The sequence below is a fragment of the Micromonospora okii genome (assembly GCF_020884795.1).
Lineage (GTDB): Bacteria > Actinomycetota > Actinomycetes > Mycobacteriales > Micromonosporaceae > Micromonospora > Micromonospora okii.
Genome location: NZ_BBZF01000033.1, coordinates 1 through 56,283, shown reverse-complemented (window position 1 = coordinate 56,283; position 56,283 = coordinate 1). Strand labels below are relative to the sequence as shown.

Here is a 56,283-nt window from a genome sequence, read left to right as displayed (position 1 = left end):
GTGGAGTACAGACGCGGCGGGCACGCCGCAGAGTGGGAGTACGACGATGAGTCGCAAACTGGTCCGGCCCCGCCAGGGGCGCATGCTCGCCGGGGTCTGCGCCGGCCTGGCCCAGCGGTTCAACACCTCCGCCGGGATGATCCGGTTGCTGTTCCTGCTGTCGCTGCTGCTGCCTGGCACCCAGGTGGTCGTCTACCTGGTGCTGTGGGTGCTGATGCCGAACGAGGACCGCTACGCCGTCCGCTACTGATCCGCGGTTGCCCCCGGCCGCCGACACCCGGACGATGGATGCATGTCGATTGACGGGGCGGCCGGCGGGGGCGCGGCCACGGCGGGGCCGCGCCGGCTCCGGGAGGGCTCGGCCCACGGCCGGTTCCAGGTGCTGCACACGCAGCACCTGGAATACCTCCTCGCCGCCGCCGAGAGCTGCGACCTCCTCTACGTCGGCATCACCCAGCCCCGCCTCGACCTGCTGCGCGCCGCCCCCGGGGCGCAGGCCCACCGGCACGACCCGCTGGCGAACCCGCTGACCTACGGGGAGCGCGCGGAACTCGTCACCGAATGCCTCGTGGCCGCCGGGGTCGACCGGGCCGCGTTCGCGGTCCGGCCGTTCCCGATCGAGCGCCCCGAGCTGCTGACCAGGCACATCCCGCTCTCCGCCACGGCGTACACCACGGTCTGCGACGAGTGGAACCTGCACAAGATCGAGCTGCTGAGAGGGCTCGGCTACACCGTGCGGGTGCTGTTCACCCGCGACGCGGGGCGCCTCGCCGGCTCGACGGTGCGCCGCCTGATGGCCGAGGGCGCACCGGAGTGGACCTCGCTGGTGCCGGCGGCCAGCCGGGACTGGCTGCTCCGGCACGACATACCCGCCCGGCTGCGCGCGGCGGCCGGGCGGGGTGGTTCCGGGCCGCTCCCGGGTCAGGGCGCGACGTAGGTGACGGTCACCGTCTGGTAGCCGAGGGAGCGCAGCAGCCCCTCCAGCATCTTGCGGGTGTTCTCCTCCGCGCGGACGGTCAGGCCGCTGTCCCGGGCGGCGGCGGTGATCCGCTCCTCGGCCAGCTTGTAGACCTGCTGCTGGCGGTTCGGGTCGCCCTTGACCAGGTCGTTGAGCCGGTTGAGCAGGCCGCGCTGCTGCGCCACGACGTAGCTCTTCTCCATGTCCAGGTTGGTCTGGGCGAGCTGCGGCGCGGGGAGCTTCACCTCGACGGACTTGCCGTCCGCCGACGTCACCACGGCCCCCTCGCCGATCTTGCCGAAGTCGACGTACGCCTCGACGCTGCCCGTCCCCACGAAGAGCGTGCGCTCGTTGAGCAGGAACTCCGGCACGTTGTTCCGGTCGTTCTGGAGGTCGACCACGACCTGGAAGTTGCCCTCGGCCGCGACGTAGCGGCTGAGGTCCTGGATCGACTTCAGCAGCGGCGGCTGGCTGCGGTCGGTCTGCTCCTTGGCGAACGGGTTGCGGAAGTCGGGAAAGACCCCCGTGGCCTGGGCGCCGAGCAGCACCACCACGGCCACCGCCGCGGCGCCGAGCACCACGAGCAGCCCCCGGGCGGCCCCGGAGGGGCCCCGCGGGGCGGACCGCTCGGCCTCACGGTCACGCTCGGTCGCATGGCCGCGGTCGGCCTCACCGCCACGGTCGACATCGCCGTCAGGGGACATCGCCCTCACCATCCTCGATCGGACATCGTCTGAGAACGACGGTACGGCCACCGTGCGACACGCGCGCGGCAAGCGGCCGCCCGGTCTCATTCGTAGTGGTAGCGGCACTGCGCTATCTGCACCGTGTCGTCCACGATCCGATAGACCAGGCGATGTTCCTGATCGATACGTCTCGACCAGAAGCCGGCCCAGTTGCCCCGGAGCTGCTCCGGTTTGCCGATGCCCTGGTGGCCGTTGCGTCGGATGTCCTCGATCAGGGTGTTCACCCGCCTGAGCATCTGGCGATCCCGTTGCCAGGTCAGATAGTCCTCCCAGCCCCGGCTGGCGAACTGGACCTTCACGCTGCCGACGCCCCACCCGAATTGGCGTCGGGATCGATCAGGTCGTGCGTCTCCCCACCCCCGTCGCGCAGCTCCTCGACGGCCTCGTTCAGCCGGCGCGCGTTGGCGGGACTGGCCATCAGGTACGCCGTCTCCTTCAGCGACTCGTACTCACGCAGTGAGATGATCACGGCGGCCTCACGGCCGGAGCGGGTGACCACGACCTCCTCGGCGTCGTCCACGACGTGGTCGAGCATCTTGGCCAGGTTCTGCCGGACTTCCGAGTAGGGCACGGTGCGCACGATGTCCTCCCGAGGTTGGCGTACAAGAAATTGTACAACCAGCAGGTAGGCGCGGCGGGCCGTCAGGCGAACGCGGAGAGGCCGGTGAGCCGCTGGCCGATGACGAGCTGGTGGATCTCCGAGGTGCCCTCGTAGGTGAGCACGCTCTCCAGGTTGCCGGCGTGCCGCATGACCGGGTACTCCCCCGAGATCCCGTTGGCGCCGAGGATCGTGCGGCACTGCCGGGCGATCCCCAGCGCCTCCCGCACGTTGTTCAGCTTGCCGACGCTGACCTGCTCGGGGCGCAGCTTCCCGGCGTCGGCGAGCCGGCCCAGGTGCAGGGCCAGCAGGAAGCCCTTCTGCCACTCCACCGCCATGTCGGCGAGCTTGGCCTGGGTGAGCTGGAACCCGGCCAGCGGCCGGCCGAACTGGGTGCGCGTGGTCGCGTACGCGAGGGTGGTCTCCAGGCAGTCGCGGGCCGCGCCGAGCGCGCCCCAGACGATGCCGTGCCGGGCCTCGGTGAGGCAGCTCAGCGGGGCCTTGAGCCCGGCCGCGCCGGGCAGCCGGGCGTCCGCCGGGAGCCGGACCTCGTCCAGCGAGATCTCGCCGGTGGTGGAGGCGCGCAGCGACATCTTGCGCCGGATCTCGCGCACCGACACCCCGGGGGCGTCCATCGGTACGGCGAACCCGCACACCCCCTCCTCGGCGCGGGCCCAGATCACGGCGACGTCGGCGACCGGGGCGTTGGTGATCCACATCTTGCCGCCGTGCAGCACCCAGTCGTCGCCGTCGCGGCGGGCCCGGGTCGCCATCGACGCCGGATCGGAGCCGTGGTCGGGCTCGGTCAGCCCGAAGCAGCCGATCGCCTCGCCGGTGGCCATCGCCGGCAGCCAGCGCTGCTTCTGCTCGTCGCTGCCGTAGCGCCAGATCGCGTACATGGCCAGCGACCCCTGCACGGAGACCAGGGAGCGCACGCCCGAGTCGGCGGCCTCCAGCTCCAGGCAGGCCAGGCCGTACGCGACGGCGGAGGAGCCGGCGCAGCCGTACCCGGTCAGGTGCATGCCGAGCAGGCCGAGCCGGCCGAACTCCCGGGCCAGCTCGCGGGTCGGCACCCGGCCCTGCTCGTACCAGTCGGCGACGTGCGGCCGGACCCGCTCGTCGACGAGCCGGCGCACCACGTCCCGGACCTGCCGCTCCTCGTCGTCGAGGAGGGAGTCCAGGTCGAGCAGGTCGAGAGGCGTCATTCCGCCACCTTAACGAAGGCTCAGGCTCGGGTCAGTCGGGCTGACCGGAGAAGACCAGCACCCGGGCGTGGATCTGGTTGCGCTGCTGGAGCGCGGCGCGCAGCGCGCGGTGCAGCCCGTCCTCCAGGTAGAGCCCACCGTTCCACTGCACGACGTGGGGGAACAGGTCGCCGTAGAACGTCGAGTCCTCGGCGAGGAGCTTGTCCAGGGCCAGCTCGCGCTTGGTAGTGATCAACTGGTCGAGCCGCAGCGGGCGCGGCGGAATCTCCGCCCACTGCTTGAGCGTCAGGTTGTGCTCCGGGTAGGGACGCCCGTCCCGGACCGCTCTGAAGATCACGACGACACGCTCCCCTCCCGATGACTGTGCCAGCGTAACCGTCCCCGCCACACCGCGTTTTACTCCCTCATGTCTGGTTCCGCCGAGCCCCAGCGGCCCCGGTGCACCACCTCGTCGAGCGGCCGGCGACCCCGGCGCAGCGACGGCGAGCGGTGGTCCGGCACCCGGTAGCCCACCGTGACCGCGCCGATCGGGTGGTGCTCCTCCGGCACCCCGAACGCCTCCCGGTACGCCCCGAGGCGCTGCGGCGGGATGCCGAAGAAGCACGCCCCCAGCCCCTCGTCCACGGCGGTGAGCAGCATCAGCAGGGCGGCGAAGCCCGTGTCCACGTACCAGTACGGCACCGGCCAGCGCTCCGTCGAGCGGTCCGTCCAGCCCTTGTCCGGCTCGGCGTAGCGGTCCAGGTACGCCGAGCGGTTGGCGTGCGGCACGACGATCAGCGGCGCGCGCCGCATCCCGGCCAGCCACCGCTCCCGCCCGCCGCCGCCCGGGGTGGCCGCCGCCCAGAACCGCTCCCGGTCGGCCGGCTCCTCCAGCACCAGGAAGCCCCAGCCCTGGGCGAACCCCGCCGACGGGGCCCGGACGGCGTGGTCGAGCAGCCGCCGCACCACGTCGGGCGGGACCGGGCGGTCCGGGTCGTAGTTGCGCACCATCCGGCGCCGCCGGACCACCTCGGCGAACTCCATGCCGCTCCCCTCGCCCCGCGCCGGTCAAGCCCCGGGCCGGATGCCCCAGGTGCCCCGCCAGGTGTCCCCCGGCTCCAGGGTGATGACGTCCTTGCCCGAGCGGAACGCGTCCGGCGGGCAGGTCATCGGCTCGACGGCCACCGAACGGCGGTGCCGCTCCCCGCTGAGGGTGTCGCCGGTGAAGACCTGCCACCAGCCGAACTCCCGGTCCGCCCAGACGTGCACGGACGCGGCGTCGCCGGGGGCGGCGAGGGTCACCGACGAGCCGCCGTCGGCGTCGCGCGTCACGTCACCGAACGCGGTGTCGAGCACGGCGTCGCCGATGCGGCGGGACTTGGTGTAGTCGTACTCGGTGCCGGCGACCGGGGTCGCCCCGACCGGCAGCATCCGCCCGTCGACCTGCACCCGGAGCCGGCCGGGCACCCGCAGGGCGAGGTCGTCCACCGCACCGGGCAGCCGCAGGTACGGGTGCGCCGAGTAGCCGAACGGGCAGGGCTCGCCGCCGACGTTGGTCGCCGCGAACTCGACCCGCAGGCCGTCCTGGCCGACCGCGTACCGGGCGCGCAGCCGCAGCGCCCACGGGTAGCCGGGCTGCGGGGGCAGGTCGTACCCGACGGTCACCGCGTCGTCGGCCCGCTCGACCAGGTGCCACGGCACCCAGTTGACCAGGCCGTGCATGGCGTTGTTGCGGGTCGGCTCGGTGAGCGTGAGCTGCAACGACCGGCCGCCGAAGGCGTACTGCCCGTCGCGGATGCGGTTCGGCCACGGGGCGAGCACCTGCCCGGCCCCGCCGGGGCACACCTCGTCGGGGCCGTACCCGTCGAGCAGGTCGACGCCCCCGTTCCGGTAGGTCCGCAACCCGCCGCCCACCTCCACGACGACGGCCTCGTGGCCGGCGGCGGCGATCGTCCACTGTGTACCTGAGGGCGGGCGGGGTGCGTCGTTCTGCATGTTGGTGACCTTAGTCGCTCACTCCTGCGCACGGGGTTCGGCGGCCCGGTAGCGGGCGAGGGCCGGGAAGGCCACCGCCAGCAGCACCGCGAGCACCGCCGCGACGAGGCCCCCGCCGACCCAGGCCACGCCGGTGCCGAACCCGGCGGCCGTCGCGCCCGCGCGCAGGTCGCCGAGGCGCGGCCCGCCGGCGACGACCACCGTGTTGACCCCCTGGAGCCGGCCGCGCATCCGGTCCGGCGCGTAGACCAGCAGCATCGTCTGCCGCAGCACGGCGCTGACCAGGTCGGCGGCCCCGGCCAGGGCGAGCAGCACCACCACCAGCCAGAGCTGGCCGGCCAGCCCGGCGGCGGCGATGGCCAGCCCCCAGCCGACCACGGCGAGCACGAGCGCCAGGCCCTGCCGGCGCAGCCGGCCGATCCAGCCGGAGGTGAGCCCGCCCAGCATCGCCCCGGCGGCGATCGCGCTGTAGAGCCAGCCGACCGCCGCGCCGCCGCCGAACCGCTCCTGGGCCAGCTCGGGGAAGAGCGCCCGGGGCATGGCCAGCACCATCGCGATCAGGTCGATCACGAAGGAGAGCAGCAGCACCGGCGTGGTGGCCAGGTAGCGGAAGCCGTCCACGATGCTGGCCAGCCCCGCCCGGCGGGGCGCGGCGACGCCGTCCGGGTCCGGCTGCGGGGCCAACGACGGCAGCCGGAAGGTCGCCCAGAGCGAGACGGTGTAGAGCAGGGCGTCGACGGCGTACGCCACCGGGAGCCCGAGGTCGGTGCCCCAGGCCGCGAAGATCAGGCCGGCGGTCAGCGGCCCGAACACCGCGGCCGCCGTGAAGGTGGTGAAGTTGAGCGTGCTCGCGGCGGGCACCAGCTCGGGCGGGACCAGCCGGGGCAGGATCGCGCTGCGGGCCGGCGAGGTGATGGCGAACGCGGTGGACTGCACCGCCACCAGGGCCAGCAGCAGCACCGGGCTACCGACCCGCAGCAGCGCCTGGACCAGCAGCCCCAGCGTCGAGGCCCAGAGCAGCGTCCCGGCGGCGAGCAGCACCAGGCGGCGGTCCCGCACGTCGGCGACCGCGCCGCCCCAGAGGCCGAAGACGAGCAGCGGCACGAACCCGGCGACACCGATCAGGCCGACCCAGAGCGAGCCGCCGGTCAGGTCGTACATCTCGACGGGTACGGCCACGGCGGTGAACTGGAAGCCGAACATGGCCACCGCGTTGCCGAGCCACATCCGCCGGTACGCGGGCACGCCGAGCGGGCGCAGGTCGATCGCCCAGCGGCGCGCCCCGCGCGGCCGGGTCTGTCTGACGGCGGTCACGGGGCCAGTCTCTCCACCACCCACTCGCCGTCGTCGGCCGGCCCGGGGGCGGGCGCGGTGCGGCGGAACCGCAGCCGGTCGTGCAGCCGGCTGGCCCGCCCCTGCCAGAACTCCACGGTCTCGGGGCGCACCCGCAGCCCGCCCCAGTGCGGCGGGGCGGGGACCGCCTCGACGTCGGCGAACCGCTCGGCCGCCGCCCGGTAGCCGGCGTCCAGCGCCGCCCGGTCGGGGATCACCCGGGACTGGGGGCTGGCCCAAGCGCCGAGCTGCGCGCCGCGCGGCCGGGCGGCGAAGTACGCCTCCGTCTCCGCCCGGTCCACCGGCTCGATCCACCCGGCCACCACCACCTGCCGGTACGCCGGGAACCACGGGAAGACCAGGCTCGCGTGCGGGTTGGCCAGGGCCTCGCTCCCCTTGCGGGAGCCGTGGTTGGTGTAGAAGACGAAGCCCTCCGGGTCGTACCCCTTGAGCAGGACCGTGCGGGCGCTGGGCCGCCCGGCGGCGTCGGCGGTGCCGACCACCATCGCGTTGGGCTCGGGCAGGCCGGCGGCGACCGCGTCGGCGAACCAGCGGGCGAACTGGGCGTGCCAGTCGGCGGCCAGGCCCGACTCGGAAAGGCCCAGGTCGGCGGCGTACTCGTTACGCATCGCCGCCGGCACAGGTGTGTCACCCGTCACAGCTCCGACCTCCCTCGACGGCTCCCCGGCGCGGACGACGCTGGCCAGCCCGCAGCGTCCAGTCTCACGGAGCCCCGAAGGACGTGCAGCGGCGGGGATGTCGCGCGCAGCACAGTCGCAGTGGGTCGCGCAGTCGGTTACTCAGCAGGCAAGATGTCACGAACACATCCCTGAGGGTCGCCCATGGTGCTCGGCCGGCCGGGCCGGATGAGCCCGGGCGGGCGCATCGAGCAGATCCAGGAGAGAGCGACATGGCCGATTTCAAACCGGGCCTGGAGGGCGTCGTAGCCTTCGAGACCGAAATCGCCGAGCCGGACCGCGAGGGCGGCGCGCTGCGCTACCGCGGCGTGGACATCGAGGATCTGATCGGTCAGGTCTCCTTCGGCAACGTCTGGGCGCTGCTGGTCGACGGCCGCTTCGGCCCCGGCCTGCCGCCGGCCGAGCCGTTCCCGGTGCCGGTGCACTCCGGCGACATCCGGGTCGACGTCCAGTCGGCCGTCGCCATGCTCGCCCCGTACTGGGGGCTCAGCCAGCTCCTCGACATCTCCGACGAGCAGGCCCGCGAGGACCTGGCCCGGGTCTCCGTCACCGCGCTCTCCTTCGTCGCCCAGTCGGCGCGCGGCCTCGGCCTGCCGGCCGTGCCGCAGAAGGAGATCGACAAGGCGGAGACGATCGTCGAGCGCTTCATGAAGCGGTGGCGCGGCGAGCCCGACCCGCGCCACGTCAAGGCTGTCGACGCGTACTTCATCTCGGCCGCCGAGCACGGCCTGAACGCCTCCACCTTCACCGCCCGGATCGTCGCCTCCACCGGCGCGGACGCCGCGGCCTGCATCTCCTCCGGCATCGGCGCGCTCTCCGGCCCGCTGCACGGCGGCGCGCCCTCCCGGGTGCTCTCCATGCTGGAGGCCGTCGAGCGCAGCGGCGACGCCGAGGGCTACGTCCGGGGCGTCCTCGACCGGGGCGAGCGGCTGATGGGCTTCGGCCACCGGGTCTACCGGGCCGAGGACCCGCGCGCCCGCGTGCTGCGCCGCACCGCCAAGGAGCTGGGCGCGCCGCGCTTCGAGGTCGCCGAGGCGCTGGAGCGGGCCGCGCTGGCCGAGCTCCAGGCCCGCCGCCCGGACCGGGTGCTGGCCACCAACGTCGAGTTCTGGTCGGCCGTGGTGCTGGACTTCGCCGAGGTGCCGGCGCACATGTTCACCTCGATGTTCACCTGCGCCCGGATGGGCGGCTGGAGCGCGCACATCCTGGAGCAGAAGAAGCTCCAGCGGCTGGTCCGCCCGTCGGCCCGGTACGTCGGGCCGGCCGGCCGCAAGCCGCAGCAGGTCGAGGGCTGGGACGCCATCCCCCACGGCGTCTGAGGTGTAAGGAAGGGCCCCCTGTTAACGCTTTCTGCATAGGAAGGGCCCCCTCCTAACCACCCCGTCGGGGCCCGGGCCGCGAGTTCGCGGGCCGGGCCCCGCCTGCGTGTGGCGCACGCCTCAGCACGCGGGGTGGGACCAGCGCCGGCGCGGGCCGGCCCGGGTGCGAGGATGGGGGCTCGGCAGTGCCGCCGGACCGGGCTCGGATCCCGGCCTCCCGCGCGTTCCGCGCGGCGGGCGTCGGTCCGTGCCCGCATCAGGGCCCGCCCTCGCCCACGCGGAAGGATCTCGACAACCGTGGCTGACGTACCGACCATCCGGATTCCCGACGACATCAGGCCCGCCGACGGACGGTTCGGCTGCGGCCCGTCCAAGGTCCGTCCGGCGGCGGTCTCCGCCCTCGCCGACGCGGCGACCGGCTTCCTGGGCACCTCGCACCGGCAGAAGACCGTCCGCGACCAGGTCGCCCGGCTGCGTCGGGGCATCGCCGAGTTCTACTCCCTCCCCGAGGGGTACGAGGTGATCCTCGGCAACGGCGGCACCACCGCGTTCTGGGAGGTCGCCGCGTTCGGCCTGATCCGGGACCGGGCGCAGTTCGCCAGCTTCGGCGAGTTCGGCGCGAAGTTCGCCAAGTCGGTCAGCCAGGCGCCGTTCCTCGGCGAGCCGACCGTGCGCAAGTCCGAGCCGGGCAGCGCGCCGACGCTCCAGGCCGAGGCCGGCGTCGACGCGTACGGCATCCCGCAGAACGAGACCTCGACCGGCGTCGCCGTGCCGATCAGCCGGGTGGCCGGTGCCGACGAGGGCGCGCTGCTGCTGGTCGACGCCACCTCCGCCGCCGGCGGCCTGGCCGTGGACGTGGCCGAGACCGACGTCTACTACTTCGCCCCGCAGAAGTGCTTCGCCTCCGACGGCGGCCTCTGGCTGGCCCTGATGTCGCCGGCCGCGCTGGAGCGGGCCACCGAGATCAAGGCGTCGGGCCGGTACATCCCGGCCTTCCTCGACCTGGTCACCGCGATCGACAACTCGCGGCTGGAGCAGACGTACAACACCCCGGCGCTGGCCACCATCTTCCTGGCCGCCGAGCAGACCGACTGGATGAACGAGCAGGGCGGCCTGGCCTGGGCGGCCAAGCGCACGGCCGAGAGCGCCGGCATCGTGTACGGCTGGGCGGAGCGCTCCGCCGTGGCGACCCCGTTCGTCACCGACCCGGCGCTGCGCTCCAACGTGGTCGCCACCATCGACTTCGCCGACGGGGTGGACGCCGCCGCGATCGCCAAGGCGCTGCGGGCCAACGGCATCGTCGACACCGAGCCGTACCGGAAGCTGGGCCGCAACCAGCTCCGCGTCGCGCTCTACCCGGCGGTCGAGCCGTCCGACGTGGAGGCGCTGACCGCCTCGATCGACTACGTGGTCGAGCGGCTCTGAGACCAGTCACAGTGGGTGGTCGCCGGGGCACCGGCGGCCACGCACTGTGATCATTTTCGCAGCTCACCCGCGACATGCGGGTGCCACATCCCCCACCTGCCGCCGGATGGGCGTACGGTGGGGTGTGACGCCCGGGTGGCCGACCCGTGGCGTTCGGCCAGCGAAGCGGGACGGAGGCAACGCTCATGCGCCCAGTACGCTTCGTCGCCCTCTCCGAGGACGGCCAGGCGCTGGTGCTCGCCGACGAGGTCGGGCGGCTGCTCGCCCTGCCCATCGACGAGCGGATTGCCGGTGCCCTCCACAGCGAGCCGGGCGCGCCCCCGCTCACCGTGGTGCCGACCACCGCCGACCCGGTGCCGTCGCTGTCCCCACGCGACATCCAGGCCAAGATCCGCTCCGGCGAGTCCGCCGAGGACGTGGCCCGCGTCGCGGGCGTCCCGGTCGACCGGGTGCTGCGCTACGCCGGCCCGGTGCTCCAGGAGCGGGCCATGCTCGCCCAGCACGCGCGGCGCACCCGACTCAAGGGCGCCGACAAGCCGACCCCGCTGGCCGACGTGGTCAACGGGCGGCTGGCCCAGCACGGGATCGACACCGAGAAGATCTCCTGGGACGCGTACCGCCGCGACGACGGCACCTGGCGGATCATCGCCACCTGGCCGTCGGGCAAGGCCACCGCGCAGGCGGTGTGGGATCTCGACAAGACCCGGCAGCACGTCACCCCGCACGACGACATGGCGCAGTACCTCTGCGCCGAGCGGCCCACGCCGATCCTCGGCCAGGAGCCGGCGGCGGAGCGGGGCGGCCACGCGCTGCCCGGCCCGACGCGCGTCGAGCCCGGCCGGGGCGGCCACGGGCTGCCCGCGGCGGCCGGCGAGCACAGCCGCCCGGGGCGCGACCCGATCCGCGCCGGGCGGGACGCCCTGCTCGCCTCGCTGGACCGCCCGCTCGGCTCGACGTCCGGGCGGGGCCTCGAGCCGCGTACGCCGGCCGCGCTCGCCGGGTCCGACGCGCCCCGGCAGCGGCCGGTCGGCGGCGGGGCTGCGGCCCTGCTCGGCGGCGGCCAGGGCTCCGCGTTCGACGACGACTCGGACGCGCCGAAGGAGGTCCCCGCCGTGCCGTCGCTGGCGGTGCTGCGGCCCCGCCGGACGGGCCCGGCGGCTGCGGCGGCCGGTGGCGGGAACGAGCCGGCCGAGGCCGCCAGCAAGCCGCGCAAGCGGCTGCCGAGCTGGGACGACGTGCTCTTCGGCGGCGGCCCGGCGGCCCGCGAGTCCTCCTGACCCACCGACGCGACGCACCCGGCCCGACCGGCTAGATCGGCCAGGCCGCCAGCCGGTCGTACGTCGGCCGGGGCCCCTGGTGGCTGCGGACCAGCACCAGCTCGGCGGCCCGCCACGGCGGCCCCAGGTAGTCGTGCAGGGCCTCCCGGTCGGCGGCCACGTCGGCGGGGTCGATCCGGTCGCCCGGCCGGGCGATGGTCAGGTGCGCGCGGAACGGCTTCTCGTCGTGCGGCAGCCGACCCCGACGTAGCCCGGCGCGGACCAGCCGGGCCAGCACGGACAGCGCCTCGGCCTCGCCCCGCACGTCCACCCAGAGCACGGTGAACCGGCCCCGGCCGAAGCTGCCCCCGCCGCCGAGGCGCAGCGCCGGGGAGCCGGACCGGCCCGCGCGGAACGTCTCGGCGGCGAGGCCGAGGGCGCTCTCCACGGCCACGAGGCGGCCGGCGTCGACCTCGCCGAGGAAGGCGAGGGTGAGGTGCGCGTTCGCCGGGTCGGCGAGCCGGACTCCTGCGCCGGCCGCCGCCGCCCGACCGACGCGGAGGCGGGCCACCTCGGCGGCCAGGTCGGTCACCGCGTCGGGCGGCGGGTAGACCGCGACGAAGAGCCGCACGTTCCCGCGTTCAGCGGTGCCGCTGGCGGCGCGGCGCGCGGGCGGCCGGCAGGGTCAGGCCGGCGGCGTGCAGCATCCCCTCGACGCGGACGCGCTCGATCTGCCGGTCCACGCCCTCCAGCTCGCCGAGGTGCTCGGCCAGGCCGAGGCAGCGGCACGCGGCCCGCAGGTGCGCGTCGTACGCGTCGACGACGGCGGCGTGCCAGACCACCGGCCGGCCGTTGGGGTTGACCCGCTGGTCGCCGAAGCGGCGCAGGTCGGCGGCAATCTCCTCCAGCGGGCGGCGGCCCTCCCGGTCGAACTCGGTGAGGTCGATGCCCCGGGTCAACGAGTCGGCCTCGACGGCCCGGTCGAGCCGGGCGATCGTGCGCCGTTCCCGGCGGTGGTCGCGCCACTCGGCGTACCGGCAGGCGACCCGGTCGATGATCTCGTCGGCGCAGAAGACCAGCGCGAAGGCGACCGGCAGGCTCGCGACGGCGACGAAAGCCAGGGCAAGGAGTATCGCTCGGCCTACCTCCACGTATCGACGCTAAGCCCCCGCGCGCCTTACCGCCACCACTTCCCGAACATTCGTGAATGTCGATTGTTACGGCTGTTAAGAGGGGGCCCCTGCCATACCTCAGGCGTTAACAGGGTGCCCTTCCTTCTCGCAGACGTAGAAGCGGGGGGACGGGAGCATCCGCAGGCGCAGCCGGGCGCCCGAGTGGCGGAGCTGCCAGGCGAGCGCGATCAGGGCGGTGGCCAGCGAGATCAGCCCGCCGATCCAGATGCTCGCGCCGGCGCCGAAGGTCTCGGCGAGCCAGCCGACCACCGGCGCGCCGACCGGGTTGGTGCCGAGGAAGACCAGCACCCACAGCGCCATCACCCGCCCCCGGAAGGCGGCGTCGGTGCCGAGCTGCACCCGCTGGTTCGCGGCCTGGGCGAAGAAGACCATGAAGAAGCCGGCGGGCAGCAGCAGCGCCACCACCATCCAGTACGCCGGGGCGAGCCCGACCAGCGTGCCGAAGATCGCGCAGCCGATGGCCGCGCCGAGCACCAGCCACACCGACGGGCGGCTGCGCCGCCCCGTGCCGGCCAGCGCCCCGACCAGCGCGCCCACGGCCAGGGCGGCGCTGAACAGGCCGAACGTGGCGGCCCCGGTGTTGAAGACGGTCTTGGCCAGCGCGGCGAGGGTGAGCTGGAAGTTGAACAGGCTCATCCCGATCACCGACATCACGGCCATCGGCAGCAGCAGGTCGGGGCGGCGGGCGACGTACCGCAGCCCGTCGACCACCTTGGCGGAGTCCCGCTCGGCGAGCGGCGGGAGGTCCTTGCGGTACAGGTCGGCGGTGCGCATCCGCACCACGTTGGCCAGCGGGGCGAGCGAGGTGACGGCGGTGAAGAGGAACACCGGGCCCACGTCGACGGCGGCGATGGCCAGGCCGGCCACGGCCGGGCCGACGATGCGGGCCGAGTTGAACACCGCAGCGTTCAGCGACAGCGCGTTGGGCAGCAGCGAGGTGCCGACCAGCTCGGAGACGAACGCCTGCCGGACGGGGGTCTCCACGGCGTTGGCGACGCCGAGCAGGCCCGCGAAGACGAAGACGTGCCAGAGCTGGACCAGGCCGGTGAGCACCAGCAGGCTCATCCCGAACGCCAGCACCGTCCAGAAGGCGTTCGCGACGAAGAGCAGCACGCGCTTGTCGTACCGGTCGGCGAGCCGTCCGGAGGGCAGGGTGAGCAGCAGCACGGGGGCGAACTGCAACGCGGTCACCACGCCGAGCGCGGTGGCCGAGTCGTCGGAGAGCTCGAGGACGAGCCAGTCCTGGGCGATGAACATCATCCAGACGCCGATCAGTTTGATCAGTTGCCCGGATGCGAAGAGCCGGTAGTTACGGACCTGCAGTGACTGGAACATCGTGCTCAACTTCGCCTGCACCCTGGCTGCGCCTCCTCGCGGTCGTACGCCTCATCGGCGGTGGACGGCGGACGGCGCGGACGCGGTCAGGCGCGGTCAGGCACGGGCGAGTCGTTGCAGGACCTCGGCGGCCCGCCGCAGCGTCTCCCGATCCTCCTCGGGCAGTTCGGCCAGCCGGTGGGCCAGCCACTCGTCGCGGGCCCGCTCGAACTGGTCGAGCACGGCCCGTCCCCCCTCGGTCGCCGCGAGGATGACCTGGCGGCCGTCGGTCGGGTGGGGGGTGCGCTGCACGAGGCCACGCTCCTCCAACTTCGCGACGATCCTGGTCATCGTCGGCGGCTGCACCCGTTCCACGTCGGCCAGTTCCCTGGGCGTCAGCGCGCCCGCCAGCCGGAGGCTGGTGAGCGCGGAGAGCTGGGTGACCGTCAGGTCGCCCACCGGTCGGGCCTGTCGGACCCGCCGGTTGAGCCGGGTGATCGCATCACGCAACTGGGGGGCCAGCTGCGCCGGTGGCACGCGTTTCGCCGTCACCGTCCGCTCCGTCACGATAGTTAGCCTAACTAATTAGCCGGTCGACCGACATGCGATATGAGCAGGCTCACCGGCGGTACGGGCCGTAACGGCCGGGGTGCCCGATCCGGCACCCCGGCCGTCGACCACGGCGTCGGCCCCCTAGAGGACCACGGACTCGATCGGCCCGCGCAGGAAGTAGAGGACGAAGAGCGCGGCCACCCCGTACAGCAGGGGATGCACCTCGCGGGCCTTGCCCCGGGCCACCTTGACCAGCACGAACGTGATGAGCCCCGCGCCGATGCCGTTGGAGATCGAGTACGTGAACGGCATCAGGGCGATGGTGAGGAACGCCGGGATGGCGATCTCGTAGTCCGTCCAGTCGATCGTCCGCACGGCGGTCATCATCAGGAAGCCGACCACCACCAGCGCCGTCGACGCCGCCTCGAACGGCACCACCAGCGACAGCGGCGCGAGGAACATCGCCAGCAGGAACAGGGCGCCGGTGACCAGGTTGGCCACCCCGGTCCGGGCGCCCTCCGCCACACCGGCGGCGCTCTCGATGTACGACGTGTTGCTGGAGACGCTCGCCGCGCCGCCCGCCGCCGCGGCGAGCGAGTCGACCAGCAGGATCTCCTTCGCACGCGGCGGGACGCCGTGCTCGTCGAGCATGCTCCCCTCCTGGCCGATCGCGACCATCGTCCCCATCGTGTCGAAGAAGTCCGTGATCAGCACCGTGAAGACGAACATCAGCGGGACGAGCCAGCCCACCCGGGTCCAGGAGTCCAGCACGTTGAAGTTGCCCAGCAGCGACAGGTCGGGGACGTCCACGAGCTTCTTCGGCAGCTCCGGCACGTTCAGCGCCCAGCCCTTGGGGTTGGCCTGGCCGTTGACGAAGGACGGGCCGACGTGGGCCACGGCCTCCACGACGATCGCCAGCACCGTCGAGGCGAGGATGCCGATCAGGATCGCGCCCCGCACCCGGCGGACCACCAGCACGATCGTGACCAGCAGGCCCACCACGAAGACCAGCAGCGGCCAGCTCACGATCTCGCCGTTGATGCCGAGCCCGACCGGGACGGTGGTGTTCGCCGCGTCCGGGATGCGGCGCACGAAGCCCGCGTTCACCAGGCCGATGATCGTGAGGAAGAGGCCGATGCCGACGCCGATCGCGGTCTTGAGCTGGGTGGGCACCGCGCGGAACACGGCGGTACGCAGGCCGGTCAGCACCAGGACCGCGATGATGAGACCCTCGATCACCACCAGGCCCATCGCGTCGGCCCAGGTCATCTGCGGGGCGATCTCGTACGCCACCAGCGCGTTCACGCCGAGGCCGGCGGCCATCGCGATCGGGAACCGGCCGACGACGCCCATCAGGATCGTCATCACGCCCGCCACCAGGGCGGTCGCGGCGGCCAACGCGGGGATGGCCAGTTTCTTGCCGTCGCCGTCGACGGCGCCGCCGAGGATCAGCGGGTTGAGCACCACGATGTACGCCATCGTGAAGAAGGTCGCCAGACCGCCCCGAATCTCCCGGCCGGGCGTGGAGCCGCGAGCGGTGATCTCGAAGAATCGGTCGAAACCGTTACGGGGGTGGGCGGGATCGGGCGGTGTGCCGTTGTCCGGCGGCGCAATGGCCATCAGGTCCTCGCAGGTGATCTTCCGTCAGTCGCGCGCATCGTCGCAGATCACACGCCTACTCGGAAAGTTGATCGCGTACGCTTGCCCCCGTGCGACAGGAGCAACCCCCGCCGCGGCCCGAGCCGCTCGACCCGCCGATGGTGCCGTTCGCGGTCGCCGGGTTGATCGCGTGGGCGGTCGCCGGCCTGGCGCTACTGGTCTTCTTCCGCGACTGGCTCACCGAGCACGGGCACCAGAACTGGCTCTGGACCTGCCTGGCCGGGTTCCTGTGGGGCTTTCCCGGTCTCGCCGTGATGATGCGTCATGACGCGAACCGACGTCGCCGCCGTGCCGCGACGCGTCCCGGTCAGCCGGCCGACGCCGGCTGATCCACCGCCATCGCCTCGACCGCGCTGTCGTCGTAGACCGTGGGCAGCTCCTCGACCGGAGTGTCGGCCGCCTCGACCAGGGTCTCCGAGTGCGCGCCGCAGCCGTGGTCGGCGCTGACCACCCGACCGTCGTCGGGTGCGTAGAAGTTGCCGCAGGCGCCGAAGGACTGCCGCAGCGCGCCGGCCAGCGGCAGGTAGAAGCCGCAGGTGCCGCAGCGGGCCGCCGCCGGGGCGGCCGTGGAGATCGGCGCGGACGGGCCGTGGTCGCCGTCGTACCAGCGCTGGGCGGTCTCGGCGCGCCCCTCGCGGGAGAGCACCCGGGGCCGCCCGAGGCCCAGCTCCCAGGCGGTCTCCTCGACGGCCGGGTCGTCGGAGAGGAGGTAGCCGGGGGCGAGGCGCTCGTCGTCCGGCGGGGTGGGCAGCAGGTCGCCGGGGCCGAGGTCGCCCGGCGCGACCCGCTCCTGCCAGGGCAGCCAGCCGGGGGCGAGCAGCGCGTCGGGGCCGGGCAGCAGGACCGTCTCGCAGATCGTGACCTTGCGGCTGCGCGGCACCCGGGTCACGGTGACGGCCCAGCGCCAGCCCCGGTACCCGGCGAGCCGGCACTCGAAGTAGTGGGTGACGACCCGGTCGCCCTCGGCGACCACCTGGAGGTGATCGCCGATGTCGGAGGGCTCCACCTCGGTGATCGCGTCGCGGGCCACCTCGACGGCGGCGGCGCAGACCTGGTCGAGGCGGGCGGCACGAGCGGAGACGGGCCTGGTCACCCAACCATTGTTCCCCATGCGTGCCAACGGCCGACAGGCACTCCCCGAGGTTGTTCTCGGGCCGTGCTGGCGCGGGGGTGGGGTGGATGGGCGAGGATGGTGCAATGCCGCTGTTCTCCCGCTCCGGGTCCTTCCTCGGACGCACCGTCGGCACCGGCATCCGCGCCGCCCGCCTGCTGGTGCGCGGCTCCGCGCGCGGCGGGCGCTGGATGACCCGCCAGGCCGGCTCGGCCCGGGCCCGGGGCGCCGGCGGCGAGGCCGGCATGGTCCGCCTGTTCGACCTGCACGCGGTCTCCTGCGCCGGGGACACCCTCATCGCCATCGGGCTCGCCGGCACGATCTTCTTCGACGTGCCGCTCGGCGAGGCGCGCAGCAAGGTCGCGCTGTACCTGCTGGTCACGATGGTCCCGTTCGCCATGCTCGCGCCGGTGGTCGGCCCGCTGCTCGACCACTTCCGGCACGGCCGGCGGTACGCGCTCGCCGCCACCATGCTCGGTCGGGCCTTCCTCGCCTGGCTGATCTCCGACCACATGAACGGCTTCGGCCTGTACCCGGCGGCCTTCGGGGTGCTGGCGCTCTCCCGCGCGTACGGGGTGGCCCGCTCGGCGGCGGTGCCCCGGCTGCTGCCCGAGGGGCTCGGCCTGTCCCAGGTCGGTGCGCGGGCCAGCGTCTACGGCACGGTGGCGGGCGGGCTGGTCGCCCCGATCGGGCTGGCCGCGTTCTGGTTCGGCCCGCAGTGGCCGCTGCGAGTCGCCTCCGTGATCTTCCTGGTCGGCATGGTGGTCGCGCTGCGGCTGCCGCCCCGCGCCGACTCGGACCCGCCCGAGCGGGTTCCCCGCCCGCTGCGCGCGCTCAGCCGGCGCTCCGCCGGGGACCGCCCCCTGGGGCGCGGACGCCCCGCCGGCCGCCTCGTCATCGCCACCCTGGCCGGCGCGGCGCTCCCCCGCGCCGTGTACGGCTTCCTGCTGCTCTTTCTCGCCTTCGCGCTGAAGAAGGGCGACCTGACCACCGACTTCTTCGGCCGGGACCTGGGCGCGGAGGTGGCGCTCGGCCTGGTCGGCGGGGCGCTGGCGGTGGGCACCTTCCTGGCCACGGCGGTCGGCACCCGGCTGCGCATCCACCGACCCACCGCGATCCAGTCCAGCAGCGCGGTCGTCGTGGCGGGCACGGCGGTCCTCGCCACGATCCAGTTCTCGCTGCCCATGGTGGCGCTGCTCTGCCTGGTCGCCGCGCTGGCCAGCGGGGTGTCGAAGCTCGCCGTCGACGCCTCGATCCAGGAACGCATCCCGGAGCGGCTGCGGGCCAGCTCGTTCGCCCACTCCGAGACGGCGCTGATGCTCGCCTTCGTGGCCGGCGGCGGCCTCGGCCTGGTCCCCTTCGACGGGCGGCTCGGCATCGCCGTCGCCGCGGGGGTCGGCGTGCTCGCCGCCGCCCGGGGCACGTACGTCGCCGCAAAGCTGCGCGACGAGCGGCTGGTCGGCCGCCCGCTCGGCGACGAGGAGCTGGCCGACCAGGACGAGCAACCAGCCGACCAGGACGCGGAGCCGGCCGACCGACCGGACGCGGAGCCGGCCGTGCCGGCCCCCGTCTCGCCCGCCGCCGCCCCCGCCCAGGCCGCGCACCGCGACCCCGCGCACCGGTCCGACCCGCGCCCCGCCGACGTCCCGGGGACGGCCCCGCCCGGGTACCACATCTACCGGCCCTCCTCCGCCGTCGCCGGCTCCGGCCTGGGCGCGGGCGACGACGAGACCCGCCGGGAGCCTCGGGGGCCGGTGTCGTGACCGGACTGCTCGTGGTGACGGCGGTGCCCGCCGAGGCCGACGCGATCCGCGCCGGCCTCCCACCCGCCGCCAACCTCCCCGGGCCCGTCCCGGGTCGTCCGGGGGCGGCGTCCGGCGAAGGGGTGACCGTGGTGTCCGTCGGGGTGGGCCCGGCCGTCGCCGGGGCCGCCACGGCCCGGCTGCTGGCGCTCGCCGAGACCACCGGCCGCCCGTACGGGGCGGTGCTCAGCGCGGGAGTCGCCGGCGGCTTCGTCGGCCGGGTGGCGGTCGGCGGGACGGTCCTGGCCACCCGCAGCGTCGCGGCGGACCTCGGCGCCGATTCGCCGGAGGGCTTCATCCCCGTGGACGAGCTGGGCATGGCGCCCGAGCTGCTCGGCGGCGGGACCGCCATCCCCGCCGACGCGGCTCTGCTCGACGCGCTGCGCACCGCCCTGCCGGCGGCCACGGTCGGCGCCGTGCTCACCGTGAGCACCGTGACCGGCACCGCCACCGGCACCGCCGCGCTCGCCGACCGGCACCCGGACGCCGTGGCCGAGGCCATGGAGGGGTACGGGGTCGCGGTCGCCGCCGCCCAGGCCGGCCTGCCCTTCGCCGAACTGCGCACGGTCTCCAACCCGATCGGCCCCCGCGACCGTGGCGCGTGGCGATTGCGCGAAGCGCTCGCCGCCCTCACCACGGCCGCCGCCGCCTTCCCCACGGCCGCCGCCACCCTGACCTGAGCCGAGCCGGCGGCGGTCAGCTCCGCCACCAGCGCCGGCGCGAGCCCGGCGGCGTGCGGTCGAGGCAGAGCTTCCACGGCCGCTCCCTCGCCAGCCGGTACCCGCAGGCGAGCAGCAGGTCCACCCCGCCGACCGCGGCGACGGCGTGCGCCGCGAGGATCCCCGCCCGCTCCATCTCGAGAGTCAACGCCTCCACCAGACGCCGCCCGATGCCGAGCCGCCGGCACGCCATCGTCACCAGGATGCCGTCCAGCACGATTTCTCGCTCCCCGGCGTCGATCAGGTCGCCGTACTGCAGTCGGGGGCTACGCTCGTGGGCCCGCAGTTCTCCGAGCAACCGGCCGTCGGGCAGCTCCGCCACGAACCGCCAGCACGTCGCCGGCAGACCGTCGTCGACGACCCGGCGGATCACGACCTCGCGGCGGATCCGGTCGGCCCACCGTCGCCGGTCCCGGTAGCGGCGGTTCAGCTGGTACGTCGCCGCCGGCACCGGGCGCGGCCACTGCTCCGGCCGCAGCTTGTACCACTCCGCCCACCAGGCGCCCGGCCAGTCCTTCGGGTCATGTACCTCCCAGACGTCCAGGTGCGCCGGATACCGCCGTCCGGCCTCGTCCCGCATCCCGTCGTGCGGCACGAACGGCACCGGTACCGGCTCGTCGGGCGGCAGATCGGGCCCGTGCGCGTCCGGCGCGCCGATCGCCAGCCGCCCTCCGGCCGCCCTCACCAACCGCTCCACCGTCCGGAACCGCGGGTTCCCCGCCCGCCCCGACTCGATCCGCGCCAGCGTCGCCTGGGGCACCCCCGCCCTGGCGGCGAGTCCCCGTTGGCTCAGGTCCGCCCGCCGACGCAGCGCCCGGAGCAGGCCACCCAGCTCCACTCCCGCCGCCCCGTCGGGCTCCGTCGCCCCAGCGTCCGCCGCCCCGGACTCTCCCACTGCGGCTTCCACCGCCCTGGGCTCCGCCGCCCTGGGCTCCGCCGCCCTGGGCTCCACCGCTGTGGGCTGAGCCATGCCCGGCTCCGCCGGCTCTGGTTGCGCTGTCTCGTCCACGACCCGATGCTGCCGCCGCTCCGATCGATCCTCAACAGGCCCCGCCCGCCTGTGGACAACCTGTGGATAACTGCGCCGCCTTGGGGATAGCAGGCATCACCGCAGCCCCTTTGGAGCTGAGTCATTGCCGACATCACGTCCGGCCGGCCTCCACGGGACAACGGGGCGGCGTGGCCAGTCCACCCGCCACGAGTCGTTCCGGCACGCGAGCCCTCATCGATACGTGAGCCCTCGCCGACACATGGCTCTTCACCGGCCCATGAGTCTTCATCCGCACGTGAGTCTTCACCTGCACGTGAGTCGTCGCCGACATCAGCTCCATAGGCGAGGCAACACCCTCCTCTGCCGGCTACCCGTCACGAAGGGTGACGGCGAATTCGGCGACGGGGCGGTGAGAGCCGTGGTGGGGTCACGGGGAGCCGTGGCGGGGCATCCGGGCGCCGTGACGGGGCACTGGCAGCCGTGGCGGGCACTGGGCGGGGTGATGGGGCGGGAGCCCGTGGCGGGGACGGGGATACGGTGGGGGTGTGGCGCTCACCCTGGCGATCTCGCCCTGCCCCAACGACACGTTCGTCTTCGACGCCCTGGTGCACGGCCGGGTGCCCGGTGCCCCGCCCGTCGAGGTGACGTACGCCGACGTGGACGTCACGAACACCGCCGCCGAGCGCGGCGCGTTCGACCTGGTGAAGGTGAGCTACGCGGCGCTGCCGTGGCTGCTGGACGACTACCACCTGCTGCCCTGCGGGGGCGCGCTCGGCCGGGGCTGCGGCCCGCTGGTGCTGACCCGGGGCGACGCGGCGGCCGGCAACGTGGCGGGCACGGAGGGAGCGGGCGGGGCTGCCGACCTGAGCGGGGCGACCGTGGCGGTGCCCGGCGACCGGACCACCGCGTACCTGCTGTTCCGGCTCTGGTCGGCGCAGCGGCCCCCGGCGCGGATCGAGGTGGTGCCGTTCCACGAGATCATGCCGGCGGTGGCCGCCGGTCGGTACGACGCGGGGCTGGTGATCCACGAGGCGCGGTTCACGTACCCCCGGCACGGGCTGACCGCGCTGGTCGACCTCGGCCAGTGGTGGGAGGGCGACACGGAGCTGCCGATCCCGCTCGGCGCGATCCTGGCCCGGCGGGGCGCCGTCGACCCGGTCGAGGCGGCCGGCTGGATCCGCGAGTCGGTCCGCCAGGCGTGGGCCGACCCGGCGGCCAGCCGGGAGTACGTGCTGGCCCACGCCCAGGAGATGGAGCCCGACGTGGTGGACCGGCACATCGGCCTCTACGTCAACGAGTTCACCGCGGACCTGGGGGACGCGGGGTTCGCCGCCGTGGAGGCGCTGCTGGGCCGGGCCGCCGACGCCGGGCTCGTGCCCCGGGTCTCCCGCCCTCAGACCTCCAGCTCGCGCGCCACCGCGTGGACGAGCTGAGCGATCTTCTGCGCGGTCTTCCTGTCCGGGAAGCGGCCCCGCCGCAGGTCCGGCTGGACCTTCGCCTCCAGTACCTTGATCATGTCCTCGACGAGGCCGTGCAGCTCCTCCGCCGGCCGCCGCCGCAGCTCCGCCACCGAGGGCGGCGCCTCGAGGAGCTTGACCCCCATCGCCTGCGCGCCCCGGCGGCTGTCGACCACGCTGAAGTCGACCCGCTGGCCGCCCTTGAGGTCGGTGACACCCGCCGGTAGCGCGCCCTTGGGCAGGAACACGTCGCCACCTTCGTCGCTGGTGACGAACCCGTATCCCTTGGCCGCGTCATACCACTTCACTCGACCCGTCGGCACCTGAGAACCTCTGCTTCGCTCGAACCGTCTACTGCTTCCAGGCTAGCCGGATCATGGCCTCCAGCGCCGCCGGGAATCCGCGGAGATCGTCCAGGACGACCCGCGCCCCGGCGGAGCGCAGCTCCTCGGCCGAGCAGGGGCCGGTGACCACCGCGATCCCCGGGATCCCGGCCGTCCCGGCGGCCACCATGTCGGCGGTGTGGTCGCCGACGTACAGGGTCGCGCCGTGCGCGCGCAGCGCCGTCGTCTTCTCCTCGGCGAAGAGGTCGCCGGCCAGCTCGTCGACGGCCAGCCCGAGGTGGTCCAGGTGCAGCCGGGCCAGCCGGCCCATCTTCGCGGTGACCACCAGGACCCGGCCGCCGTGGGCGCGCACGGCCGCGAGGGCCTCGACCGCGCCGGGCATCGGCAGGGTCGGGGTGATCGCGTACGCCGGGTAGAGCTCCCGGTACGCCTCGACGGCCGACTCGACCTGCTCGGGCGGGAACCAGCGGGCGATCTCCACGCGCAGCGGCGGACCCAGCCGCGACACGGCCGCGTCGGCGTCCACGGCGACGCCGGTGCGCGCGGTCAGCGCCCGGAACGCCGCGGCGATGCCGGGACGCGAGTCGACCAGGGTCATGTCGAGATCGAAACCGACGGTCAGGGGAGGCATGCCCGGAAAGGTACCCGGCCGACACCGCCCAGCCGGACGTCGGAGGGGCACGACGGCCCCGAAGCGGGCTAGCGTGGAACGACGATGACCATCTCACTCGCCGACCATCTGCGGACGCTGCCCGACGAGTCCCTGGCCGCCCTGCTCCAGTCGCGGCCCGACCTCGTCGTGCCCGTGCCGGCCGACGTGTCCGCGCTCGCGCTGCGCGCCCAGTCCCGGGTCTCCGTGACCCGCGCGCTCGACGGGCTGGACCGGTTCACCCTCGCGATCCTCGACGCCGCCCGGCTGACCCGGAGCCCGGACGACGGCACCACCTCGACCGAGGCGGTCCTCGCCATGGCCACCGCCGGGCCGCGCCCGCCCGCCCCGGCCACCATCCGGGGCGCGGTGAACCGGCTGCGCACGCTCTTCCTGCTATACGGCCCGGAGCACGAGCTGCGCGTGGCCGACGGCGTGGACGAGGTCACGCCGTACCCGGCGGGGCTGGGGCGGCCGGCGGGGGAGCTGGACGCGCGGGCGGCGGCCCTCTGCACGGACCCGGCGAAGCTGCGCCGCACGCTGCTCGCCGCGCCCCCGTCGGCGCGGGCGATCCTGGACCGGCTCGCCGCCGGCCCGCCGGTGGGCAGCGTGCCCCCGGGTGCGCTCCAGGCCCCGCCGCTCGGGGCGGAGGACAGCCTCCCGCCGGACCCGACCAACGGCGGCGCGCCGACCGGGTCGCCGGTGCGCTGGCTGGTCGACGCCCGGCTGCTGGTGCAGGTCTCCGCCGGCACGGTGGAGCTGCCCCGCGAGGTCGCCCTGCTGCTGCGCCGCGACAGCGGCCCGCTCGGCCCGCTGGCCGCCAGCCCCCCGCCGGTCACGGCCCCGGCCCGCGAGGCCAAGGCCGTCGACTCGGCGGGGACCGGGCAGACCATGGAGGTGGTACGGCACACCGAGGCGCTGCTGGAGCTGCTGGCCGCCGAGCCGGCGCCGGTGCTGCGCTCGGGCGGGATCGGGGTGCGCGAACTGCGGCGGCTGTCCCGGGCGCTGGCGCTGGACGAGCCGACCACCGCCCTGCTGCTGGAGGTCGCGTACGCGGCGGGGCTGCTCGGGGAGCTGGAGCTGGGCGGCGCGGCCACCGGCCGGTACGGCGCCGACCAGCAGGTCCTGCCCACCGGGGCGTACGAGGCGTGGCGGGCTCTGTCGCTGGCCCGGCGCTGGGAGCAGCTCGCCCGGGCCTGGCTGCTGATGACCCGCCAGGCGGGCCTGGTGGGGCAGCGCGACGACCGGGACCGGCCGATCAACGCGCTCTCGCCCGAGGCGGAACGGGCCGGCGCGCCGGCCGCCCGCCGGTCGGTGCTGGCGGTGCTGGCCGACCTGGAGCCGGCCACCGCGCCGACGGAGGAGGAGGTGCTGGCGCTGCTCGACTGGCGCTCCCCCCGACGCAGCCGGGGGCGGGAGGCCACCCACCGGGAGGTGCTGGCCGAGGCGGCGCGGCTCGGGGTGACCGGGCTGGGCGCGCTCACCTCGTACGGGCGGCTGCTGCTGACCAACCTCGTGGAGGCCGGCGAGCGGGGCGGGGACGACCCGCTCGGGCTGCGCGCCGACGCCGAGGACGCCTCCACTGCGGCGCGGGCGCTGGACGCCCTGCTGCCCGCCCCGGTCGACCACTTCCTGATGCAGGCCGACCTGACGCTCGTGGTGCCCGGCCCGCCCGACCCGGGGCTGGCCGGCGAGCTGGAGGTGGTGGCCGAGCACGAGTCGGCGGGCGGGGCGAGCGTGCACCGGGTCACCCCGGCGAGCGTGCGCCGGGCCCTGGACGCCGGGTACTCGGCCGACGACCTGCACGACCTGTTCCGCCGCCGGTCCCGCACCCCGGTCCCGCAGGGGTTGACGTACCTGGTGGACGACGTGGCCCGCCGGCACGGCGGCCTGCGGGTCGGCTCCGTCGGCGGGTACGTGCGCAGCGACGACGAGGCGCTGCTCGCCGAGGTGCTGGCCGACCGGCGGCTGGAGTCGCTGGCGTTGCGCCGGCTGGCCCCGACGGTGCTGGTCACCCCGTACCAGGTGAACCGGATGCTGACGGCGTTGCGCGACGCCGGGTACGCCCCGGTGCCGGAGGACGCCTCGGGCTCGGTGGTGCTGGCCCGGCCGCGCACCCGGCGGGCCCCGGCCCGGCCCTCGGTGACCACCCGGGCGCTCGACCCGCTGGTCCCGCCGAAGCTGGCCCTGCCCCGGCTGCTCGGCGTGGTGGAGCAGATCCGGCGGGGCGAGGCGGCGGCACGGGCGGCCCGGCGGGCCCCGGCGGTGGTGCGCGGCGGCACGGCCGGCGCCGGCCCGACCCCGGTGCACGGGCACGCCGACGCCCTCGCCGTGCTCCAGCAGGCGGTGCGGGACCGGGCGCTGGTCTGGGTCGGCTACGTCGACCCGCACGGGGCGACCGTGTCCCGGCTGGTCCGGCCCGTGTCGATCGGGGCGGGCTACCTGCGCGCCGAGGACGACCGCACGGAGATGCTGCACACCTTCGCCCTGCACCGCATCACCGCCGCCGTCCTGGAGACCTGACCACGCGCCCCGGTCGAGCCCCCGTCCCCGGTCAACGGCGGCTGCGCCGCACCGTCCCGACCACGGCGACGGCCAGCAGCAGGGCGAACCCGGCCCCGGCGGCCTCCCCGACGGACGCCACGAAGCCCTGCCGCTGGACCAGCCACCCGTAGAGGAACCAACCGACGAGGACGACGGCGGCGACCCCGTAGCCGACCACCGTGGCCGTGGTGACCGCGAGGCCGGGCGCGGAGTCGTCCTCGGCGGTCACCTCGTGGTCGACGCTCATCGCCGCCGCCTCAGGTGCCGGGCCGGCGACCGAAGAGGACCACCTTGCTGCCGATCTTGCCCAGCTCCCAGGCGCGGCGGGCGTCGGCGGGGAGCAGGTTGACGCAGCCGTGCGAGCCGATCGACTTCTCGTGCAGGTAGGTGGTGGTCTCGTGGTAGCCCATCCCCCGGGTGAAGTGCTGCCAGTACGGCAACCACACCTCGTACGGGTCGGACCACTCCTTCAGGTTCCGGTAGTTGATCGTGTAGGTGCCGGCGGGGGTGGCGTAGCCGGGCATCCCGGTCCGGGTCACCGTCGGCCCCCAGACGACCTTCCCGCCGCGCAGCGCCCAGGTGGTCTGCCGGGTCAGGTCGATGCAGAAGGTGGTGCCGGACGAGGCCGCCTTGCAGCGGCGGGTGTCGGTGGTGGCCAGCCGCTTCGCCACGTCGTACGTGGTGGGGCCGGCGCGCCCGGCGGCCGGGCGGATGTCGTACCGCTGCTGGAACTTCTTGATCGCGGCGCAGTCGGCGGCGGACTGGCGGCCGTCCACGGTCAGCCGCCCGAACCCGCCCAGCTTGGCCAGGTACGTCTCCACCGCGCGCTGGTGCTCGCCCTGCGGGCAGCCGGCGAGCCCGACGGGGGTCGGCCTCGGCCGCTCGGGCGTCTTCGACGGGGTGGGCTTCGGCGCGGGCTTCGCCTTCGCGCGGGTGGGCTTCGGCTTCGGCTTCGACTTCGTGCGGGTGAGCTTCGGCCGGGCCCGCCGATCGGAGTCGGACGAGCCGCCCGCCCCCGTTCGCTCCCCGACCGGGCCGGACTGGGCGATCCCTCCCCCACGGCCACCCCGGTCGGCCTGCTGCTCGGGCGTGCACGCACCGACCCCGACCAGCGTGACCACGGCCAGGGCGACAACCCCGGCTCTGCTCCCTATGTGCCTCATGAGACCTCCCGGGGCGGTCGTCCCCTAGCTAGACGCTGGATGTACCGGGCTGGTTGCACTAGGTGTCCGATTTTCTGCCCTCAACCGCTTCCGTGCAAGACTGGATGGTCGGCCCGGGGCGGATCAGCAGCTCCCGTGGGGTGCCGGCGACCGGCCGAGGAGAGGACGACGGCGTGAGCGGTGGGCCACTGATCGTGCAGTCGGACAAGACCCTGCTGCTGGAGATCGACCACCCCGACGCGCGGGCGTGCCGGATGGCCATCGCGCCGTTCGCCGAGCTGGAGCGCTCCCCCGAGCACGTGCACACGTACCGGCTGACCCCACTCGGGCTGTGGAACGCCCGCGCCGCCGGCCACGACGCCGAGGGCGTGGTCGACACGCTGATCAAGTACAGCCGCTACCCGGTGCCGCACGCGCTGCTGGTCGACGTGGCCGAGACGATGGACCGGTACGGCCGGCTCCAGCTCGCCAACGACCCGGCGCACGGCCTGGTGCTGCGCGCCCTGGACCGGGTGGTCCTGGTCGAGGTCGCCAAGAGCAAGAAGCTGGCCGGGATGCTCGGCGCGAAGCTCGACGACGACACGATCGCGGTGCACCCGTCGGAGCGGGGCCGGCTCAAGCAGGCGCTGCTGAAGCTCGGCTGGCCGGCGGAGGACCTGGCCGGGTACGTCGACGGCGAGGCGCACCCGATCGAGCTGGCCGAGGCCGGCAAGGACGGCGGGAAGCCCTGGACGCTGCGGTCGTACCAGCGGGAGGCCGTCGAGGCGTTCTGGGCCGGCGGGTCGGGCGTGGTGGTGCTGCCCTGCGGGGCGGGCAAGACCCTCGTCGGGGCGGCGGCCATGGCCGAGGCGAAGGCCACCACGCTGATCCTGGTCACGAACACGGTCGCCGGGCGGCAGTGGAAGCGGGAGCTGATCGCCCGCACGTCGCTGACCGAGGAGGAGATCGGCGAGTACTCGGGCGAGCGCAAGGAGATCCGGCCGGTCACCATCGCCACGTACCAGGTGCTCACCTCCCGGCGCAAGGGCGCGTTCACGCACCTGGACCTGTTCGGGGCGCGCGACTGGGGCCTGGTCGTCTACGACGAGGTGCACCTGCTGCCCGCGCCGATCTTCCGGTTCACGGCGGACCTCCAGGCCCGCCGCCGGCTCGGCCTCACGGCCACGCTGGTACGCGAGGACGGCCGGGAGGGCGACGTGTTCAGCCTGATCGGCCCCAAGCGGTACGACGCGCCGTGGAAGGACATCGAGTCGCAGGGCTGGATCGCCCCGGCCGAGTGCACCGAGGTACGGGTGACGCTGACCGACGCCGAGCGCATGTCCTACGCGACGGCGGAGGCCGAGGAGCGTTACCGGATGGCGGCGACCGCCCGCACCAAGCTCCCCGTGGTCCGGGCGCTGGTCGACCGGCACCCCGACGACCAGGTGCTCGTCATCGGCGGGTACATCGACCAGTTGCACCAGCTCGGGGAGTACCTCGACGCGCCGATCGTGCAGGGGTCGACCACGAACAAGGAGCGGGAGCGGCTGTTCGACGCGTTCCGCTCGGGCGAGGTGCGTACTTTGGTCATCTCGAAGGTCGGCAACTTCTCCATCGACCTGCCGGAGGCGGCGGTGGCGATCCAGGTCAGCGGCACGTTCGGGTCGCGGCAGGAGGAGGCGCAGCGGCTCGGCCGGGTGCTGCGCCCGAAGGCCGACGGGAGGCAGGCCCACTTCTACACGGTGGTGAGCCGGGACACGATCGACACGGAGTACGCGGCCCACCGGCAGCGCTTCCTGGCCGAGCAGGGGTACGCGTACACGATCGTGGACGCCGACGACGTCCTCGGCCCGAAGCTACCCACTGTCGACTGACCCGCCCCCGCCTGGGCCGCGCCCGGTCACCTGGGTCGCGCGCCCGGCCCCGGCTGGTCGCGCGCCCGGTCCCGGCTGGGCCGCGCCGTGTCGCGGCTGGGCCGCGCCATGTCGCCGACGAGGCGGTATCCCGGACCCCCGGATGCCGCCATGTCGCCGACCCGGCGACGCCAGGCACGCCAGCCCCGGCTAATTGCCTTGTTGGCCCGGTGGCCCGCGTCTAGCGTGAGCTGATGATCTCTGCGCGGCTGGCGGTAACCCTCGATGCGCGCGACCCGGCACGCCTGGCCCGGTTCTGGGCCGGCCTGCTCGGCCGGGAGGTCGTGGCGGACGCCGACGGCGCGCTCCTGCCCGGCGGGGAGGGCCAGGTCGGCCTCCGGTTCGTCCCGGGTCACGCCGAGACGCTGGGGCCGAACCGCCGGCTGCACCTCCACCTGACCAGCGACAGCCTCGCGGACCAGCAGCGGAAGGTGGCCACGGCGCTGGGGCTCGGCGGCGGCCACCTCGATGTCGGGCAGCGCCCCGAGGAGGGGCACGTCGTCCTGGCCGACCCCGAGGGCAACGAGTTCTGCGTGATCGAGCCCGGCAACAACTTCCTCGCCGGGTGCGGCCCGCTCGGCGAGCTGGCCTGCGACGGCACCCGCGAGGTCGGCCTCTTCTGGAGCACGGCGCTGGGCTGGCCGCTGGTGTGGGACGAGAACGGGGAGACCGCGATCCAGTCCCCGCAGGGCGGCACCAAGGTCGCGTGGGGAGGGCCGCCCGTGGCCCCGAAGACGGGACGGAGCCCGCAGCGCTTCGACCTCACCCTGACCGGCGGCGGCGACCAGGCGGCGGAGGTCGACCGGCTGCTCTCTCTCGGGGCCACCCGCCTCGGGGTGGATGCGGGCGGCGTGGTCGAGCTGGCCGACCCGGACGGCAACGAGTTCCGCGTCCGCGCTTGATCGACACCACGTCGCCGGCACGGCGGGGTCCCTGGCGCTTGATCGACACCACGTCGCCAGCATGGCGGGGTCCGCAGCCGTCCGATGCCGCCATGTCGCCGACACGGCGGCGCCGGAGCCCCCGGAGGCCCCCGAAGCGACGCGGGGTCCGAGGCGCGCCCGGGGTCAACGGCTCAGGGCAGTCTCCCGCTCCATGTGCGACAACTTCTCCGGGTTGCGCACGGCGTAGAGCCCGCTGATCAGTCCGTCGTCGAGGCGTACCGCCAAGACGGCGTCGAGGTCCCCGTCGCGCTGGAGGACCAGCGCCGGGTGGCCGTTGACGTACGCCGGGCGCAGCGAGGCCGCAGCGACCTTGCCCCACCCGCCGGCCAGCAGGCGGGCCACCTTGTCTGCCCCCACGATCGGGCGCGGGATCGCCTGCCTGACCCCGCCACCGTCGCCCAGGAGGACGACGTCCGGGGCGAGGATGTCGAGCAGGCCCTGAATGTCGCCGGTCTCGGCCGCCCGCTGGAACGCGTCGAGCGCGTACCGGGTCTGATCGGCCGAGACGACCTGGCGCGGCCGGCGCGCCGCCACGTGCGCCCGCGCCCGGTGGGCGATCTGGCGGACGGCGGCGGGGCTCTTGTCGACGGCTTCGGCGATCTCGTCGTACCCCAGGTCGAACACCTCGCGCAGCACGAACACCGCGCGTTCGGTCGGCGCGAGCGTCTCCAGCACCAGCAGCATGGCCATCGACACGCTGTCGGCCAGCGCGACGTCCTCGGCCACGTCGGGCGTGGTCAGCAGCGGCTCGGGCAGCCAGGGCCCGATGTAGGACTCCCTGCGGCGGCCGAGCGTGCGCAGCCGGGCGAGCGCCTGGCGGGTGGTGATCCGCACCAGGTAGGCGCGCCGGTCCCGCACCACGCCGAGATCCACGCCCGCCCACCGCAGCCAGGTCTCCTGGAGTACGTCCTCCGCGTCGGCCGCGGAGCCGAGCATCTCGTACGCGACGGTGAACAACAGGTTGCGATGGGCGAGGAAGGACTCGGTCGCCGGGTCCGGGCGCTCGTCCCGGCTCTCCCGGCTGTCCCGGCCACGGTCATCGACTGCGATTTGCGGCGTTTCCGTCATCGGTGACTCCTGTTTCGCCGGCGGTTGCGTCACCCATTCAGATGCCGGGGCGCGTCGTCATGTGACACCCGACCTCGGCAGCCGTGCGTGGCGGGCGTCACGCCACGAGGCCCCCTTACACGTCCGGCCGGACTTCACTGTCGAACCACATGGGTCTTGAATTATTTTCATATATCTGATATAGTTGGTTTGCCGTCTATGTACCGTCGCTCAGGTGAAGAATCAGTCCAGTCAGGCCGCGCTCGCCTCTGCCGCCGCCCGCGCCGCCCACCTGATCGTCGACCGAGCGCCCCACATCTTCGCCGACACCCTCGCCGTAAGGCTGCTCGGAGAGTTGGGCGACCAGCTTCTCGCCTATCAGCGCGATCACGGCGGGCACCCCGCGCTGGCCGGCGCGCGGGCGCAGGCCGTCATCCGGGCCCAGGTCACGGAGGAACACCTCGCCGCAGCCGTCGCGTCCGGCGTGGACCAGTACGTCATCCTCGGTGCTGGCCTCGACTCCTTCGCCTACCGCTCCCCGCTCGCCACCGAGGTGCACGTCTTCGAGGTCGACCACCCCGCCACCCAGTCCCTCAAGCGGGAACGCCTCTCGGCGCTCGGCGCGACACCCACCGACAGGGTCAGCTACGTCCCGATCGACTTCGAGATCGACCCCCTCGTCACGTCTCTGACGGCCGGCGGCTTCGACCTCGCCCGACCGGCCCTGGCGAGCTGGCTCGGCGTCAGCATGTATCTCACGAGCGACGCCATCGGCACCACCCTCGACGAACTCGGCACGCTCGCACCCGGCACGCAGATCGTCATGGACTATCTGCTGCCCGCCGAGCTGCGGGACGCCGCCGGCCAGATGTACGCCGACATGGTCGGGCCGACCACCGCCGAGCGCGGCGAGCCCTGGCTGAGCTTCCTCACCCCGCAGGAGGTCGGCGACCTGCTGGCCGCGCGCGGTTTCCACGACGTACGCAGCGTCGGCCAGCGCGACGCCCTCCCCGACGAACTGTGGCGGCGGGACGACGCCCTACAGCCCGCCGCCCTTTCGATGATCGCGCACGCCGTCCGACGGCCATGATTTGGATGAACCGTGGCGACAAGAACTTCGCCAGAGGCGATCGGGTCAGCGGCGGGGAGCCTCCGCGACGAAGACCCCGCGACCGGGCCGACCGACCAACACCCCCTGCTCCCGCAGCGTGGCAACCGCTCGTTGAATGGTCGAGTGGGAAACGTCGTAGGAGTCCGCGAGAGCGCGGCCTGACGGCAATTGGCTGCCCGGCGGATAGGTCCCATCTTTGATCTTGCTTCGCAGATCGTCGAGCAGCTCGTCCATGGTGGGCGGAATAGGCACAGCGAGGCCCCTTGCAGTCGATTGGCCCACCCAGTATTGATCCGCCCCCTTGAAGCAGGCAATGCATGAGCTGAAAGATGTGATGGTGGTGAAGAAGGTGACAGTGGTGAAGGATCAGCAGAAGAAGTCGAAGCAGTACTTGACGTAGGTGAAGCTGCATCGGTAGCGTCACCGTCGGTGATGCGGTGCTGCTGCGGTCGGTTGGCGCCTCTCGTACCGGTCTCGTGTCGCCGCCGGAAGACCCCCCGCGCGCACTCCCCCCGCGCGCGGCCCTGCCGCCGTACCGCCGTTCGTGGCTGCGGCGGCCGGGCAGGGGCGGCCTCCGCCGACTCGGACCGGCGGAGGCCGCCCCACCACTTCGACGTGCACCCGACGAAGGGCGGTCCCCCGTGCGCCACCTGATCCGTTGGCTGACCGGCCGACATGAGACCCGGCTGCGCCCCGCGCAGATCCGAACCCGGCGGTTCACCGTCCGGCGGCACGGGCTCGACCCGGCCGACCACCCCTCGCCCTGCTCCCCTCGGCGGAGGCGGTAGACGGCGTACGGCCGTCAGAGCACGCGGCTGACCCGCTCGGCGGCGGCGCGGGCGTCCCGGCGGGCGGGGTCGAGGTTCACGCAGAGCACCACCGACGCGCCGACGGAGAGCGGGGCGAGCAGCCACTTCAGCGGCTGCTCGTGCTCGGCCGCGTCGACCAGGAGGCGGTCGCCGGCCCGCAGGTCGAGCTGCTGCGCGATCTCCGCCGCCACCCGACCGTACGCCCCGTAGCTGGTGCCGTCCGGCGTGGCCGCCTGCGACGGGCGGATGCCGGCGTGGTCAGGCGGGGCGTCGGTGTGCCGCAGCACCTCCGCGTCCCAGTCCAGCCAGCCCACCGGCACGTCGGCGAGCGGGCCGAACCCGGTGCCGACGAGGTATCGGTGCGTGCCGGCGGGCACGTCCTCGAGCCAGTCGTCCAGGCGCTCGGGGGTCACGAACACCGCGTCGTACGGCCGGTCGCCGCCCGGTTCGAGCACCGGCAGCCCGGCGGTGGCCCGGGGCCGGAACGACACCGCCACGCCGATCGACCAGGCCCCGAGCAGCACCGCGGCGGTGCGCCAGTGCGGCGGCAGCAGCACCGCCGCCCGGTCGCCCGCGCCCAGCCGGCAGCCGTCGCGCAGCAGCCCGGCGGAGCGGGCCGCCCACTCGCCCAGCTCGGCGGCGGTGAGGTCGATCCGCTCGCCGGTGGCGTCGTCGAGGTACGTCAGCAGGGGCCGGTCCACCTCCGCCGGCCGGTCCCCGGTCAGCGGGCCCCGGACGAGGGCATCGGTCACGCTCATGTCGCACTCCTCGGCAGGCTCCGCCCAGCCTAACGAGTCAGGGAGCCACCTGGCCGCCCCACGACGTCGCGACCGCGCCACCGGCGGGTTGCCACCGCCGGTCCACGAGCGACCCGTCCGCGCCCCGGGTGAACACGTGGGTCTCGTCGCGCCAGGCCAGCGCCACCGGGTCGGTGGTGGCACCGGCGCCGCCGCTGTCGACGGTCACCGCGCCGCCCGGCCGCCACACCATCCGCAGCACCGTGCCGTCGGCGGAGCGGGCGAAGACCTGCTGCGCCTGGCCCTGCCGGATGGCGAAGGGCGAGCCGACGATGGAGCCGCCCCAGTTGTCGGTGGTGTGCGTCCAGTCGCCGTGGTCGAAGAAGCGGTGCTCGACGCTGCCGTCGGCGGTGCGGTAGAAGACGTGCTGCTGGTCGCCGAAGGCGAACCCGGTCGGGTCGGAGTGGACCCGGCCGGCACCCGCCCCCCAGTTGTCCAGGCCCGGCAGGTTGTTCGCGATCTTCGGGTACCAGAACCAGTGGCGCAGCGAGTTGTCGCTGCCGCGCGCGAAGACGTGCTGCTCGTCGCCGAAGGCGTACGCGACCGGGGTGCCGACGAGGTCGCCGCCGCCCCAGACGTCCCGGCGGACCGTGCCGTCGGGCTCCTGCCACCAGTGCTGCAACCGGCCGTCCGGGCCGCGCCCGAAGACGTGCTTCTGCCCGTTGTACGAGACCAGGCCCGTCGGGTCGCCCGCCAGCCCGGCCCCCCAGTCCTCCTCGCGGACGCTCCCGCCCGGGGCCCACCACCAGTGCTTCAGACGCCCGTCCGGCGTGCGGGCGAAGACGTGCTGCTCCGCGCCGACCGGGTAGCCCACCGGCCGGCCCGCGATCGGCCCGCCCCACACGTCGCGTAGGGCGGCCTGGCCGCCCGGCTCCATGAACCAGTGGGCGAGCATCCCGTCGGGGGCCCGGTCGAAGAAGTGCTGCTGCGCACCCGAGACGTACCCCCGGGTCGCGCCCGGCTCCTGGCTTGCCCACGGGTCGCCCGACGGGGGCGCCTGCGGGGTGGCCAGGGAGAGCGGGCGGCCGAAGTTCGGGGTGCCGTCGGGGTTCCAGACGACCGGCTGGGCGCGCGTGGTGCGGCCGTCGTAGGTGTACGCCGAGCTGGTCTTGCCGTGGTAGGCGATCCAGTCCTGGGTGTCGTCGGGCGAGCGGAAGAAGTCGTTGTGCCCGGGGCCGAAGACGCCGGCCGCGTCGTTGCGCGAGAAGACCGGCCCGGGGTGCTGACGCCAGTTCGACACCACCAGCGGGTCGGCGCCGTCCGCGATCGACTTCATCCAGAGCTGGTAGTCCGGCTTGCCCGTGTCGCAGGTGGAGTAGACGAGGAAGAGACGCCCCGGGCCGCGCAGCCCGGTCGGCCCCTCGCGCACCTCGTTGCAGCCACCGTCGGCGGGGAGCGCGACGCGGTTGCCCGTGGTGGTCCACGGGGAGGTCATGAGCCGCAGGTAGAGCTGCGCCGGGCCGCCCATGCCCCGGCCCGGACCGGACCAGACGAAGTACGTCCTGCCGTTGTGCGTGATCGGCTCGCCGTCGATGGCGTACTCCGCGTAGTCGGCGATCCGCCCCTTGAAGTGGTACGGGCCGAGCGGGTCGTCACCCTCGGACTCGATGACGTAGTTGCGGTGGTTCGCGTCGACGCCGTCGCTCGCCGTGTAGTAGATGTACCAGCGCGGCCCCTCCGGGCGGACGAAGCGGTGGATCGAGGGGGCCCAGACCTGCTTGTTGCGGCTGGCGTCCGGGTCCCGCCACACCGTCCGCTCGGGGGCGGTCGCCAGGCCGGCGAGCGTCGGCGAGGTCCAGATGCCGATCCGGTCGCCGAGGGTGGTGGCCAGGTAGTACGCGCCGTTGAAGTAGGTCATCGTGGGGTCCGCGCCGCCGTTGAGCTGGCCGCGGATCTGGGTCGAGGCGGCGGCGGGCTGCGCGGGCAGGGCCAGCAGCGGCAGTACGCACGCGAACGCCAGGAGACGGGCGACGAACCGTTTCATGCGGCCCTCCACTCCACGCGTCGGAAAATATTTCCTTCGCGCCGATCCGAGTCGTGGTGGGAATCTAACATCGACAGCGACCCGCGTCGATGGGTTCGCCCGGTCGCTGAGCTACGGAACGTGGCCGCCCGGATGATGTCCCGTGTTCACGAAGGCAACCACCTCGTCCAGGCCGGGTCGGTAACCGTCGCTGGTCTCCACCTCCAGCTCGGGCACGTCGAGCCGGAGGCGGTCGAAGCCGTCGTGGCCGGCCGCGTGCGCAATCCGGTCGACGAGGTACGCGTCGGCGTGTGCCCGCCGCGTCGGGTTCGCACCCAGCCGGTGCCGGACGCGGCCCCACGCCACCCCGGCCGGAACCTGGCAATGGACGATCCGGATGTCGGCCAGCCCCGCCAGGGGCCGCAGGCCCGGACCCCAGAGCCGGTCCTGGAAGGCCGCCTCGGCCACCGTGGTGACCCCTGCGGTCAGCAGCACCTCCAGCACTCGGAAGAAGGTCGGCAGCGTCCGCAGGCTCAGCTCGTCACTCGGCGCGGCGTCGAAGTCACCGACCGCGTGGACCATGCCCTCCTTGATCTCGTCCCGACAGATCGCCGGACAGCCGATCCTCGCGGCGAGGCGATGGGCGAGCGTCGTCTTACCCGCGCCGGGCGGACCGCTGACGACGACAAGAACGGGTCTTCTCCGCACCAGATCGTTATAGCGCTCGCTCGCGGCGGAACAGGTCATCGACGTTGACCCACTGGCCGCTCGCAACCGCGTACGACCGAACGCCTCCCTGAGTGGCCCTTCACGAAGCCGGTTGCGCGGGGGCGAGGGTCAGCAGCCCGCAGCCGTACGCCTTGGCGTGCCCGATCCCGCTGGTCAGGGCGCGCCGGAAGAGGCCCGCATCGGTGATCTGAAGGAGGCCGTCGTACGTCGCCGTGGTGAGGGTGACGGTGCCCATGCCGCGCTTGAAGGTCTGTGTCTGGCGGCGGTGCAGCCGCAGGTTGGGGCGCCCGTCGTGCTGGCTCGCCAGGGCGAACCCGTGCCGGGCGGCTCGGTCGACCAGCCAATCGACCTGTTCCGGCTCGCGCAGGTATCCGAAGCGCTGGGTCTCCTTGGCGTCGGCGGTCTTGCGTCCGCTGTGCGTCGGGTTGGCGGTGAGCCGGAAGGCCCATCCCTGGCCCGCCCGCAGCGAGTCGAGCAGTCCGTCGTACTCCCGGGTCGTCCAGGTCTCGGTGGTGGGCCAGCCGGCCTGCTCGACGAGATGGGTGAGGTCGGGTCGGCCGGGGCTGGCGATGTAGAGGTAGGCGGTCGCGGCCCCCGGGGTGTCGAGCCGCCACAGAGTACGGGCGTCGGCGCGCTCGTAGTCCTCCACCGTGGCGAAGGCGCCTCGGACCGCCGCGTGCATGGCATGGGGCGAGGAGAGCAGCTTGCGCGCGTTCCGGCGGGCCGGGTTGATCTGGAATCGGGTCAGGAACATGCTCAGCCTCCCAGCAGGCTCAGCGGGTCGTGCTCGGCGACCCCGGCCCGCTCCGCGAGGTCGTTGGTGACGTCGACGTGCCGGCGCAGCACCGACCGCCAGGTGTGCTCCCGGTGCGCCGGGTCGAAGCTGACCGGCTCGTCGGGGACCGTCTCGGTGACCGGCTCGCCCGGACGGGCGTCCCGGATGATCTCCAGTCGGACCGTCCGGGCCGCCCGGCGGCGGTACCACTCGGCTGCGAGCCACGGCCACCTTGTCAGCGCGTCGTCGAGGGTCGCGTCCTCGATGCCGAGGCTGATCGGGCCGACCGGCGGGCACGACCGGCGCCCGAGGTAGAGGGGGAAGGCCGGCCGGTCCAGCGCCTCGGCCAGGCCGCGCAGCAGTTCCCGGTCGCCGCTGACGGCGACGAGGAAGGCCGCATCGGAGAGGTAGAAGCGGTACGTCAGCGGTGCGCTTCGGCGGCCGTCGAGGCTCCGGGCGGTCTGGAAGTCCCGCTGGATCTGACCGGGCTGGTCCAGCCGTACCCCGAATTCCAGGCCGAGCAGGTCGGTGAGCGGCTCGGTGCGTCGGACGCCCCGGGCGGCGGCCAGCAGGCCGATCACGCCGCTCTTGGTGGGGGCGATCTCGGTGCCCCGGCGGGCGAAGCGGCTGGACGAGCCCCAGGATTGCAGCGGGCCGGCCAGCCTCATCAGCAGGACGCTCATGCCGGCTCGCCGAGCGCCTCGGCGACCTGCTCCCCCACCCCGGTGACCAGTTCGGTGAAGCTGACCGACTTGCCGAGGTCGGCCAGCACGGCGGTCTTCTCCCCGACCTGGGTGACCCAGCTACCGACGGGTCGTTCCCCGTAGGCGTTCTCGACCGCGGTGGTGTGCCGTGCCAGCGCGGCTGCGGCCAGTTCGACCCGCCCGGCGGCGTGCGTCCCGACGACCGGCGTCTCGAAGGCTCCGACCAGGTTGATCGGCTGGGTGTCGCGCAGTCGCACCAGTACGGCGTCGGGCAGCGTCCGGTGGGCGAACGTGTTCTGCTTGCCCGTCGGCATGCTGCGGGCGAAGGCGGTCAGGAAGGCCTCGACGGCTGCCCGGGTCGCGCCCGCGTCACCGAGGGTCCGGTGCAGGGCGTCGACGTCGACCGTCGCGTACCGGTACAGCGTGGACGAGTTGAACTCGATGGTGCCGATCATGCCGGCGCCGGTTTCGGCAGCGTCGGCCTTGCGGTCGTCGACGGCGGTGAAGTAGTCGAACTCGTTGTCGACGGCGTGCACGCTGATGGCGTGGGACACCTGGCAGGCGGCGTCGACGTTGATGTCCGCCATGTCGGCCACCATCCGGCCGAACATCGCGATGTCGACCGAGTGCTCCGTGTTGATCAACTCCCTGAACCGGGCCTTGTCGAGAGGGTTGCCGGCGCGTGACGCGTCCAGCGCGGCGGCGGCGAGGTTGTCCAACTGCCGGTGGCTCAGGAACAGCAGGTAGCCGGACTCGACGTCCTTCAGCTCGCCCTTCTTCTTGTCGACCTTGGCCAGGCCACCGGCGACGAAGACCTCGGTGGCCAGGGCGGAGGCAGCCTCGTCGGTCAGGCTGGGGTCGAGGGCCTTGATCCGGGCGGCGAGCGACTCGCCCACGCGCTTGGTCCGCTCGCCGAGCTGGGAGCGGTCGAGCAGACCGGCGAAGGCGAGGCGGATCGCCCGCTTCCACGCCTGGCTGGAGACCCGCGCCCGCCGCACGCCACCGTAGACGGCGGTCTTCGGCGAGCCGGTGTCGTCGCGGTTCAGGTTGCTCGGAGGCACGGTCTGCAACGCGTGGACGTCGATGATGGTGCGGCTCATGAAGGGTCCTCCTCGGAGAGGTCGGTGGCGGGAACGACGGTGTCGGGGCCGGGCCGGCTGCGGAAGAACTCCCGGCCCCAGACGGCCTGGACCCTGGACTGGCCCAGGCCGTCGGGCGAGCGCAGGGTCCGCAGGTCGTCGGCGAGCAGGCCATAGTCGAGTGGGATCTGGTGCTCGCGCAGCATCGTGGTCAGGCTGCGCAGGTGGTGGATGCTCTCGTGGTAGCTACTGGCGGTGCCGAGGGCGGCGAAGCGCCGCCGCACCCCCTCCGGCCCGGCGCTCTTGCGGACGAGGTCGGCCAGGGCCTGACCCAGCCCGCGTCCGTCCAGGTGCATCCGTTCCCGGCGCGACTGCTGATGCAGGGCGTACAGGGTCACGGCGTCATGCACGGCGTGCTCGGTGTCCGCCGCCTCGGCGTCGTCGTCCGGCCGGCGGCCCAGCAGGTCCTCGGGCACCTGGAGGTACCGCTCCAGCGTGAAGTCGAAGCCCGGGCTCCGGCCGATGCCGCGCCGGAGGCGGGCCAGCGCGCTGATCGCCTCGGGCTGGGGCACGGCGCTCAGCGCCCGCGCCTGTAGGGCGCCGACCGTCCGGGCGACGTGGTCGCCGAGCCTGCTGCGGCGCCGGCCCCACGGCCTGCGGGTCGGGCCCGACAGTCGGTCGACGTCGCCGCGCTCCGGCGGCTCAACGTCCATCAGGGTCATGCTGCTGCTCCTGCCTCTGGGTGTGGTGACCCGGTTTCCGGCTCTCGCGGGGTCGTCATCGGCAGCGCCTTGGCCAGGCCCGAGCGGAACCAGGCGTCGGCCTGCGAGCTGGAGTAGTGCACCTCCCTGCCGGCGCGGTCGGTGCCCGTCCGGCCGACCCAGGCCGTCGGCCCCGCCGAATCGAGCAGGTCGGTGCCGAGCCGGACGATCGCCTCGCGGACCAGCCGCTGCCACGCCGCGCGCTCGTCCACCGGGTCGCTGGTGGAGTCGAGCCGGGCCAGCCAGTGGCGAAAGGCGTGGTCCAGCAGGCCGTACGCTCGTTCGGCCGCCCGGTCGGCCTCGCCGACATCGGTGGCCCGGCTGCCTGCGGCACGGGCCAGGTTGTCGGCGAGCCGCCGCAACACCTTCACCGCGGCCTCGGCGTCGGCGGTGGCGTCGACGGCTGTCGCGCGCAACGCGGAGTCCTCGCCCAGCAGCAGCACGTTCATGGTGAGCGCGTCGCTGAACACCTCGTCCACGACCGCCTGCTGGGTGCCGTAGGTGACGCTGGTGGCGCGCGTGCGGACCTGGAAGTCCGGCGGGACGACGCCGGTGAGGGTCAGCCGGGCCAGCCACCGCACCACCATCGGGGAGAGCCGCTGCGGCGCCTCGGCGCCGGGCTGCGGTGGCGCCGGCAACAGGGTTTGCAGGCCCCGCCAGAGTGCTCGGCTGTGATCGTGCGGCCGGGGCAGGTAGACAGGGCTGCGTTTCTGCTTCTGCTCGCGGGGGGCGCTGCGCCCCCAGACGCTCATCGGCTCCAGCAGGTGCCGGTCCTGCCACTCGATCTGATCGCCGATGGAGATCATGGCACCGGTGATGCCGCCGGCGTCGCCGAAGATCCGGATCCGACGGGACTGCCAGGTGTAGAGGCCGAGCAGCCCGTACGGGCCACGGGTGGAGTCCGCCTCCTCGACGGCGGTCTGCGGCTCGCGCTCCCAGACCGGCAGGTCCCGTTCGTCGGCCACCTGCCAGCCGGGTGCGATCGGCACCAGGTTGAGCAGCAGGGTCTCCAGCAGGGTCGCGCCCTCCAGGTGGACGCCACCCAGGGCCCCGAGCGACGCGACGCCGATGGGGTAGCCCTTGCCGCCCTTGACCCGCAGATCGCCGACCGCCCCGGTCTTGATGCCGGAGGGGTCGTACGCCTGGCAGTGGACCAGCCAGCGGGCCGCCTCGGCGGGGTTGATCGAGTCCATGCCCGGTCCGGCGCGGGTCGTCAGGAACGGCATGCCGTTGGGCACGTCCGCGATGAGCCGCTCCAGCCCGTACGTGCTGTCCTTGGCCGCCCGCAGGTCGGCGACCTGGTAGAACGGGTGCTCCGGGTGCAGCAGGTCGAACCGTTCGCGGAAGGCGTCGAGGTAGTCGGCAATGTCCGCGAGCGGCAGCCGCCGCTCCCGCCAGAGCGCCCGCCAGGCTGCCTCGCCGGATGGACCACCGGTGGTCCGGTGCAGGATCGCCAGCGCGAGCCGCAGGATCGCGAAGGTCTGGGTGGGTAGCTCGCAGGCGATCATGCGTAACCCGCCGGCCTGCTCGAAGAGGCCGAGCAGCGACACGTCGCGGCGCTGGCCCGTGATGTCCAGCACCGGGATCCACGGCTCGTCGACCAGCGAGAATCCAGGCTTCCGGTCGATGTTTGTCAAAGCCACACCTCATCGTCTACTGTCGACCACACGCAATGCAAACTAGGCACACTGAATCAGGCCTCAAGCCTCGGTTGCAGAAGCCCTCCCAGCGGAGGGGTGATCCTTAGGCACACTGGATCGCAGCCACGCTCCCCGCGTAGGCGGGGTTTCTCATTCAGCGCGGACAACTTGGAGACCCCCGTGCAGGTCGTAGTGAAGATCGAAGGGGCCCACGCGGGCATGGCCGTCACCGTCGATCTCAAGCACGAGTTCGTCGGCGAGCCAGGGGTTGTCCTGCCAGGCGCTCAGATCGATCCGCCCCTTCAGCTCGGCGATGATCTCGTCGACGACGTCGGCCGCGGTCATGGCTCTCGGCAGTGGCAGGGTGCAGCCGGCGACGAGGCGGCCCAGTCGCCGGTCCGGCGCGGAGGCGGTGGGGACGGCTACCCCGCCGCCGTCGATCCATGGGGGGACCACGAGCCCGTCTGACGTACGTACCAGCAACAGGACCTCGAGTGACTCGCCGTCGGTGTCGCGGACGTGGCCCTTCGCCGCGTGGTCGTCGGCGTTGCCGACGCCACCGGAGAGCCAGCCGATCAGCGGCACCCCGGCCTCGGCCACGCCGGCGAGGCGGAAGCCGTCGGCCTTGAGCTCCTTGGTGGTGATCTCGTCGCGCTGCTTCGCCTCCGCCTCGGTCATCACCGGCTGCCACGACGGCGGGCCGATCGCCGCACCGCCGTAGGCGGCCTGGGTGAGCGGGGCGATGTCCGCCGGCAGCCGCAGCGGTACGCCGTCGAGGTGCGGCAGCAGCACGGCGGCGCTGCGGAGCAGCGTGGCCGGCTGGTAGACGCGGCGTGAGCCGCTGACCGGTTGCGGTGGCCCGGTGGTCCAGTCCGCGCCGGTGATCCAGCACGTGGGCGCGGTGAGCCGCGCGGGGCGGTCGTCGCGCGGATGCCGGTGGAGGCGGCCGACGCGTTGCAGGACGAGGTCGACCGGGGCGAGATCGGTGACGAGGAGGTCGAAGTCGATGTCGAGGGACTGCTCGGCAACCTGGCTGGCCACCACGACGTGCCGGAGTGGGCGGCTGGCGGTGGCCGGCGGGCCGAACGTGTCGCGCAGCCAGCGGTCCTTCGTCGCGCGGTCGATGGCCATGAACCGGGAGTGCGCCACCGACACGGGGGTGTCCGGGCCGAGCGCCGCCCGCAACGCGCCTGCGGTCTCCTGGACCCGGGCCACGGTGTTGCGGACCACGAGGGCACAGCCGCCGCCGGTCAACCGGTCGCGCAGCAGCTCCACCAGCGCCGGCACGTCGTCGGCCAGGCGCCGCACCTGGACCTGGCTGCCCCGTCCCGAGTCGGCGCAGCTCGTGGCGGTGACGCCGCGCTCCGGTGCGGAAACCGAGACCAGGGGGTAGCGCAGGTCGGCGCGGAGCGCGGCGTACGGATCGACGCGCGGTTTTCCCCGGTCACGCCAGGTGAGCGGGGGCGGCGGCCCGAGCCGGCCCGCGTCGTATGCCTCCATGAGTTCGGCGCGCCGGTGCGCCGGCAGGGTCGCCGACAGCACGATGACCGGCACGCCGTACGCGCCGAGCCACTCCAACGCCCGGTCGAGGAACCGCCCCATGTAGACGTCGTAGGCGTGCGCCTCGTCGATGACGACGATCTTGCCGGCCAGGCCGAGGTGGCGCAGCACCAGGTGCTTGCTGCGCAGCGCCGCGAACAGCAGTTGATCGATCGTTCCGACGACGAAGCTGGACAGCAGGGTCCGCTTGGGGCCGGCGAGCCAGACGTGCACGCCGATGTCGGCCCCGCCGGCGTCCTGGGCGATGCCGCTCGGCAACGACCGGGTACGCAGCCGGTCGTACTCGGGGTTGAGGGCCGCCTTGCCGTGCGCCAACCGCACGTCGCGGTCGCCCCGGCCGACCTGCGTGTCGGGGAGGCGGCGCAGCCAGGACAGCATCCGCCCGAACATGGCGTCGCTGGTGGCCCGGGTCGGCAGCGCCAGGTAGCAGCCGGACGCCCCGGTCCGCCGGGCGAGGATCTCCACCGCCGCCAGGGCCGCCTCGGTCTTGCCCTCACCCATCGTCGCCTCGACGATCATCATGCCGGACGCGGGCATGGTCGCGGCCAGCTCGGCGACCGTACGCTGCACCGGGCGGGGCACCGCACCGGCGGGTAGCGCGAACCGCGCCCCGAACAGCTCGTCCACGCTCATCGGTGCTGCGGCGGGGCGCCAGGGAACGGGCAGGCCCAGCAGTGCCCAGCCGGACCGCAGTCGGCGCTCGTCGGTGCCGTCCAGCACGTACGGGAAGAAGTCCTCGTTGCTGGCGATCCAGTCGGCGACGATGACGAGGCCGGTCAGGGCGGCCTGCACGGGCTGGGACAGCGCCACCCCGCTCCACTCGCTGAGCCGCTCCCCCGCGCCCGACCGCTCCGCCATCCACGCCAGCAGCTCCTGCTGCACCTGTTGCCAGGCCGGATCGCCGAGCAGATGTGGACGCACCTGCACGTCCCGAAGGCCCTCGTCGGTCGGCGGCACACCGTGGTGGCCGCCGACGACGACGGCGTACGGGTGGGGGTCGACCCAGCCCTGCTGATCCAGCCAGTCCGCCAGCACGATGTGGCCCGCCGTGGCGTGCGGGGCGTACCTGCGGTCGGCGCGGATCAGGTCGCGGTGGTATCCGAGCCCGTGGTCGCGCATCCGGACCGCCGGCGCGTCCGCCTGGCAGGCGAAGGCGGGGGTGGCCTTGCCGATGTCGTGCACCCCGGCCAGCCAGACGGCCAGGGTGCAGGCGTCCCGGTCGGCCCCGGGCAGTTCGTCCGCGATGCGGCGGCGAACCGCCTGGCCCAGCCAGTGTTCCCACAGCTCGCCGGCCACGTCGGCGGTGTCGGCCAGGTGCCGCCAGAGCGGCAGCCAGCCCACGGAGGAGGTGCCCCTGCGATCGGTCTTGCCCCAGACGGAGCGCGCCGCGTCGCCCAGTCGGGGGCCGTTGGCAGCGACCCGGACGCTCATCGGCCCGCCAGCGGCAGCAGCGGACTCGGCGTGCCACAGTGCGACAGGTAGAGCACGTCCCGGGCGCGGGTCAGGGCGACGAAGAGCAGGCATCGTTCGCGTTGCAGGTCCTGCCGGTGGGCGTGCGGGTCCTCGGCTGCGGAGGTGAGCGCGTTCGGCGCCGGCAGCACGCCCGCGTCCAGCCCGACGACCGCGAGGCACTGGAACTCCAGCCCCTTCATGCGGTGCATGGTCGCCACGCGCACCCCGTCGGTGCCGCGCTTGTCGTCGGCCACGTCGATGTGGGCCTCGCCCAGGATCCTGCTGATGGCCTTGACGAGCTGGCCGGTGCGGACGGCCACGCCGATGGCGTGCGGTTCCACCCCCTGCTCGAGCCAGGTCCCCACCCGCTCGATCAGCGCCTCGCACTCGCCGTCGCGGCTGTCCGCGACGACGATCTCGGGCACGCCGCCCCGGGTGGTCGAGCGGTAGCCGCGCAGCGTGTCGTCCTGTCCGTCCAGCCCGAGGGCCGCGTCGCCGCTGAGGACCCTGACCGACAGGTCCAGGATCTCGTGGGTGGTCCGGTAGTTGACGGTCAGCCTGCGCGTCCGGCCCCGGACCTCGATGCCGAGCTGGGCCAGCGAGACGTGGCTGTCGTAGATGCGCTGGTGCGGGTCGGCGAGCAGGAACATGTCGTTCGGCCCGGGTGCGACGAGCGCCCGCAGCAGACGCCACTGCGCCGGGTGCAGGTCCTGCCCCTCGTCGACGACGACGTGCCGGTACCGGGCCGGGGAGCGGCGCAGGATCGCCGCCGCGTCGTCGGCGAGTTGGGTGTGGGTGCGCAGGCGCCGCTTCGTCAGCTCCCGCGCGAAGGCGTCGATCGCGGCCCACACCTGGGCACGTTGCGCCGCGCGCAGCCCCGCTCCGCGTCCCTTACGGGACGCGGCGTGGTAGCCGTCCAGCGTGGTCAGTCCCTGCGCCAGCACCACCTGCTCCCACTCGTGCCGGAGGAAGGCCGGGCTGAAGGTGGTGACCTGGCCGGCACGGTTCACGAAGGTGGGGCCGGCCTTCGCGGCGGCCTGCCAGAGCTGGTCGACGATCTCGCTGTCGGCGACCGACACCCTGCCGCCGTCCCGGGCGACGATCTCGTAGGCCAGCCGGTCGACACTGGTCACGTCGATGCGTGCCCGTACCGCCGGGTCGCCGGTGAGCCGGTAGAGCTGTCGGGTGAGGGCGTCGGCGAGCGCGCGGGTGAAGGTGGTGAGCAGGACCTTCTCGCCCTCCGGTAGCCGCTCCGCGAGGAACACCGCCCGGTGCAGGCCGGTCACCGTCTTGCCGGTCCCGGCGCTGCCGGTCACCAGCGCGGGCCCGCTGTAGGTCTCGCGGTAGGCGATGTCGCGTTGGGTCGGGTGCAGGAAGGTGCGCCACACGTCGAACGGATGGGCGAGGATGGCGGCGAGTTCCATCGGACCGGAGACGAAGGCGATCCGCTCGGGCGTACGCCGCGCCGCGGCCAGAAGGTCGTCGGGGTCCACGCCCGACACGATCCGGTCGGCCTGCTCCGCCCAGACCTCGTCCACGGTCAACCCGGCACCCAGGCCGAGCAGGTTGTCGCGCTGTGTCTCCGGCAGTCGACCGGCGAGGCTCTCCAGTTGTTGGACCGTGGCGATGACGCGCAGCAGGGGCACCAGGTCCACGTCCACGCCGAGTCGCACGAACTCGGCGGTCGTGACGTGGTCGAACAGACCGCCACCCGCCGGGGCCGACGTCTCGGCGCGGGCGAACTCCTCGATGCCCTCCTGGTCGCGCATCTCCAGCACGCCGAGGACCTGGTTGACGGTGAACCGGCGGCTCACGGCGAAGGCGTTGGCGTCGTCGTGAGGCAGGACGTCGAGCAGCGCGTACCTCTCCTCGCCGAGGGCGAGCACCACGCCACGGTAGGACAGGTCGATCCTGATGGTGCGGATGTTGGGGTCGCGCGCCCCCGTCAGCTTCTCCAGGTGCAGGCCGGCATGGGTGTGCTCGGCGAACTTGCGGATGGCCGCGTCGACGGCCCGCCGCACCCGGCGTTGCAGCCTGGCGTACGCGGGCAGGAAGTCCCGACTCAGGGCCAACTCGGCCATACCAATCCCCCGTTGCCGGGCGCCCGGGGCGTACCGGGGCGCGATGGTCGGATCTGTCGCGGACCAGACACGGTCGGCCGGGTCTTTCGCGCAACATGGGACGGCGGCAAGGCGGCGGTCCTGGCGCCCATTGAACCTCTTGTGAACTGTGTTTGCAAGCCGATCATCGTGTTAGATATTCACCGAAGGTCGGGGTCGGGTCGGTCAGCCATCGACGGAGGCCACCCGAACAGCGGTTATGCTGAACCTCGTGGCCTCCGGTGAGCAGCTCAAGGAGCGGTTCACGCTCGGCCGGTACCCGTTGGCCCACAAGGGGATGGGCGAGGTCTGGCCGGCCCGGGACACGCTGCTCGACCGCCCCGTCATCGTGAAGTTCGTCAGCGCCGCAGGCCTGAACGCGGAGGCGGTACGCCGCTTCCGGCGCGAGGCGCTGCTGACCGCCCGCCTCGATCACCCTGGCGTGCCCGCCGTCTACGACCTCGGCCAGCAGGCCGGCCGGCCGTACGTCGTCCTCCAGAAGATCGACGGGATCACGCTCACGGACCTGGTCGCGGAGCAGGGTCCGCTCCCGTTCGGATGGGTCGCCGCCATCGGCGCGCAGATCAGCAGCATCCTGCTCGCCGCGCGACGGATCGACCTGGTGCACCGCGACCTGAAGCCGAGCAACGTCATGCTGGACACCAGCGGCGCGGTGAAGGTGTTGGACTTCGGCCTGGCGGCGGTGCACGGCGACGACCGCTACTCGCGGATCACGCAGAGCGGGCAGAGTCTCGGCACGGTGGGTTACATGGCCCCCGAACAGATCCTCGGGCAGCCCACCGACCACCGCACCGACCTGTACGGCCTGGGTGCCACGCTCTTCGACCTGCTCACCGGCCGCCCGCCGTTCGACGACATGACCACCATGACCACGGTGCGGCGCCAGTTGGACGGCCCTCCGCCGCGCCCCGCCCCACTGCGGGCGGACATCCCCGCCGAGCTGGACGACCTGGTCCACGCGCTGTTGGCGGTCGACCCCCGGGACCGACCGGCCTCCGCCGCCGACGCCTATTCGGTGCTGGCGCCACTCTCTCTGGACCGGCCGCCGCTTCCCGGGGTGCTCACCGACGCCGCCGAGGCGGTGCAGAGCTATGCCGCGATCGTGGGGCGGGTCCCCCAGCAGACCCGCCCCACGACGGCCACCGCCTCCGGTCGGACCGGATTCGCCGTGGAGCCGACCGCCGGTGAGGCGGACCGGCTGCACGCCGCGGGTGAGTTCCGCGCTGCGGCACGGCTGTGGCGGCAGCTCGCCGAACGGCACGCCCGGCAGCACGGCGGCGAGGACGGCGTCGTCTTCGGCCTCCGGCTGCGGGCCGCGCGGGCGCACGTGAAGCTCGGCGAGCACAGCAGGGCGTTGCGCCTGCTCCAGGAGTTGCTGCAGAGCCGGGTCCGGGCCGACGGCCCGGCCCATCCCGAGGTGCTGGGCCTGCGCGAGGAGATCGCGCGGCTCACCGAGAAGCAGCCACCCTCCTCTCCGCTCCCGCGTCCCACACCCGGCGCGGATCACTGAACACCCGGGGCAGCAACACCGCCTTCTGCTCGGGGAATCGACCGCTCGGGTAGCGGTAGATCCGGGCACAGTTCTGCCCGCGCGTCTCGGTCGCCAGGGCCCGCCCGGCCAGCCAGGAATACATCGTGCTGTGCTTCAACCAGGCCGCCTCCTCGCCGTGCCGGTCGAAGCCTCGGCCGGTCGCGGCGTGTCCGAACACGTCGTGGACGGCACGGAACATGTCGTTCTCCGCGTCGCCGAGGTAGGGATGCGGGTTGCCGGTGGCGGCGCTGGACCACACCTTCAACCGACGCCGCCGCACGTCGTCGACCATCGACGCGACGTCCGGGTAGGGGTCCGCGTCCACGACCCGGACGGTCACCCCCAGGCCACCGAACTCCACCGGACCCACCAGGAACTGGTACTGCCGGACCGTTTCCCGGCAGAACGCGGCATACGCGGGACGTGCCCGCTCGTCCCGGAGCGGGGCCGCCAGGTAGGCGTCCGCGATGGCGACACCGACGACCGAATCAAGGCGCACTCGTGCGTACGCCTGGGAGTCCATGCGGTGCGGGGCGCGGGAGCCGTACCGCCGCGCGCCACGACGCACGTAGGGAACCGGCGGAAAGCACGGCGACAGGACGGTTTGCGGCGGCGGTACGAACAAGGGTGTTCATGGTCCTCCTTCGGTTGTCGGTGCGGATTCGTTTCTCGTTGGAGCTGGTCCGGTCAGCGAACTGCCGAGACCCCCCGAACGTCCGGCGGCTGCGCAGCCGCGCCGGGCTCGCCCTGCCCTTCGCGGCGCAGCAGCTCGCCGAGCACCCGGATCTCGGACACCCGGCGGTCGTGGTGGAACTTCGCGAACTTCCCGACGGTCGTGCTTCGGCCACGGCGCGGCATGGGGCCCTCCAAAGGCGTGGATCTGGGGATCAGCAAGGAAGATACGCCTTGTGAACCTAGTACACAAGAATCCTTGCCATGCTAGCGTTCACGCGTGAGTAAAGCGCGGAGCACGGCCGCCTCCAGCGAGGCCACTCTGACTGCCAGCGGCATCGCTCGACTGGCCGACGTCGGCAGGGCTGCCGTGAGCAACTGGCGCCGCCGGTACGCCGACTTCCCGGCCCCCGTGGGTGGCACCCCGGCGAGCCCGTTGTTCGACGCCGGGGAGGTCGAGGCTTGGCTGCGCCGGCACGGCCGGCTGCACCAGGCCGGCACCGCGCACTGGGCCTGGCGACTCATCGAGAGCTACCAGCCCGCGACGCAGATCAGCGACGTGCTCAGCGTTGCCGGCGCACTCCTGCTCGTCCGCGCCGCCCAGGCCGAGCCCGAGGGCGACAGCCTGCCGACCCCGAAACAGCTCGTCGACCACCTCCGCGCCCTCAATCCCGCCCTGGCGAAGCTGATCGGCGACGTACTGCCGCAGCAGTGGACCCCACAGCTCGCCACTCTCCTGCAGACGGTCGACCAGTTCGGCTCCGAGCAGGGCAGGGAGGCCGCCTTCGAGCACCTGCACAACCAGTACGTGACCTCCGCCTACTCGCTCTCCGGCCTGGCCGGCACACCGGACGCCGTCGCCGACGTGATGCTGGCCCTCGCCGGCTCCGGGCCACGCGTCTTCGACTTCGCCAGCGGCACAGGGTCGATCCTGCGGATGGCCGCCGACCGGGCCCTGCGGAACGGCACCGCCATCCGGTGCTACGCACAGGAGATCAATCCGCAGTACGCCACGATCACCCTGCTGCGGCTGTGGTTCGTGCACCTGCGCGCCAGACAGGCCGGGCACGATGCGGAGCCGCCCGTCGTCCACGTCGGAGACAGTCTGCTCGCCGACGGCCTACCCGATCTGCGCGCCGAGGTCGTCGTGGCGAACTTCCCCTTCGGCATTCACGACTGGGGCCACGATCGCCTCGCCTACGACCCCCGCTGGACCTACGGTCTGCCTCCGCGCACCGAGCCTGAACTCGCCTGGGTGCAGCACGCCATGGCCCACCTCTCCCCTGCGGGAACCGCCGTGGTGCTCATGCCTCCGGCTGCCGCGTCGCGGCCGGCCGGCCGCCGGATCCGCGCGGAACTGATCCGCCACGGAGCGCTACGCGCGGTCGTCGCCCTGCCGGCCGGCATGATGCCTCCGACCGGCATCGGACTGCACATCTGGGTCCTGACCCAGCCTGATCGAGGCCAGCCGCACACCGGAGAGGTGCTCATGGTCGACGCCACAACCGCGTCGGACAGCCGGCCTCTCAGCCAGATCGTCGGCTCCGTCCGGAGCGCGTTCCGGGCCGGCCAGTACGCCGAACTACCCGGCGCGCACCGCGCCGTGCCGGCCATCGACATGCTCGACGACCAGGTCGACCTGACCCCGCAGCGCCACCTCCCGCAGGCCGACGACCTGGTCACCAGCCCGGCGCAGGTCCTCTCCAGGATCGCCGACTTCGACCGACTCCTCGACCAGATGAGACGCGCCCTGCCCGCCGTTCGGGAGACATCGACAGCACCGCTGCGCGAAGCACCCCAGGCCGACGTCGCCGGCCTGATCAAATCTGGCAGCATCACCGTTCACCGCGCTGTTTCCCGTAGCCGATCGACCAGCGCCGCCGCCGGCACCGCCGCGCTGACCGTCACCGACATCCTGTCCGGCGGCCCCGCAACCGGCTCCGTGGCCCGCCTGGCGACCGACCCCCCAGGGCCACAGGTACGCGCCGACGACATTCTCATCCCCGCGATCGGCAACGCCATCAGCGCCCGGGTCGCCACAGCAGAGCAGATCGGCGCCGAAATCGGGCCGGGCACCCAGTTGCTGCGCGTCGACACGGCCCGCTTCGATCCGTGGTTCGTCGCCGGGGCCATCTCCCGCACGGAGAATCTCCGCATCGCCGGCCGCAGCTCCAGCACCACGAACAGCGTGTTGCGCATCGATGTCCGGCGACTCGGCATCCCGGTCCTACCACTGGACCAGCAGCGGGTGTACGGGCAAGCCTTCCGCCAGCTGGTCGAGTTCCGCAACGCCCTGGAACAGGCGGCGGTGACCGGCACCGCCCTGGCCCGCGAAATCGGTGACAGCCTTGTAGCGGGTGCCCTCGGCATCGAGTCGCCACACCCGACTCGTACCGCCTGAGGCCGCCAAGCGGCCAAGGTGTCGGCAGATCCAGCGCTCTCCCCGCGCACGCGGGGATGACCCCCCGCTGAGAAGGGCGTCGGGCGACTGCTGGGCTCAATCTCCGTGCTACCGAGGCAGTCCCTCAACCGGGTTGCCGGTGCGGGCGCTGCGCCTCGTCGCCGTTCAGCGACATCGTCGCCACCGGCATCGCCGCTGGTCGGAATGTCCTGGGAAATGCCCGCGCGTCCGCGACCGGTAGGCATCGCGGCACACCACAAACCCGACAAGTACCGTCCCCGTCTGGTTGGTGCTGGCGCAGGAGCGCCCGGGCTGTCAAGGCGAGTCGATTGCGGATCTGGGCCAGGGTGAGGAATGGCGCGGTCACCGGGTCAGCCCAATCGCCACGGCCAGGTGCGCCACGCCAGCCCGGGCCGGTCCGCCGCGTGCGACCGCCTCGATCACGGTACGTGCCACCGGCCGGCACCGGACCTCGGGCGGCGCGATGCGGTCCGCCTCCACCAGGGCGCGGCCCGCCCGGAGCAAGTCGCCGACCTGGAGGTACGCCCGCGCGGCGTCGACCAGGTGGGCGGCTCGGTGCTCGATCGCCAGCCGCCCCCAGCCACTCGTACTGGTGATCTTCTCGTGACGGGCGACCGCCTCACCACCATCACCCAGTTCGACCGCCGCTGCCACCCGCGCCGCCTCCACCGATGCGGCTCCGAAGCCGGTTCGGTGATGATCGGGGCCGTCCTCGACCGCCCCGGCGAACTGCGCCGCCTGATCGATCAACTCCCCGACGCTACGCGTTTCGCCGCACATGGCGGCAGCAAGAGCCGCCTCGACCAGCAGTGTCCCCTGTAACGCCAGTTCCTCCGGCGACCCCTCGTGCGGCGCTTTCGGGGCGACTTGCTGAGCGGCGGCAATCATGACGACCATCGCCACTCGTCCCCTCCCCGACGCACGTAGGGCCTGTCCCAGCGGAACCGCCGCTTCTGCCAACCGCACCGGGTCGCCGCCGGCCACCGTCATCGCCCGATCGGCCACCAACCACGCCAGGTCGGACTCGCCGAGCTTCACCAGCACCGATGCGGTGAGCCGGTACGCCTGTAACAGCGGATCCGCCGCCTCGTCCTCCACACCGCCGGCATGCAGGAGTTGGGCTTCCGCGAGCAGGTCGGGCAGCATCCGGACCACCTGCGGATAGCGCGCATGCTGGTACGTCAGCCATGCGTAGCCCACCCGCCGACGCAACTCACCGAGCGAAAGCATCGGCTGAGAACCCCGCCCGCACAGGATGGCGTCGTAGCGGGCCAGGGCGGCTCGCAGAGCCTTGACACCCTCCACGCCGCTGAACGCTGCGGCCCGTCGCGCGTCCGTGCCGGTCAGCACCGAGGCGTCCACCCGCAGCACCTCGGCGATCTCCTGGATGACCGAGAACCTGTCCAGGGCCCGTACGCCGCGCTCAACCTTGTCGACCCAGCTCTTCGACTTTCCCAGCCGGTCGGCCAGCATCTGCTGCGTCATCCGCCGCCGCACCCGCCACCGCGCCATCCGCCGCCCTATTGGCAGGTCATGACTGCCCACGACGCCACCGCCGATCCGGGACCGCCCGGGTGATCTCCTCGGCCGGTATCCGCTCCGCCTCGGCCTGCGCCAGAATCCGTTGCCTGGCCGCCTCCCGTTCTGCCTCCTGGATCTGCTCGCCCCGACTCATCGTCGGCTCGTCGCCACGACGCCCCATTCCGACCTCCATCGCTCTACGAGGAGGAACCTACGGAGCGTGACTGAACAGGACGGGTAAGGTTCTTACCCCCGGTCAGGAGACGAGGCCGACCTTGAGCGCGAGGTCACGCACATCACCGCGCACAGAACGGGGGCCGTCGAGCAGGGCGAGGGTGATCTGACGGGCGTATCCGTTGAACCGGATCGTCTCCGGCGCGGAGTCGTACGCCTGCCGGAGGCTCGCCACCGCCGATTCGCTGTCGCCCTTGCCGTAGTAGCCGCGTGCCACCTCGATCAGGTGTCGGGCCCGGCGCGGCCTCGACGGGATGGCCACCGGGTCGAGGCGGCGGGCCTGCCGCAGCGCCTCACCGGGCTTCCGCAACTCGACAGCGACCGTGACGGCGTGGGCGGTCATGACGGCCCGGGAGAACGAAGTCTGCGGCTGGTAGAAGCCCTCCGGCAGTCGCCGGGCGACGTCGTCCGCCCGGTCCCAGTACCGCCAGGCCCGGCCCTCCTCTCCTGCCCGCGCGGCGATGTAGGCGGCCTCGAAGTTGAGGGCACCCCACAGCGCCAGCAGGTTCGCGCTGCCGTCCTCGGTCGTTCGCGGCTCCAACGCCGAGATGAGGTCGAGCGTCATCGTCATGGCGGTGTCCCAGTCTCCGGCCTCCCGGTGGACCTGGCACAGAAACCAGCCGGCGCGGGCCAATGCCTGCGGATCGCCCGACTCCTGCGCCGCCACCATCGAACGGTCGGCGACACGCCAGATCAGCTCGGCGGCGGGCTGGTAGGCGAGGAACATCTGGGTCAGACCGAGCGCCTCGGAGAGCAGGGCGTGCGCCTGGCGGCGCTCGTCGCCCTCGTACGTCGAAGCCGCGTGCTGAGCGTCCCGAAGCAGGCCCGGCAACACGGAGCCGAGGACTGTGCGGTGGTCCGGTGACTCGTGGCGCGCCCTCCACGCTGCGGCGAGGCGTACCCTGATCTGCTCCACCGGCTGGGCTGCCGCAGCATTGGACAGCATGAAGCGGTTCACGGCGTCGCGCACCGGGGCGAGCGCCGGATGTTCCGGCCCGTTGACCACTGCGGACCGGTCGCTCAGCTCACCGACCAGGGCGGAGACGTCGACCCTGAGCGCGCGGGCGATCCGGTCCAACATGTGTACGCGGGGCGGCAGGATCCGGTCGGTCTCGACGGCCTTGACCCACTCGGCGCTGCGACCGACGAGCCCGCCGAGCACCGCGCGGGTCTTTCCCGATCGTTCGCGGTAGAGCTTCAGACGCTGCCCAAAGGTCAGCTCCGGCATGGAGTCCATCCCGACCCTCTCCTACGGTGATCCGTCGGCGGCCCATTGGCCGGCCCCGGTTCCCCACCGTACTTCCGGTCGTCGCCTTCGGTAACCCTCTCGGCACCTGGTGTCGCGTGTCTGGTGGCACGCCCGGCCGGCTGCCCGGCGGCCAGCACGGGCGGCCCGCACGCCCCTTTCTGGAGCGTGCGGGCCGCCCGTCTTCCTGGTCGAGGCCGTCTGATCAGGCGGTGGTGCGGATGGCGGCGACGTTGTCGTTGTACGCGGACGGCAGACTCGGGGTGTCGCCGTTGAAGCGCTGCGACGATCCACCGTGGTTGGTCAGCGTGGTGTAGTAGCAGCCGCCGTCCGGCAGGAACGACGAGAGCCGCCACTCGTACCAGCCGGGGTTGATGCCGTAGCCGGCCGCGTCACACCAGGCGCCGCCGTAGACGCGGTCGTAGGCCCCGCCGTAGTTGGCGTGCTCGATCAGCGTGAAGATCTGCACGGAGGCGGTCACACCGGCCTCCCTGGTGGTGGCGAGGGCGGCCTGCTCCGACGCCGCGCACCGGCGGGAGAGGATCTCGGAGAACTGCTGCCCCGCCTTGAGCGGGGCCAGGACGGTGACGCAGACCGGCCGTCCGGCGGGGGCGGCGCTCGCCGGCGCGGCGAGCACGCCGCCGGCCACGACCAGCGAGGCTGCGGCGAGCAGCGCGAGCAGCATGGCCCGGGCCCTGGTGACGGTTGACTCGAACATGCGGTTCCTTTCGGGGTACGGCAGAAGACGCCGTTTCGGCACGTGGAACGGTCGGACCAACCATTGGATGCCCGTGACTGCTATTGACGCTTGCAGCTGGATCAAGGCGGCGGTCCGAGCCGCCCGGCGTCGAGGTGGCCCTGCTCGGCACCTCTGGAACCAGCCTCCTTCGCGCTGCTCAACAGCGACAACACCCTTCGACGCAGCCCGAAATCCGCCGCCGACGACCGCGCCGCGAGACGGATCTGCGACAGGTCGCGTCGGCTGGAGGAATGGGGTTGCCGACGATCTTCCGGGCGACAAGGCTGGTATTTCTGGTCAAACGAACGGGGGACAGTCGTAATGATCAGAATCCTGTTCACCCCTGACGATCTCGTCCGGGTACGGATCGCCGAGGCGCCCGATCCGATGTGGGAGGTGCTGCTCAGCATTCATCTGCTCCAGGGCCGGCCGGAGGCGCCCGGCGTCCGGCAGTGGTGGCAGCGCTACCGCCGCCAACCGCCCCCGGCGGCGCGGCTCCTCGCCGAGCTCGCCCCGCCCCGCGGCTACTCGCCGGACTTCCTGACCCCGCCCGCCGGCACGTACGGCCTGACGGCCGGGATCGAGGCGTTGCTCGCCACCCGGCCCCGCCAGCTCTCCCAGGACCTGCGTAGGCTCGCCGAGCAGCGCCGGCCCACCCCGCTGACCAGATCCCTCGCCCGTGCCGAGCCGGCGAGCCTGCGCCTGGTCGCCGACGCCGTACGCGACTACCACCGGACGGCGCTCGCGCCGTACTGGCCGGTGATCCGGGCTGCCGTCAGCGCCGACCGGGCCAGCCGGTTACGGGCGCTCTCGGGGCACGGCTTCGAGGGGATGGTCGGGTCGCTCCATCCCGACGTGCGGTGGCGGGCGCCGGTGCTGGAGGTACACGGCACGAGCATCACCCGGGACGTGGTCCTCGGCGGCCGGGGGCTGCGGCTCATCCCGTCCTACTTCTGCTGGCGGCGACCGACCCTGCTCCGCGACCCGGAGCTGCCGCCCGTGCTGGTGTACCCGGTCGAGCACCGGCCCGCCCTGATCCCCGGCCAGGGGCAGGGGCAGGCGCACGCCGCGGCAGGGGGCGGCACCCGCGCCACCGGGCCGGGCGGCACCGACGCCGGAACGCCGGGAAACCCCGACATCGCCTGGCCGCCGCCGCCGGTCGACGCGGCGGGGGACGGCTCACTCGCCGCCCTGTTGGGTGGCACCCGGGCGGCCGTGCTCACGGCCGTGGGCGCGGGATGCGGCACCACCGAGCTGGCCAGGCGGGTCGGTGTCTCGGCGGCCACCGCCAGCCAGCACGCGAGCGTCCTACGCGCCGCCGGGCTGATCGACACCCGCCGGACCGGTGGCGCGGTGCTGCACACGTTGCGCCCCCTCGGGCGGTACATGCTGACGAGCGGGGCGGCCGTCGCCGGGGTCTGCCAGCAGGCCGGCTGACCACCCGGACCACCTACCGCCTGACCGGCGGAGGCCGGCGGGCGGCTGGCTGGGGTTGCTGGTTAGGAAGGGCCCCTTGTACAACAGGG

At 73.4% G+C, this 56,283-nt stretch carries 54 protein-coding genes; 16 read left to right on the top strand and 38 right to left on the bottom strand.

The annotated features are described in order from the left end of the window. Positions 1-46: 46 nt before the first annotated feature. Together LPU43_RS28360 and LPU43_RS28355 are read left to right on the top strand one after the other, a co-directional pair. Positions 47-250 carry a PspC domain-containing protein gene (locus LPU43_RS28360; RefSeq protein WP_229403623.1) on the top strand — a complete coding sequence of 68 codons (204 nt, stop codon included), beginning with the start codon at positions 47-49 and terminating at the stop codon, positions 248-250. 42 nt (positions 251-292) lie between these two features. Next, positions 293-937: a nucleotidyl transferase family protein gene (locus LPU43_RS28355; protein ID WP_229403622.1), complete on the top strand. Its 645-nt coding sequence runs from the start codon at positions 293-295 to the stop codon at positions 935-937. Here the strand turns inward: LPU43_RS28355 and LPU43_RS28350 are convergent. From LPU43_RS28350 to pdxH, 9 genes are all read right to left on the bottom strand, one after another. After that, positions 922-1,662: a DUF4230 domain-containing protein gene (locus LPU43_RS28350; RefSeq protein ID WP_229403621.1), complete on the bottom strand. Its 741-nt coding sequence runs from the start codon at positions 1,660-1,662 to the stop codon at positions 922-924. The genes LPU43_RS28355 and LPU43_RS28350 overlap by 16 nt on opposite strands. An 86-nt stretch (positions 1,663-1,748) precedes the next feature. Continuing rightward, positions 1,749-2,003 (bottom strand): Txe/YoeB family addiction module toxin, encoded by a 255-nt coding sequence (locus LPU43_RS28345; protein WP_229403620.1) that lies wholly within the window; start codon positions 2,001-2,003, stop codon positions 1,749-1,751. Then, the gene (locus tag LPU43_RS28340; RefSeq protein ID WP_306416180.1) at positions 2,000-2,284 is read right to left on the bottom strand and encodes a type II toxin-antitoxin system Phd/YefM family antitoxin; all 285 of its coding nucleotides are present in this window, start codon (positions 2,282-2,284) and stop codon (positions 2,000-2,002) included. Before LPU43_RS28340 ends, LPU43_RS28345 begins: the two co-directional genes overlap by 4 nt. 62 nt (positions 2,285-2,346) lie before the next feature. Then, the gene (locus LPU43_RS28335) at positions 2,347-3,507 is read right to left on the bottom strand and encodes an acyl-CoA dehydrogenase family protein (RefSeq protein ID WP_229403618.1); all 1,161 of its coding nucleotides are present in this window, start codon (positions 3,505-3,507) and stop codon (positions 2,347-2,349) included. A gap of 31 nt (positions 3,508-3,538) precedes the next feature. After that, complete coding sequence (locus LPU43_RS28330; protein ID WP_229403617.1) at positions 3,539-3,844, bottom strand: type II toxin-antitoxin system VapB family antitoxin; 306 nt, start codon at positions 3,842-3,844, stop codon at positions 3,539-3,541. Between the two features lie 59 nt (positions 3,845-3,903). Continuing rightward, entirely contained in the window at positions 3,904-4,530 is a 627-nt protein-coding gene (locus LPU43_RS28325; RefSeq protein WP_229403616.1) for a nitroreductase family protein, read from the bottom strand. A gap of 24 nt (positions 4,531-4,554) precedes the next feature. Next, positions 4,555-5,481, bottom strand: a complete 927-nt coding sequence (locus tag LPU43_RS28320) for an aldose 1-epimerase family protein (RefSeq protein WP_229403615.1) — start codon at positions 5,479-5,481, stop codon at positions 4,555-4,557. 18 nt (positions 5,482-5,499) lie between these two features. Continuing rightward, positions 5,500-6,795 carry an MFS transporter gene (locus LPU43_RS28315; protein WP_229403614.1) on the bottom strand — a complete coding sequence of 432 codons (1,296 nt, stop codon included), beginning with the start codon at positions 6,793-6,795 and terminating at the stop codon, positions 5,500-5,502. Then, entirely contained in the window at positions 6,792-7,442 is a 651-nt protein-coding gene (gene pdxH, locus LPU43_RS28310; protein WP_229403613.1) for a pyridoxamine 5'-phosphate oxidase, read from the bottom strand. Before pdxH ends, LPU43_RS28315 begins: the two co-directional genes overlap by 4 nt. Before the next feature lie 281 nt (positions 7,443-7,723). Here pdxH and LPU43_RS28305 point away from each other — a divergent pair, with 281 nt between their 5' ends. The 3 genes from LPU43_RS28305 (at position 7,724) to sepH (ending at position 11,532) form a co-directional block, all read left to right on the top strand. Then, on the top strand, positions 7,724-8,830 hold the full coding sequence (locus tag LPU43_RS28305) for a citrate synthase 2 (protein ID WP_229403612.1): 1,107 nt from the start codon (positions 7,724-7,726) through the stop codon (positions 8,828-8,830). 297 nt (positions 8,831-9,127) lie between these two features. Beyond that, on the top strand, positions 9,128-10,255 hold the full coding sequence (serC, locus tag LPU43_RS28300; RefSeq protein ID WP_229403611.1) for a phosphoserine transaminase: 1,128 nt from the start codon (positions 9,128-9,130) through the stop codon (positions 10,253-10,255). Between the two features lie 185 nt (positions 10,256-10,440). Continuing rightward, complete coding sequence (sepH, locus tag LPU43_RS28295) at positions 10,441-11,532, top strand: septation protein SepH (protein ID WP_229403610.1); 1,092 nt, start codon at positions 10,441-10,443, stop codon at positions 11,530-11,532. Between the two features lie 31 nt (positions 11,533-11,563). On the opposite strand, the gene thpR is transcribed toward sepH, so the two are convergent. The 5 genes from thpR to LPU43_RS28270 form a co-directional block, all read right to left on the bottom strand. Next, complete coding sequence (thpR, locus tag LPU43_RS28290) at positions 11,564-12,142, bottom strand: RNA 2',3'-cyclic phosphodiesterase (RefSeq protein ID WP_229403609.1); 579 nt, start codon at positions 12,140-12,142, stop codon at positions 11,564-11,566. A gap of 10 nt (positions 12,143-12,152) precedes the next feature. Then, entirely contained in the window at positions 12,153-12,662 is a 510-nt protein-coding gene (locus tag LPU43_RS28285; protein WP_229403608.1) for a hypothetical protein, read from the bottom strand. 99 nt (positions 12,663-12,761) lie between these two features. Further along, a complete protein-coding gene (locus LPU43_RS28280; RefSeq protein WP_229403607.1) occupies positions 12,762-14,060 on the bottom strand; it encodes an MFS transporter in 1,299 nt (432 codons plus the stop codon). A gap of 75 nt (positions 14,061-14,135) precedes the next feature. Further along, positions 14,136-14,585: a MarR family winged helix-turn-helix transcriptional regulator gene (locus LPU43_RS28275; RefSeq protein WP_229403606.1), complete on the bottom strand. Its 450-nt coding sequence runs from the start codon at positions 14,583-14,585 to the stop codon at positions 14,136-14,138. A gap of 126 nt (positions 14,586-14,711) precedes the next feature. Continuing rightward, positions 14,712-16,190, bottom strand: a complete 1,479-nt coding sequence (locus LPU43_RS28270) for an NCS2 family permease (RefSeq protein ID WP_229403605.1) — start codon at positions 16,188-16,190, stop codon at positions 14,712-14,714. 89 nt (positions 16,191-16,279) lie between these two features. Here LPU43_RS28270 and LPU43_RS28265 point away from each other — a divergent pair, with 89 nt between their 5' ends. Further along, complete coding sequence (locus tag LPU43_RS28265; RefSeq protein ID WP_255686681.1) at positions 16,280-16,558, top strand: DUF2530 domain-containing protein; 279 nt, start codon at positions 16,280-16,282, stop codon at positions 16,556-16,558. Here LPU43_RS28265 and LPU43_RS28260 read toward each other — a convergent pair. Next, entirely contained in the window at positions 16,537-17,340 is an 804-nt protein-coding gene (locus LPU43_RS28260) for a DUF3027 domain-containing protein (RefSeq protein WP_229403604.1), read from the bottom strand. The genes LPU43_RS28265 and LPU43_RS28260 overlap by 22 nt on opposite strands. Before the next feature lie 86 nt (positions 17,341-17,426). On the opposite strand from LPU43_RS28260, the gene LPU43_RS28255 reads away from it, so the two are divergent. Beyond that, on the top strand, positions 17,427-19,103 hold the full coding sequence (locus tag LPU43_RS28255; RefSeq protein ID WP_229403603.1) for an MFS transporter: 1,677 nt from the start codon (positions 17,427-17,429) through the stop codon (positions 19,101-19,103). Then, positions 19,100-19,822: a futalosine hydrolase gene (locus LPU43_RS28250; protein ID WP_229403602.1), complete on the top strand. Its 723-nt coding sequence runs from the start codon at positions 19,100-19,102 to the stop codon at positions 19,820-19,822. Before LPU43_RS28255 ends, LPU43_RS28250 begins: the two co-directional genes overlap by 4 nt. Positions 19,823-19,838: 16 nt before the next feature. On the opposite strand, the gene LPU43_RS28245 is transcribed toward LPU43_RS28250, so the two are convergent. Beyond that, positions 19,839-20,831: a helix-turn-helix domain-containing protein gene (locus LPU43_RS28245; protein ID WP_229403601.1), complete on the bottom strand. Its 993-nt coding sequence runs from the start codon at positions 20,829-20,831 to the stop codon at positions 19,839-19,841. 566 nt (positions 20,832-21,397) lie between these two features. On the opposite strand from LPU43_RS28245, the gene LPU43_RS28240 reads away from it, so the two are divergent. Then, complete coding sequence (locus LPU43_RS28240; protein WP_229403600.1) at positions 21,398-22,285, top strand: 1,4-dihydroxy-6-naphtoate synthase; 888 nt, start codon at positions 21,398-21,400, stop codon at positions 22,283-22,285. Here the strand turns inward: LPU43_RS28240 and LPU43_RS28235 are convergent. Then, on the bottom strand, positions 22,246-22,632 hold the full coding sequence (locus LPU43_RS28235; protein ID WP_088997128.1) for a cold-shock protein: 387 nt from the start codon (positions 22,630-22,632) through the stop codon (positions 22,246-22,248). The genes LPU43_RS28240 and LPU43_RS28235 overlap by 40 nt on opposite strands. Before the next feature lie 28 nt (positions 22,633-22,660). Continuing rightward, complete coding sequence (locus tag LPU43_RS28230) at positions 22,661-23,284, bottom strand: HAD family hydrolase (protein ID WP_229403599.1); 624 nt, start codon at positions 23,282-23,284, stop codon at positions 22,661-22,663. A gap of 84 nt (positions 23,285-23,368) precedes the next feature. On the opposite strand from LPU43_RS28230, the gene LPU43_RS28225 reads away from it, so the two are divergent. Continuing rightward, a complete protein-coding gene (locus tag LPU43_RS28225; RefSeq protein ID WP_229403598.1) occupies positions 23,369-25,825 on the top strand; it encodes a helicase-associated domain-containing protein in 2,457 nt (818 codons plus the stop codon). Positions 25,826-25,856: 31 nt separating this feature from the next. Here LPU43_RS28225 and LPU43_RS28220 read toward each other — a convergent pair whose 3' ends face one another. After that, positions 25,857-26,093, bottom strand: coding sequence for a hypothetical protein (locus LPU43_RS28220; RefSeq protein WP_229403597.1), 237 nt, complete (start codon positions 26,091-26,093; stop codon positions 25,857-25,859). Positions 26,094-26,103: 10 nt separating this feature from the next. Further along, positions 26,104-27,009, bottom strand: a complete 906-nt coding sequence (locus LPU43_RS28215) for a L,D-transpeptidase family protein (protein WP_229403596.1) — start codon at positions 27,007-27,009, stop codon at positions 26,104-26,106. A 173-nt stretch (positions 27,010-27,182) separates the two neighbouring features. Here LPU43_RS28215 and LPU43_RS28210 point away from each other — a divergent pair, with 173 nt between their 5' ends. Together LPU43_RS28210 and LPU43_RS28205 are read left to right on the top strand one after the other, a co-directional pair. Continuing rightward, complete coding sequence (locus LPU43_RS28210) at positions 27,183-28,862, top strand: DNA repair helicase XPB (protein ID WP_229403595.1); 1,680 nt, start codon at positions 27,183-27,185, stop codon at positions 28,860-28,862. A 233-nt stretch (positions 28,863-29,095) separates the two neighbouring features. Continuing rightward, the gene (locus LPU43_RS28205; protein WP_229403594.1) at positions 29,096-29,803 is read left to right on the top strand and encodes a VOC family protein; all 708 of its coding nucleotides are present in this window, start codon (positions 29,096-29,098) and stop codon (positions 29,801-29,803) included. Between the two features lie 165 nt (positions 29,804-29,968). Here LPU43_RS28205 and LPU43_RS28200 read toward each other — a convergent pair whose 3' ends face one another. Continuing rightward, positions 29,969-30,913 carry an RNA polymerase sigma-70 factor gene (locus LPU43_RS28200; protein WP_255686674.1) on the bottom strand — a complete coding sequence of 315 codons (945 nt, stop codon included), beginning with the start codon at positions 30,911-30,913 and terminating at the stop codon, positions 29,969-29,971. 214 nt (positions 30,914-31,127) lie between these two features. Here LPU43_RS28200 and LPU43_RS28195 point away from each other — a divergent pair, with 214 nt between their 5' ends. After that, positions 31,128-31,982, top strand: a complete 855-nt coding sequence (locus tag LPU43_RS28195; protein ID WP_229403593.1) for a class I SAM-dependent methyltransferase — start codon at positions 31,128-31,130, stop codon at positions 31,980-31,982. A gap of 45 nt (positions 31,983-32,027) precedes the next feature. Here the strand turns inward: LPU43_RS28195 and LPU43_RS28190 are convergent, their stop codons facing one another. From LPU43_RS28190 to LPU43_RS28140, 11 genes are all read right to left on the bottom strand, one after another. Beyond that, positions 32,028-32,237 carry a winged helix-turn-helix domain-containing protein gene (locus LPU43_RS28190; protein ID WP_229403592.1) on the bottom strand — a complete coding sequence of 70 codons (210 nt, stop codon included), beginning with the start codon at positions 32,235-32,237 and terminating at the stop codon, positions 32,028-32,030. A 568-nt stretch (positions 32,238-32,805) separates the two neighbouring features. After that, positions 32,806-33,570, bottom strand: a complete 765-nt coding sequence (locus LPU43_RS28185; protein WP_229403591.1) for a TIGR03089 family protein — start codon at positions 33,568-33,570, stop codon at positions 32,806-32,808. 37 nt (positions 33,571-33,607) lie between these two features. Next, complete coding sequence (locus LPU43_RS28180; RefSeq protein ID WP_229403590.1) at positions 33,608-35,593, bottom strand: family 43 glycosylhydrolase; 1,986 nt, start codon at positions 35,591-35,593, stop codon at positions 33,608-33,610. 111 nt (positions 35,594-35,704) lie between these two features. Beyond that, on the bottom strand, positions 35,705-36,280 hold the full coding sequence (locus tag LPU43_RS28175; protein ID WP_229403589.1) for a P-loop nucleotide/nucleoside kinase family protein: 576 nt from the start codon (positions 36,278-36,280) through the stop codon (positions 35,705-35,707). A gap of 100 nt (positions 36,281-36,380) precedes the next feature. Further along, on the bottom strand, positions 36,381-37,055 hold the full coding sequence (gene cas6e, locus LPU43_RS28170) for a type I-E CRISPR-associated protein Cas6/Cse3/CasE (RefSeq protein ID WP_229403588.1): 675 nt from the start codon (positions 37,053-37,055) through the stop codon (positions 36,381-36,383). 2 nt (positions 37,056-37,057) lie between these two features. Continuing rightward, positions 37,058-37,759 carry a type I-E CRISPR-associated protein Cas5/CasD gene (gene cas5e / locus LPU43_RS28165; protein ID WP_229403587.1) on the bottom strand — a complete coding sequence of 234 codons (702 nt, stop codon included), beginning with the start codon at positions 37,757-37,759 and terminating at the stop codon, positions 37,058-37,060. Then, a complete protein-coding gene (gene cas7e / locus LPU43_RS28160; protein ID WP_229403586.1) occupies positions 37,756-38,880 on the bottom strand; it encodes a type I-E CRISPR-associated protein Cas7/Cse4/CasC in 1,125 nt (374 codons plus the stop codon). The genes cas5e and cas7e overlap by 4 nt, the downstream gene beginning before the upstream one ends. Beyond that, the gene (gene casB, locus LPU43_RS28155) at positions 38,877-39,572 is read right to left on the bottom strand and encodes a type I-E CRISPR-associated protein Cse2/CasB (RefSeq protein ID WP_229403585.1); all 696 of its coding nucleotides are present in this window, start codon (positions 39,570-39,572) and stop codon (positions 38,877-38,879) included. Before casB ends, cas7e begins: the two co-directional genes overlap by 4 nt. 5 nt (positions 39,573-39,577) lie before the next feature. After that, on the bottom strand, positions 39,578-41,257 hold the full coding sequence (gene casA, locus LPU43_RS28150; RefSeq protein WP_229403584.1) for a type I-E CRISPR-associated protein Cse1/CasA: 1,680 nt from the start codon (positions 41,255-41,257) through the stop codon (positions 39,578-39,580). Positions 41,258-41,410: 153 nt separating this feature from the next. Continuing rightward, positions 41,411-44,251, bottom strand: coding sequence for a CRISPR-associated helicase Cas3' (cas3, locus tag LPU43_RS28145; protein WP_229403583.1), 2,841 nt, complete (start codon positions 44,249-44,251; stop codon positions 41,411-41,413). After that, positions 44,248-46,353: a UvrD-helicase domain-containing protein gene (locus LPU43_RS28140; protein WP_229403582.1), complete on the bottom strand. Its 2,106-nt coding sequence runs from the start codon at positions 46,351-46,353 to the stop codon at positions 44,248-44,250. The genes cas3 and LPU43_RS28140 overlap by 4 nt, the downstream gene beginning before the upstream one ends. 250 nt (positions 46,354-46,603) lie before the next feature. On the opposite strand from LPU43_RS28140, the gene LPU43_RS28135 reads away from it, so the two are divergent. Beyond that, a complete protein-coding gene (locus LPU43_RS28135; protein WP_229403581.1) occupies positions 46,604-47,902 on the top strand; it encodes a serine/threonine-protein kinase in 1,299 nt (432 codons plus the stop codon). Here the strand turns inward: LPU43_RS28135 and LPU43_RS28130 are convergent. Together LPU43_RS28130 and LPU43_RS28125 are read right to left on the bottom strand one after the other, a co-directional pair. After that, positions 47,841-48,491 carry a hypothetical protein gene (locus LPU43_RS28130; RefSeq protein ID WP_229403580.1) on the bottom strand — a complete coding sequence of 217 codons (651 nt, stop codon included), beginning with the start codon at positions 48,489-48,491 and terminating at the stop codon, positions 47,841-47,843. The genes LPU43_RS28135 and LPU43_RS28130 overlap by 62 nt on opposite strands. Positions 48,492-48,610: 119 nt before the next feature. After that, complete coding sequence (locus LPU43_RS28125; RefSeq protein ID WP_229403579.1) at positions 48,611-48,781, bottom strand: hypothetical protein; 171 nt, start codon at positions 48,779-48,781, stop codon at positions 48,611-48,613. Between the two features lie 94 nt (positions 48,782-48,875). Between LPU43_RS28125 and LPU43_RS28120 the strand changes: the two genes are divergently transcribed. Then, positions 48,876-50,996 (top strand): HsdM family class I SAM-dependent methyltransferase, encoded by a 2,121-nt coding sequence (locus LPU43_RS28120; protein ID WP_229403578.1) that lies wholly within the window; start codon positions 48,876-48,878, stop codon positions 50,994-50,996. Between the two features lie 363 nt (positions 50,997-51,359). Here LPU43_RS28120 and LPU43_RS28115 read toward each other — a convergent pair whose 3' ends face one another. The 4 genes from LPU43_RS28115 to LPU43_RS28100 form a co-directional block, all read right to left on the bottom strand. Continuing rightward, entirely contained in the window at positions 51,360-52,529 is a 1,170-nt protein-coding gene (locus LPU43_RS28115) for a helix-turn-helix domain-containing protein (RefSeq protein WP_255686686.1), read from the bottom strand. A gap of 19 nt (positions 52,530-52,548) precedes the next feature. After that, positions 52,549-52,719, bottom strand: a complete 171-nt coding sequence (locus LPU43_RS28110; RefSeq protein WP_229403576.1) for a hypothetical protein — start codon at positions 52,717-52,719, stop codon at positions 52,549-52,551. 75 nt (positions 52,720-52,794) lie between these two features. Then, a complete protein-coding gene (locus LPU43_RS28105; protein WP_229403575.1) occupies positions 52,795-54,009 on the bottom strand; it encodes a helix-turn-helix domain-containing protein in 1,215 nt (404 codons plus the stop codon). Between the two features lie 214 nt (positions 54,010-54,223). Next, complete coding sequence (locus LPU43_RS28100) at positions 54,224-54,736, bottom strand: hypothetical protein (RefSeq protein WP_229403574.1); 513 nt, start codon at positions 54,734-54,736, stop codon at positions 54,224-54,226. 342 nt (positions 54,737-55,078) lie between these two features. Between LPU43_RS28100 and LPU43_RS28095 the strand changes: the two genes are divergently transcribed. Continuing rightward, complete coding sequence (locus LPU43_RS28095; protein ID WP_229403573.1) at positions 55,079-56,194, top strand: ArsR/SmtB family transcription factor; 1,116 nt, start codon at positions 55,079-55,081, stop codon at positions 56,192-56,194. The last annotated feature ends 89 nt before the right edge of the window (positions 56,195-56,283 follow it).

Bases quoted from the DNA above. Each gene is read 5' to 3' on its own strand.
- LPU43_RS28270 (WP_229403605.1), bottom strand. From the start codon at position 16,190: ATGGCCATTGCGCCGCCGGACAACGGCACACCGCCCGATCCCGCCCAC.
- LPU43_RS28180 (WP_229403590.1), bottom strand. From the start codon at position 35,593: ATGAAACGGTTCGTCGCCCGTCTCCTGGCGTTCGCGTGCGTACTGCCG.
- cas3 (WP_229403583.1), bottom strand. From the start codon at position 44,251: ATGAGCGTCCGGGTCGCTGCCAACGGCCCCCGACTGGGCGACGCGGCG.
- LPU43_RS28105 (WP_229403575.1), bottom strand. From the start codon at position 54,009: ATGGACTCCATGCCGGAGCTGACCTTTGGGCAGCGTCTGAAGCTCTAC.
- LPU43_RS28205 (WP_229403594.1), top strand. From the start codon at position 29,096: ATGATCTCTGCGCGGCTGGCGGTAACCCTCGATGCGCGCGACCCGGCA.
- LPU43_RS28190 (WP_229403592.1), bottom strand. From the start codon at position 32,237: ATGGACGAGCTGCTCGACGATCTGCGAAGCAAGATCAAAGATGGGACC.
- LPU43_RS28255 (WP_229403603.1), top strand. From the start codon at position 17,427: ATGCCGCTGTTCTCCCGCTCCGGGTCCTTCCTCGGACGCACCGTCGGC.
- LPU43_RS28355 (WP_229403622.1), top strand. From the start codon at position 293: ATGTCGATTGACGGGGCGGCCGGCGGGGGCGCGGCCACGGCGGGGCCG.
- LPU43_RS28245 (WP_229403601.1), bottom strand. From the start codon at position 20,831: ATGGCTCAGCCCACAGCGGTGGAGCCCAGGGCGGCGGAGCCCAGGGCG.
- LPU43_RS28185 (WP_229403591.1), bottom strand. From the start codon at position 33,570: ATGAGCGTGACCGATGCCCTCGTCCGGGGCCCGCTGACCGGGGACCGG.
- LPU43_RS28225 (WP_229403598.1), top strand. From the start codon at position 23,369: ATGACCATCTCACTCGCCGACCATCTGCGGACGCTGCCCGACGAGTCC.
- cas6e (WP_229403588.1), bottom strand. From the start codon at position 37,055: ATGTTCCTGACCCGATTCCAGATCAACCCGGCCCGCCGGAACGCGCGC.
- LPU43_RS28335 (WP_229403618.1), bottom strand. From the start codon at position 3,507: ATGACGCCTCTCGACCTGCTCGACCTGGACTCCCTCCTCGACGACGAG.
- LPU43_RS28305 (WP_229403612.1), top strand. From the start codon at position 7,724: ATGGCCGATTTCAAACCGGGCCTGGAGGGCGTCGTAGCCTTCGAGACC.
- LPU43_RS28260 (WP_229403604.1), bottom strand. From the start codon at position 17,340: ATGGGGAACAATGGTTGGGTGACCAGGCCCGTCTCCGCTCGTGCCGCC.
- LPU43_RS28320 (WP_229403615.1), bottom strand. From the start codon at position 5,481: ATGCAGAACGACGCACCCCGCCCGCCCTCAGGTACACAGTGGACGATC.
- cas7e (WP_229403586.1), bottom strand. From the start codon at position 38,880: ATGAGCCGCACCATCATCGACGTCCACGCGTTGCAGACCGTGCCTCCG.
- LPU43_RS28100 (WP_229403574.1), bottom strand. From the start codon at position 54,736: ATGTTCGAGTCAACCGTCACCAGGGCCCGGGCCATGCTGCTCGCGCTG.
- LPU43_RS28220 (WP_229403597.1), bottom strand. From the start codon at position 26,093: ATGAGCGTCGACCACGAGGTGACCGCCGAGGACGACTCCGCGCCCGGC.
- LPU43_RS28325 (WP_229403616.1), bottom strand. From the start codon at position 4,530: ATGGAGTTCGCCGAGGTGGTCCGGCGGCGCCGGATGGTGCGCAACTAC.
- cas5e (WP_229403587.1), bottom strand. From the start codon at position 37,759: ATGAGCGTCCTGCTGATGAGGCTGGCCGGCCCGCTGCAATCCTGGGGC.
- sepH (WP_229403610.1), top strand. From the start codon at position 10,441: ATGCGCCCAGTACGCTTCGTCGCCCTCTCCGAGGACGGCCAGGCGCTG.
- LPU43_RS28110 (WP_229403576.1), bottom strand. From the start codon at position 52,719: ATGGGGCGTCGTGGCGACGAGCCGACGATGAGTCGGGGCGAGCAGATC.
- LPU43_RS28360 (WP_229403623.1), top strand. From the start codon at position 47: ATGAGTCGCAAACTGGTCCGGCCCCGCCAGGGGCGCATGCTCGCCGGG.
- LPU43_RS28200 (WP_255686674.1), bottom strand. From the start codon at position 30,913: ATGACGGAAACGCCGCAAATCGCAGTCGATGACCGTGGCCGGGACAGC.
- casB (WP_229403585.1), bottom strand. From the start codon at position 39,572: ATGGACGTTGAGCCGCCGGAGCGCGGCGACGTCGACCGACTGTCGGGC.
- LPU43_RS28215 (WP_229403596.1), bottom strand. From the start codon at position 27,009: ATGAGGCACATAGGGAGCAGAGCCGGGGTTGTCGCCCTGGCCGTGGTC.
- LPU43_RS28230 (WP_229403599.1), bottom strand. From the start codon at position 23,284: ATGCCTCCCCTGACCGTCGGTTTCGATCTCGACATGACCCTGGTCGAC.
- LPU43_RS28140 (WP_229403582.1), bottom strand. From the start codon at position 46,353: ATGGCCGAGTTGGCCCTGAGTCGGGACTTCCTGCCCGCGTACGCCAGG.
- LPU43_RS28095 (WP_229403573.1), top strand. From the start codon at position 55,079: ATGATCAGAATCCTGTTCACCCCTGACGATCTCGTCCGGGTACGGATC.
- LPU43_RS28125 (WP_229403579.1), bottom strand. From the start codon at position 48,781: ATGCCGCGCCGTGGCCGAAGCACGACCGTCGGGAAGTTCGCGAAGTTC.
- LPU43_RS28115 (WP_255686686.1), bottom strand. From the start codon at position 52,529: ATGGCGCGGTGGCGGGTGCGGCGGCGGATGACGCAGCAGATGCTGGCC.
- pdxH (WP_229403613.1), bottom strand. From the start codon at position 7,442: ATGCGTAACGAGTACGCCGCCGACCTGGGCCTTTCCGAGTCGGGCCTG.
- LPU43_RS28350 (WP_229403621.1), bottom strand. From the start codon at position 1,662: ATGTCCCCTGACGGCGATGTCGACCGTGGCGGTGAGGCCGACCGCGGC.